A 57,671-nucleotide genomic window follows, 5' to 3' on the forward strand; every position below is an offset into this window, starting at 1 on the left:
CTGGACGACCTGGTCGGCTTCTTCGTCAACACGCTGGTACTGCGCACCGACACCTCGGGCGACCCGGCCTTCTCGGAGCTGCTCCACCGGGTCCGGGAGACCCAACTCGACGCCCACGCCCACCAGGACGTGCCGTTCGAGCGGCTGGTCGAGGAGCTCAACCCGGCCCGCTCACTGGCCCGCCACCCGCTCTTCCAGGTGATGCTGCTGCTCCAGGGCGGGGGCGGGACCGGCGCGCCGGGCCACGGCGAGACGCCGCTCGACCTGGCCGGCCTGGCGGCCACCGTCGAACCGGTCGGCGGGTGCGTCGCCAAGTTCGACCTCTCCATCGCCATGGGCGAATCCTTCGACACCGACGGCGCACCCGCCGGACTGGAGTGCGCGATCGACTTCGCCACCGATCTGTTCGACCGGGAGACCGTCGAGTCCATCGCGGCCCGGTGGGGCCGCCTGCTGACGGCGGTGGCCGCCCGCCCCGATCGGCCGATCGGCCGGGTCGACCTGCTCTCCGCCGCCGAACACGCGGAACCCCTCGCCCGTGGCGAAGACTTGCCGGTGGACGTTCCGCTGCTGCCCGCAGCCTTCGAGGCCCAGGCGGCCCGCACCCCGGACGCGACCGCCCTGGTCGCCGGGGACATCCGGCTCAGCTGGGCCGAGCTGAACGCCCGCGCCAACCGCCTCGCCCACCGCCTGACAGCCGCGGGTGCCGGCCCGGACTCGGTGGTCGCCCTGGCCCTGCCGCGCTCCGCGGAGACCGTGATCGCCCTGCTCGCCGTCCTCAAGGCCGGCGCCGCCTCGCTCCCGCTGGACGCCGAGTATCCGGCCGACCGGACCGCCGCCATGCTGGCCGACGCCGCTCCGGCGCTGGCCGTGACCGGCGACGGCTGGCCACGACCCGAACTGCTCGCCGGCCTGCCCCTCCTGTCGGTGACGGCGCCGGTGACGGCGACGGCGACGGCGACGGCGGACGAGACGTACCGCCCCGAAGAGGGGGAACGCGCCGTAACGTCGGCCCCCCGTCCCGCCGCCGACAACCCACCGCCCCGCGCCTCCGCCTCCGACGCCGCCTACGTGATCTACACCTCCGGCTCCACCGGCCGCCCCAAGGGTGTGGTGGTGAGCCACGGTTCGATCGCGGCACTGCTCGCCTCACACCGCTCCGCGACCGGGCCGATCGGCGCGACCGAGCGCCTGTACGGCCGCCGGCGCGTCGCGCTGACCGCCTCGCTCTGCTTCGACGCCTCCTGGGACGGCCTGCTCTGGCTGATCGCCGGCCACGAACTGCACCTGATCGGCGACGAGGTCCGCCGTGACGCCGCCGCGCTCGTCCGGCACATCCGGACGCAGTCCATCGACGTCCTGGAGGTCACCCCCTCCTACGGGGAACAGCTCATCGAAGAAGGCCTGTTGGACGGCCCCGCGTCGCCGGGTACTGCGCGTGTGGTGCTCCTCGGCGGCGAGGCGGTCGGACAGGCGCTGTGGAACCGGCTGCGCGAGGCACCCGCGATCACCGCACACAACCTCTACGGCCCCACCGAGTCCACCGTCGACGCACTCACCCAGCCGTTCGCCGCCACCGAGCGCACCGCCCTCGGCCGCACCGTCCTCGGCAGCCGGGCCTATGTGCTCGACGAGTACCTGAACCCCGTGCCGCCCGGCGTGCCCGGCGAGCTGTATCTGGCCGGCGCCGGCCTGGCCCGCGGCTACCTGGGCCGCCCGGCGCTGACCGCCGAGCGTTTCGTGGCCGACCCGTTCGCGCCGGGGGAGCGGATGTACCGTACCGGCGACCTGGTCCGCCGCACCCGGGACGGCGGCCTCGACTGCCTGGGCCGCACCGACCACCAGGTCAAGATCCGCGGCTTCCGGATCGAACCCGGCGAGATCGAGCACGTGCTGACGCGCCACCCGCGGGTCCGCGCCGCCACCGTGACGGTCCACGAGGACGGCACCGCCGGTCCCCGGCTGGTCGCCCACGTCGTGGTGGACGGTCCGCTCGACCAAGCGGAACTACGCGCCTTCGCCGCCGAATCGCTGCCCGGCTACATGGTCCCGTCGGCGATCGTCCCGCTCGACGCGCTGCCCCTGACCGCCAGCGGGAAGGTCGACCGGCGCGCTCTCCCCGCCCCCGGCTTCCTCTCCTCGCCCACCGGCCGTGCGCCCCGGACGCCGCACGAGGAGCTGCTCTGCGGCCTCTTCGCCGAGATCCTCGGCGTCCCGGGCCCCGTCTCCATCGACGACGGCTTCTTCGACCTCGGCGGCCATTCCCTCCTCGCGATGAGGCTGCTCGGCCGAATCCGTACCGCGGTCGGCGCCGACCTCGGCATGCGGGCGCTCTTCGAAGCCCCCACGGTGGCCGCCCTGGCCCGTCGCCTCACCAGGGACGTCGACCAGGACGGGGACCGGGACCGGGACCGGGACCGGGACCTGGACCGGGACGCGGGCGGCGCGTCGGCCGCCGACGCGCTGGACGTCCTCCTTCCGCTGCGCCCCGGCGGTACCGGCGCCCCGCTGTTCTGCGTCCACCCCGCCGCGGGCATCAGCTGGGTCTACTCCGGGCTGCTGCGCCACCTCCACCCGGAGCGTCCGGTCCACGGCCTCCAGGCGCGCGGTCTGCGCGGGGGCTCCCCGTCCTCCGTCACCGAGATGGCCGAGGACTACGTACAGCAGATCCGCGCGGTGCAGCCGCAGGGGCCGTACCACCTGCTCGGCTGGTCCTTCGGCGGGGTGGTCGCCCAGGCGATGGCCGTCACCCTCCAGGCGGCGGGCCAGGAGGTCGCCCTGCTCGCCCTCCTCGACGGCCTGCCCGCCGACCCCGCCCGCTACGCGGCCGGCGACGCCTCCTCCCCCGACGAACCGGTCGACACCCTTGCCGAGCTGCTCGCCTCGCTCGGCTACGACCCGGCCGACGGACGCGGCCAGGCCGATCTCACCGCACTCCTCGGAGAAGCCGCCGGCGTCCTGCCCGACGTCTTCGAGCAGCACCGCAAGCTGATGGCCGAACACGTACCGGACCTCTACCGGGGCGACGCCGTCTTCTTCGGCGCCACGCTCGGCAAGCCCGCCGACTGGCCCTACGGGGCGGCCTGGCTCCCGTACGTCGACGGCCGCGTCGAGGAGCACCACATCACCTGCACGCACGGCGCCATGACGCAGCCGGAGCCCCTCGCACGGATCGCCGCCGTGCTCGCCGAGAAGCTTGGAGCGTGACCCGCAAATGACCACAGCCTCCGTGAAGCCGCCGTTCCCGCCGTCGCCCCCGACGCAGGACGCGCCGCGCAAGAGCCGCTGGGGCCTTTGGGCGCAGGGCGATTTCCGCAAGCTCTGGATCGGTGAGACCACCAGCGGTCTCGGCACCGCCGTCGGCAACGTCGCCCTCGCCCTGGTGGCCGTCGTCACCCTGGAGGCTTCGCCGTTCATGGTCGGCCTGCTGACCGCGTCCGCCTGGGTGCCGTGGCTCTTCCTCGGCCTGCTGGCCGGCGCCTGGGTGGACCGCTGGCCGCGGCTGAAGGTGATGCTGGTCTGCGACCTCCTCCTGCTGTTGCTGTTCGGCAGTGTGCCGGTGGCCGGCTGGCTGGGACTGCTGACCATGGCCCAGCTGGTGGTGGTGGCGCTGCTGGCCGGCGCGGTCAAGGTGTTCCTGTCCACCGCGTTCAGCGCCGTGCTGCCCGCGCTGGTCGCCAAGCCGGACCTGCTGGAGGCCAACGTCAAACTGCGCTCCGGGGACGCGGCGGCGGAGATCGCCGGCCCCGGTCTGGCCGGCCTGCTCTCCCAGGCGTTCGGCGCGGTCAGCGGCCTGCTCGCCGACGCGGTCACCTACCTGGTGGCGGCGGTCTGCGTGGGCACCATCCGGGCCGAGGAGAAGCCGCCGTCGGTCGCCGAACGGCGCGGGATCCTGCGCGAGATAGGCGAAGGCGTCCGTTTCCTGGTGCACGACCCGTACCTGCGCACGCTGGCGAGCTTCGCGGCCGTCGGCAACCTCGGGCTCAACGGCATCCAGGCGGTGCAGACCGTCTTCCTGATCCGCAGCGTGGGGGTGACGCCCGGTGGCGTCGGGGCGGTGTTCGCGGTGGTGTCGATCGGCGGCCTGGCCGGGGCGGCGCTCGCCGGACGGATCGCCCGCCGGTTCGGCACGGCGCGCGGACTGCTGCTCTGTGAGCTGGTGGGGGCGCCGTTCATCCTCCTGCTGCCGATGGCCGGGGAACAACTGCCGCTGGCGGTGAGCGCGGTGGCCTGGTCGGTCGCGGTGTGCGGCGTGGTCGCCGGGAACGTCATCGCCGGCAGTTTCTACCAGGCGTACTGCCCGCCCGCGATGATCGGCCGGATCCGGGCCAGCGCCTCGACCGTCAACTTCAGCGCCATTCCGGTGGGCGCCCTGCTCGGCGGCTGGCTGGGCGAGGTGCTCGGCGCCCGCACCACGCTCTGGATCATGGCGAGCGTGCTGCTCTCGGCCGGTGTGGTGCTGCTGGCCGGTCCGCTGCGCGGCCTGCGGAGCTTCCCCGAGCGCCCCGCGACGTCCTGATCACCCCTCCCGGCCGTCCGATTCGCCTTGCCCCCACCCCGCCCTCGCCCTCTCGCCGCCCCCACCCGGCCTCACCCTCCCCTCGCCCTCACTTTCCGGAGCCTCCCATGACCCGTACCGCCCGTCGGCGCCGCTTCCTGATGTGCCGGCCGACCCACTTCGAGGTCAGCTACGCGATCAACCCCTGGATGGACCCGGCCAAGCCGGTCGACACCGCCCTCGCCGTCGCCCAGTGGGAGCGGCTGTACGAGCTGTACGTCGCGCTCGGCCACCGCGTCGACCTGATCGACCCGCTGCCGGGCCTGCCCGACATGGTCTACGCGGCGAACGGGGCCACCGTCGTCGACGGCAAGGTGCTCGGCGCCCGGTTCCGCAACGCCGAACGCGCCGCAGAGGGGCCCGCCTACCTGGAGTGGTTTCGGGCGGCCGGCTTCACCACCCACGAACCGGTCCACGTCAACGAGGGCGAGGGCGACCTGCTGCTGACGGGCGGCTACCTGCTCGCCGGGCGCGGCTTCCGCAGCGTTTCCGCCGGTCACGAGGAGGCGCAGGAGTTCCTCGGCCGTCCGGTGATCGGCCTGGACCTCGTCGACCCGCGCTTCTACCACCTCGACACCGCGCTCAGCGTGCTCGACGTCGACCAGATCATGTACTACCCCGGCGCGTTCTCGGCGGGCAGCAGGGCGGTGCTGCGGCGGCTGTTCCCGGACGCGGTGTTGGCGGAGGAGGCGGACGCGGAGGTGTTCGGGCTCAACCTGATGAGCGACGGCCTGAACGTGGTGCTGCCGGAGGCGGCGACCGGGGCGGCGGCCAGGTTGCGCGAACGCGGCTTCCGGCCGATCGGGATGGACCTCTCCGAGCTGTTCAAGGGCGGCGGCAGCGTGAAGTGCTGCACCTTGGAGATCCGCGAGGCGGCTTGAGCCGCACCGGACGAACACCCCGCGGGGCGCCGGTCGACGCCCGCTCGCTGCCGCTCAACGGCCCGATCAACGAAGCCGGTCGACGCACGGTGCTCGTGCGTTGATCGGCGGTTGAACGCGCCTTGCCATGCTCGTCCCATCAGCCCGGAGCACTCCGGGAGGTCCCGGAAAACCCCTTCCCACCAGGGAAGACGTCCTAGGGAGCAGTCATGGCGAAGCACTCGAACACCCTTGGTGCCGCTCGGATCCGCCTGGCCGTCGCGGGCCTCGGTCTCGGCGCAGTGATCGCCCTCGGCGCGGCCGGCGCGGCGCTGGCCGACGACACCGGCGGCGCCGGACACGGCGGGGGCGTCAGCACCTCCCAGACCACCACCGTGCCGGCCCCGACCCCCACCCCGACCGACGACAAGGACTGGAACAGCACCGGCTCCTGAGCCGCACCGATGGGCGGCAGGACGAGCAGAACCGTTTCTCCAAGGCCGCCGCACCCGCCTCCACCTCTCAGGGGTCGATCAGCGCCAACGCCGGCTCCTTCAGCAGCCCGGCCACCTCGGCCGCCTCCGGAAGCCCCAGACGGCAGAAGATCTCGTACGCCTGCCGCAAACGCGCCCCCGCCTCGCCCCCGCGGCCGAGGTCCGCCAGCGCGCGGCCCAGCACCAGCAGCGCCTGCGCCTGGTCCCGTTCGGCCCCCAGCTCCTCGCAGAGCACCAGTGCCTGCCCGGCGTGGTCGAGCGCCTCGTCGGCCCGGCCGAGCGAGCGCAGACTGTCCGCCAGCCGGTAGCGCGCGTGCGCGGCCCGGTCCCGCAGACCGGCCCCCGTGGCCACCGCCAGACACTCCCGGAACCAGGTCACCGCCTCCTCGTGCCGCCCGAGCCCGTGCAGCGCCTGGCCCAGTACGTACAGGGTGTAAGCCCGCCCGGGGTCGTCCTGCCGGGTCCGCAGTTCGGCGAGCACCTCGTGACAGATCTCCACCGCCTCCTCCGCCCGCCCGCTGCGCACCCGTGCCAGCGCGGCGTTCACGGTCGTCACCAGTGCGCCGGATCGGTGTCCCAGCGCGTTGGCCAGCAGCAGTGCCTGGTCGTAGTGGTCCACCGCCTCGTCGAAGCGGCTGAGGAACTGGCAGATCAGGCCGAGGTCGTTGAGTGCCTGGCGGAGGATCACCGTGTCGCCGGCGGACCGCGCCGCGTCCACCGCCTGGCGTGCCGCCGCCTCGGCCGCGTCGAGCCGGGTCGCCGCCAGGGCGACGTTCCCGCGCAGGAAGTGCGCGCGTCCGGCGGCCCGGACGTCGCCGTGCCGCACCGCCGCCTCGGCCAGCGCGTCGGCGGTGGTGGCGAGCTGTCGGCTCGGCGGGGTGAGCACGAACGGGGTGAGCGCGATCAGCAGATCGATCGCGGCCCGCAGCGCGGTCCCCTGCACGCGGTCCGGCGGCAGCGCGTCGCCCGCCGTGCCGTCCGCCGTGCCGCCCGCAGTTCCGTCCGCCGTGGCCGCTCCCGCGTCCGCGGCGACCTGGGCCGCCAGCGCCACCGCGCCCGCACGCTCCGCCGCCGTCCACTCCCGGGCGGCGTCCCATCCCGACAGCGCCACACCGGGGGAGCGGGCCGGCCCCAGGGCACCGGCCGCCGGATCACCCGGCACGGCGTGCTGGAAGGCGGCGCAGGCCGTGGCCAGCAGGTGATCCAGCAGGCGGTCGCGAGCCGCCACCGCCTCCCCGTTCTCCGCCATGCTGCCGACCGCCGCAAGGGAGCCGGCCCCGCCTCCCCCCTCCACCGGACGCCGCCGGGCGAAGGCCCGCAGCAGGTCGTGGTACCGGTAGCGCCCCGGAAACGGCGACTCCACCATCGCCACGTCCACCAGCGCCTCCAGCAGGTCCTCGGCGTCGTAGTCGTCGAGGTCGAGCAGGGCCGCGGCGGCCGGCAGCCCGATGTCCGGCCCGTCCACCGAGGCGACCAGCCGGAACGCCCGCGCCTGGTCGGCGGTCAGCTGGCGGTAGCTCAGTTCGAAGGCCGCCGCCACGGCGAGGTCGCCGATCCGCAGCTCGTCGATCCTCCGCCGCTCCACCTGGAGCCGGCGGCTGAGGGTCTCCACCGTCCATCCCGGCCGGGCCGCGAGCCGGGCGGCCACGATCCGGACGGCCAGCGGCAGGTACCCGCAGGCCACCACCAGCTCCAGCGCCGCCTCCCGTTCGGCGGTCAGCCGCTCCGCGCCGATGGTGCGGCCGAGCAGGTCCAGCGCCTCGGACGGCAGGAACACGTCCAGGTCGACCTGGACGGTGGCCGGCAGCCCGGCCGGCCGGGTGCGTCCGGTGGTGAGGACCGCGCACCCGACCGCCCCCGGGAGCAGCGGCCGGATCTGCGCCGCGTCCTTGGCGTTGTCGAGCACCAGCAGCAGCCGCCGCCCGTCCACCACGGACCGGAACAGTGCCGAGCGCGCGTCCAGTCCGTCCGGCACCGCGTCGCCGGGCACCCCGAGGGCCACCAGGAAGCCGCTGAGCACCGCCTCCGGATCGGCCGGCACCGGGTCGGAGCCGCGCAGGTCCACGTACAGCTGGCCGTCCGGGTAGGTTTCCCGGACGCGGTGTGCCACGTGCAGCGCCAGCGCCGTCTTGCCGACCCCGCCCATACCGACCACCGTGGCGATCACCAGCGCCTGCGCCGACGGCGTGCCGAGTACCTCGTCCAGCACCCGGACCGGAGCCGTTCGCCCGGTGAAGTCGGCGGCGTCCGGCGGCAGCTGGGCCGGCCGCGGCGGTGTGGCGGCCGGCCGGACGGCGGCCTCCCGCTGGTCCCTCTGCTCGCGCCGGCCCGGTTCGGCCGCCCGGGAACCGGCAGCGTCCTCGGAGTGGTCGACGCCGGCGGCGTTCCGGGCCGCCTCCGTCTCCCTCCCGGGCTCCGCCGAAAGCCCCGTCCCCGGCCCCGTCCGTGCCCCTGCCCCGGCTCCTGCACTCTGTCCCGAGTCCGTGGCCGGAGCGGCCAGAGCCGGATCGACTTCCAGGATCCTCCGGTGCAGCTGCTCCAGCTCCGCCCCGGGGGCGACGCCCAACTCCGCGAGGAACAACTGTCGCACCCCGCGGTACACCGCCAGGGCGTCCGCCTGCCGCCCGGCCTGGTACAGCGCCCGCATCAGCAGCCCGTACGCCCGCTCGTGCAGCGGGTGCTCGGTGGTGAGCGCGGTCAGCTCGGGTATGCAGCGTGAGTGGCGGCCGAGCGTCAGATCCAGCCCGATCCGCTCCTCCAGGAGGGTCAGCCGCAGTTCGTCCAGCCGTTGCCGGTGCCGTTCCGCGAACGGTCCGGGGATGCCGGCCAGCGGCTCTCCCTCCCACAGCTCCAACGCCTGGTTGAGCAGGTCGCGGGCGCGCAGCGGATCGGTTCGCGCGGTGCGCTCCGCCTCGGCGGCCAGAGCCTCCGCCTCCGCCGCGTCCACGGCGAGCTTCGGCAGGACCAGCCGGTAGCCGTCCCCCATCGACACCAGCACACTCGAGGCGGGCCGTTCGGCCCCCGCCCCCGGACCCGCCCCGGCCTCTTCTTCGCTCTTTCCGGCCGCGTCCAACACCTTGCGCCATCGCCACGCATAGGTACGCACCGTGGTCATCGCCGCGGTCGGCGGCTCTTCACCCCACAGCGCGGCGATGAGATCGGTGGCGCTCGCCGAGTGCCCCGGCCGGAGCAGGAGGACGGCCAGCATCGCCTGCTGCTGCGGGCTGCCCATCTTGAGCGCGGTGGCGCCCCGGTGAGCCCGCATCAGACCGAGTAAGGAGAAACGGAGATTGCCCAAGTTCTGCCCCCAGCCCCCAGAACACAGTGCCCGCCCCCGCTCGGCGCCCATGTCTCAATTTGTGTCACCTTTTAACCACAGCGTCGCACCCGGTGTCGAGAGCCTGTTGAGCCTGTGGTGATCAGGTGTTGAACCCTGCCGTACAGAATCGCCGTGCCGCGGGCACGCCGGAGAAGGTCCGGCACCGCCCGCCCGCCCCCTCGGCCGCCGGTGGCGCCGGGCCTGACCATACATTCGGAGGCGGACGTCCGTGAACACCTCACTGCTGTACCGGCTGCTCGACGCGGACCCGGCCGCCGGGCCGGCCGAACTGCTCCACCGTGCCCGGGCCCGCCGCCACCTGCCCCACCTGGTGCTCTCCGCCCTGGTCCGGGACGGCGTCCGGATGGGCGAGCCGGCCCGTGCCGAACTCCGCCGCGCCCGCGACCGCGTCGCCCACTACGCCCGCCTGGCCTCCGACCTCGCCTGTTCCACCGGTGTCCGCGCCATCCGCGGCCTCCCGCTCGCCGGCTACTACCCGGACGGCCTGCTCCGGCCGCTGGACACCCTCGACCTCGTCGCCCCCGACGAGGCGGCCCTGTGGCAGGCCGTCGTCCGTCTGGTCACCGACCACCCGGTCGAGCACATCGACGTCTCACTGCTCGGCGACCACCCCCACCACACCGCCGTCACGATCCGGTGGCCGGCCGAGGACCCGCTGGTCGACCCCTGGTACCGCGTCCATCTCACCACCGCCGCCCTGCCCGGCGACGGCTCGGCGGTCCCCGTCCGGCCGTACCTGGTCGCCGACGGGCACGTCGAGTGCCTCATCGCCCTGGCCGAGTCCCGCCTCCACCGGCCCGCCCTGCCCCCGGGCCCCGTCACCCTCCTCGACGTCGCCTGCCTCACCCACCAGCCCTTCGAGCCCGCCGAGACCGCCGCCGTCCTCGCCGCCTACCGCCTGGCACCCGAGGCCGCGACCCTCCTCGACCACGCCGCCGACCTGCTCCCGCTCGGCCCCCTCGCCGCCGTTCGCGCCGAACTCGCCCCCGAGCTCGCCCCCGAACACCGTCGCCGCACCGAGGCCACCACCCGACGGCTCCCCACCCGCCACGGCACCCTCCTGCGCCGCACCGTCATCCGCCACACCTGGGACGAGGCCCGACTCCTCACCCCCGCCCCCGACACCCGCCTCCTCCTCACCCCCGTCGCCGACTACCTCCTCACCCCGGCCCGCGCGACCCCCACCACCCGCACCGCCGCCCTCCAGGCCCTCCACCACTGGGACACCCTTCGCTGACGCGGAGGAACTCCGTGTGCGAGGACGGTCCCGGTCGGGGTTCTGTGAGGCGCGGTTCGTCCGGTCAGGGCCAGGCTCCCGCGAAGTCGATCCGCTCGACCCACTCCGGGTGGTCTATCAGGGGGTTGCGATTGCCCTGCACCTTGGCAATCGCCGCGTTGCGGTGCAGTTCGTACTCGCCCACCGGATGGTCCCGGTCCCAGTGCAGCAGCAGGTCAAGACGGTCCCGCTGGAGCTCGCGCGCCTCGTCGCCGATGACTCCGGGGTAGCGGAGCAGGAAGTAGAGCGTTGCCCTGGCGACCGGTCCCTTGCCCGCCGACGGCTCGAACCTCGAAGGTTCCCGGCGCCCGCAGGAGGGCCGGATGACCTCGTCGAAGTCCGCGAAGTCGAAGTAGGGGATGTTTCCGCGGAAGCTGTTGCACGCCGACTCGCAGGCGAAGAGATGATGCAGGTCCCCGCGCATCGGCTCCTTCTCGGCGAACCAGGACTGGGGCACGACGTGTTCGCAGTTGAAGGGCAGCGAGGCCTCCAGGAGTTCGAGTTCGGCGACGAGCGCCTCCGGACCGGGCGCGCTTTCGCGGGACATGAACTCCTGCCAGCGTTCGGTTCGGGCGGCCTCCACCGCCGCGTCGGCCTCCATGAGCTCCTGCGGGGTGAAACCCGCGCCCGAGTAGATGCCGCGGAGCTTCTCGTCGGGGTGCAGGTCCACCCAGGGATAGAGCAGCCGCATCGGCTTGTAGGACGGCCGGCGCGCGTGCGTGGACTCGAGGTGCCGGGTGAGCGCGTTGCGCAGGGCTGTGGGGTTGTCGGTGGGAATGCCCGCGTAGTAAGCGTCGCGCGCGATCCGGTCCGCGGCCTCGTCGTAGTAGGGGCGCCCCCTGAAGGCGGCGAGGCTGACCAGGGCGGCCGCGAGGTCCCTCTCCGCGGACGGCCGGCCGTCGAGACGTCCGATCCCGGCCGGCGACGGGCCGTAGGAGACCGTGGCCGGGCGGGGCGCCGAGGGTCCCGCCGACGGGGTCTCGGCCGGGGGCTGAGGGGCGCCGGTGTCGAGGCTGACGCTGATGTGCAGCGGGACGGTCCAGTGCATGGCCCCCGTCGGGCCGGGTTGCCCGGTCGTCCGGTTCATCGTGGAGCTCTGAGAGCCGGCGCCATTCGTCCTGCCCGCCAGGTCCGTCGGCGAGACCTCCACGGGGTGGAGGGATGAGCCGGCCTCGAACAGCTCCGCGCGGAGTGCTGCGGCGGCGCCGGACAGCGGGAACTGCCGGATCACTCCGAGGATGCGGCTGACCCGCGCGCCCTCGTTGGCCTTCCAGTCGATCCGGTGCTCACCCATGCCCGGATCCCACAGGGACCCGTCGACGGTGAGGATGCGGCCGTCACGGTCCTTGCGGGGAGCACCCGCGTGGTGCAGGGCCACGACCTCCCACTGGTCGTTGAACACCGGAGCTCCTGAGGAGCCGCGTGCCGTGTCGGCCGCGTAGTGCACGAAGTCGTCCAACACGTCCACGATCTTGTTCTCGCGGAGGGCAAGCTGCTTGGGCTCGCCGTTGGGGTGCTGGATGATGTTGACGAGCTCCCCGATGACCGCCTTGCCCTGGGCGTCCTTGAGCGGAAGCCTTCCGAAGGCTGTCAGCGGCTGACCGTCCCGGGAGCGCTCGCGGACCGCGACCACGGTGAAATCGAGTGCGCGATGGGTGAGGAAGAACGTCTGCGGATCGAGCTGGAACACGACCGGTACGAGCGGCTGCCCGCCCGCGCCCGACTGGAAGTTGAACTCGACGACCCCGGCCGCCGCCTCTTCGGCGGACTCCAGCACATGGTTGTTCGTCACCAGCAGCGAGCGGGACACCAGGAATCCGGTTCCGTGGTGGGATGACCGTGCGCTGCGAACGGTCACCCGGCCGACCGAGCGAGCGGCGAGGCAACCGGCTTCGAGGAAGTCGACTCCGATGAGGTCGTTGCGGCCCATGAGCCGCTCGAGCCCGAGCAGATCCGTGCTGACCAGCTCGCCGTCCAGGTCCAGGCTGGTTCCGACGGTGGCTGTAGCCGGTGTCTGCTCCATCGCCGCGGCCATGGCCCAGTCGGCACCCATGCGCTCCAGCCTGCTGGCGACCCGTTCCCGGGTGTCGGCGTACAGGACGCCGTGCTGCTGGAGAGCCTCCTGGTGGCCGCCGCGCTCCGCTGTCCGGGCCGCGTAACGCCGGCTTGCGGCATCCACTTGTTCGAGGAATTCTGTGCTGACCTGTGACGATTGCTCCACGGTCATCTCGGCTCGCCTCCTCGGCGGCACGATTCACTGCCAGGTGTCCGTTTTCTCCCCCTTTCAGTATGGGCGCAGGTTCTGGGCGCCGCTCAGCTGAACAGAAGGGCGGACCGGAGTCGTTGTCGGGTCAATCTTTGAACGGTTTCCTACTTGCCCTGCAGGGCGGCGGCCCCTCGCACCGGGCCACGTGATCTCGGCGACCATTCCGGGCCGGAGGCGGTACGCGCGCCCCGGTCCGCCGGGGCGCGCGTGAAGCGGTCAGACGATGCCTTCTGCGATCTCGGCCTGTTCGCGGGCGTTGCCGTACGCCGACGGGGTTCCGTACGAGCGCCGGGCGGCGTACCACCAGGCGCTGGCCAGGGCCAGCACCACCACCAGGGCGATCACCGCGTAGTTCATCGAGTCGATGGTGACCGGCGACTTCTGCGGCAGGCAGAACAGGACCGTGACGACGGCCACCCAGACGACGGCGATCCATCCGATCGGCTTGCTCCAGCGGCCCAGGCTCCACGGGCCGGGCTGGAACCGGTTGCCCGCGCGCAGGCGCAGGTAGATCGGGATGGCGTAGGCCGGCGTGATGCCGATGACGTTGATGGCGGTCACGGCCCCGTAGGCGGTGGCGGAGTAGAGCGACGGCAGTGCCAGCACGGCGGCGACGGCGACGGCGAGCCAGACGGCCGGTACCGGCGTCTGCGTACGGCTGCTGACCTTGCGCCACAGGGCGGAACCGGGGAGCGCGTTGTCGCGGCTGAAGGCGAAAACCATCCGGCTCGCGGCGGCGACCTCGGCGTTGCCGCAGAACAGCTGCGCGACGATCACGACGAGGAGCAGGGCGGTGGCGCCTCCGGAGCCCAGGGCGTCGAGGAAGATCTGGGCCGGCGGGACACCGGTGGCGCTGCCCTGGACGGCCGCGTAGTCCTGGATGGCGAAGGTGAGGCCCGCGAGCAGCGCGAAGCCGGCGATCCAGGACACCCAGATGGCCCGGACGATGCCCTTGGCGGCGGAGACCGAGGCGTTGGAGGTCTCCTCCGAGAGGTGCGCGGAGGCGTCGTACCCGGAGAAGGTGTACTGGGCGAGCAGCAGGCCGACCGCCGCCACGTAGAACGGGTTGGCCCAGCCGGTGTCGTTGACGAACTCGGTGAAGACGAACGAGGGCGACTGGTGGTGGTCGGGGACGATGGCCAGGGCGCCGACGATCAGGGCGACGCCGGCCAGGTGCCACCAGACGCTGATGGAGTTGAGCACGCTGACGAGGCGGACGCCGAAGAGGTTGAGCACGGCGTGCAGCAGCAGGATGCACAGGAAGATCAGGAAGGTCGAGCCGGGGGTCGGCACGAAGCCGAACTGGAGGTTGAGGAAAGCGCCGGTGAACAGGGCGGCGCCGTAGTCGATCCCGGCGATGGCACCGAGCAGGCCGAGCAGGTTGAGCCAGCCCGTGTACCAGCCCCAGCGGCGTCCCCCGAGCCGGTCGGCCATGTAGTAGAGCGCCCCCGAGGTGGGATAGGCGCTGGTCACCTCGGCCAGGGCGAGACCCACGCACAGGACGAAGAGGCCGACGCCGACCCAGCCCCACAGCATCACGGCCGGACCGCCGGTGCCCAGGCCGAAGCCGTACAGGGTCATGCAGCCGGACAGGACGGATATGACCGAGAAGCTGATGGCGAAGTTGCCGAAGCCGCCCATCCGGCGGGCGAGGACCGGCTGGTAGCCGAGCTCCCTGAGTCGTTCCTCCTCGTCCTGCCGGGGTGGGGCCTTGCTGTCCTGGCGGACGGTCGGCGCGATGCGGGACATGGCGAGTTACCTCCGGGGGTTCGTGAAGCACGGGGACGGGGAGCGGGGTGGGCGCGGGAGTGGAGTGCGGGGGCGTACGGGCTTCGGCGCACCGGGCACGGGCGGCATCGGGACGTCGGGGCTCCGGCGCGGGGACCGCCGGAGAGCGGAGCTCAGTCCCGGCCGGCCAGGCTGCGGGATCTGGCCCGCAGGAAGACCTCCGCGGCCAGTTCCTGGTCGGCGGGGTCGCGGGTGCGGTAGGCCCACGGCAGGGGGGTCCAGTACCGGTCGATCGTGTCGAAGACCTGGGCCGCCTCGCCGAACCGGTTGGCTCCCCAGAGGGCGTGGGCGAGATGGTTGAGATCGAGCGGGGAGGCGCGGCGCAGGTCGGCGTACCGGAACCAGGTGTCCAGGGCGTGGCCGGCGTCACGGACGGCGTCCTCGGCGACCCAGTGGAGGTCGAGCGCCTTCTCCTGGCCGCGCTCGCGGCGGTAGCGTTCTATGCTCAGGTAGAGCGGCAGGACGTGGACGGCGGATCCGGCCGGAGCGGAACCGGCGGCCCAGTACACGAAGTTGGCGGCTTCGGTCAGTGGTCCCGGCGTACCTGCGCACACGAACTGGAGCATCCGGTGGTACGCCTCGCGGTTGTGCGGGTCGCGCTTGTCGGCCTGAGCGAGCATGCCCCAGGGGCCGGGGGGCAGCATCACGCCCGGCGGCGGGAGCCGGTGCTCGTCCATCGAACGGTGTTCGTCGAGGAGGGCGAGGGCGAGCAGGCAGACCCAGGGCACGGGGTCGGCCGGGCTGAGCTCGGCGGCGTCCCGGCAGGCGGCCCACGCCTCCTGCCACAGCTCGCGCGTGCGGGGGTGCCGTGCACGGTGGGCTCGGACGGCCCGTTCGACGACGACACGGGTGTGCATGACGGATGCGGCGACGCTATGGGGTTCCTCGGCCCGCCACGCCTGGACCACGTCCGATCCGGCGGCGACCGCGGCGAGCACCTGGGTGCGCTGGGTCCACAGCCCCCAGCCGTCCGTCCGGTCCAGCAAGTGCGCCATCGACAGCCAGCGGCCGGTGCGCAGGTCCTGCACGGCGACGCGTAAGTCGTTGTCGTGGCCGGCGGGGTGGTAGACGGGCCGGAGGTCGCCGCCCGCCATCACCTCGCCCCGGTCGGCGGATGGTCGGGACGGGCGCGTCTTGCGGTGGTCGTGGTCATCGGTCCTCGCATCGCATGGCCTTCGCCCTGGTGATCGGCGATCACTATAGAGCGAGTGTGAGCGTTCACGGCAGGAATCTTTTGCATCGCAACGATCAGGCCACGCACAGGATGTGAATTCACGTCAGGGGCATCGGACGGACGTCCGTCGCCTGTACGGGCGGATCTTGACGGGTGAAGTCCGCTGGTGAAGGCTTCCGAGTGACGATCACGCATGCCGACAGGCTGGGGGCGGGAGCCCCGGGGACGGAGGGGTGATGACGGGCCCGGTGCTCGCTGTGGACCAGGGCACGTCGGGAACCAAGGCCCTCGTCATCTGTCCCGTACGCGGGGTCATCGGCTCCGCCTCCGCCCCCGTGCGGCCCCGGTACCTGCCGGGCGGCCGCGTGGAGGTCGACCCCCGCGAGCTGCTGGGCTCGGTCGTCGACGCGGGGCGCGCCGCCCTGGCGGCGGCCGGCGAGCCGGTGGCGGCGGTGGGCCTGGCCAACCAGGGCGAGACCGTACTGGCCTGGGACCCGGCGAGCGGTGACCCGCTGACCGACGCGATCGTCTGGCAGGACCGCCGCGCCGAGCAGCTGTGCACGGAACTGGCCCCGCGGGCCGCGTCGTTACGGGAACGGACGGGACTGCCGCTCGACCCGTACTTCGCCGCGCCGAAGATGGCCTGGATACGCCGCAACCTGACCCGGCGGGGAGTCGTGACGACCAGTGACGTGTGGCTGGTGCACCGGCTCACCGGCGCCTTCGTCACCGATGCGGCCACCGCGGGCCGCACCCAGCTGCTCGACCTCGACACCGTCGACTGGTCGCCCGAGGCACTCGACGCCTTCGGCCTCACCGGCGAGCGGCTGCCGGACGTCGTCGACGCGGACACCCACGTCGGCACCACGACCGCCTTCGGGCCCCCGCTGCCGCTGACCGGGCTGCTCGTCGACCAGCAGGCCGCGCTGCTCGCCCAGCGCGTCACCGAGCCCGGGACCGCCAAGTGCACCTACGGCACGGGGGCGTTCCTCCTCGCCCAGACCGGCCCGTTCCCCCGCCGCAGCACCTCCGGACTGGTCGGCTGCGTCGCCTGGCGGCTCGGCGGGGAGACCAGCTACTGCCTGGACGGGCAGGTCTACACGGCAGCCTCCGCCGTGCGGTGGCTCACCGACCTCGGCGTGATCTCCGGCGCCGAGGACATCGACGCCGTGGGAGGGACCGCCCCGGACGCCGGCGGCGTCACCTTCGTCCCCGCGCTCGCCGGGCTCGCCGCCCCGTGGTGGCGGGGCGACCTGCGGGGTTCGGTCACCGGCCTCGGCCTCGACACGACCGCCGGGCACCTCGTGCACGCGCTGTGCGACGGCATAGCCGCCCAGGTGGCCGAGCTCGCGGACGCGGTCGCCGCCGATCTGGGCGCACCGCTGGCCACCCTGCGCGTCGACGGCGGACTGACCCGGTCCGCGCTGCTCATGCAGGCACAGGCCGACCTGCTGCAGATCCCCGTCGAGGTGTCGGCGCTGCCCGACGTCACCGCGCTCGGCGTCGGGGCGGTCGCCCGGCTCGGGCTCGATCCCTCGCTCACCGTCCACGAGGCCGTCCCGGAGTGGAAGCCGTCCGCCGTCTACGAGCCGAGAGCCGGTTCCGGGCAGGCGGCGGAGCGCCGCGCACGGTTCCGGACGGCGGTGTCGGCCCTGCTCGACGGCCCGGTATGACGGTCACCACCAGCGGCCCGCTGCCCGGCGGGGACGTGTACGACGTGACGGTCGTCGGCGCCGGCGTCGTGGGCTCGGCCATCGCCCGCGAACTGGCCCGGTTCCCCCTGCGGATCGCCCTGGTCGACGCGTCCGACGACGTCGGCGACGGCACCTCGAAGGCCAACACCGCCATCCTGCACACCGGTTTCGACGCGGTACCCGGATCCCTGGAGTCCCGGCTCGTCCGGGAGGGGCAGCGGCTGCTCGCCTCGTACGCCGCCGCAGCCGGCATCCCCGTGGAACCGCTCGGGGCGCTGCTCGTCGCCTGGAACGAGGAGCAGCTCGCGGCGCTGCCGGGCCTCGCCGACAAAGCCGTACGCAACGGCTACCGCTGCGCCCGGCTCCTCCCGGCCGAGGAGGTGCGGGCCCGCGAGCCGGAACTCGGGCCCGGCGTGCTGGGGGCGCTCCACATACCGGACGAGTCCGTCATCTGCCCCTGGACGACCACCCTCGCGTATGCGACGCAGGCCGTGCGCGCAGGCGTCGACCTGCACCTCAACTGCCCGGTGCGGTCGGTCGCTCCGGGCGAACCGCACACGGTGGCCACCGGCCGTGGCCCGCTGCGCACCCGGCACCTGGTCAACGCGGCGGGTCTGTACGCCGACGAGATCGACCGGATGCTCGGGCACACGGACTTCACCGTGACGCCCCGGCGAGGCCAGCTGATCGTCTTCGACGAACTCGCCCGCGGCCTCGTACGCCACATCCTGCTCCCGGTGCCGGACGCGCGCGGCAAGGGAGTGCTGGTGGCGCCGACCGTCTACGGGAACGTGATGCTGGGGCCCACCGCCGAGGACCTGGACGACAAGGCGGCCACCGGATCGACCGCCGAAGGGCTCGCGCTGCTGCGCGACAAGGGCCGTCGGATCCTGCCGGCGCTCCTGGAGGAGGAGGTCACCGCCGTGTACGCCGGGCTGCGGGCGGCCACCGGGCAGGAGGACTACGCGATCCGGGCGCATCCCGCGCAGCGGTACGTGACAGTGGGCGGGATCCGCTCCACGGGTCTGACCGCCTCGATGGCGATCGCCGCCCATGTCGTGGAACTGCTCGCCGACGGCGGTCTGCCGGTGGCCGGCGCCCGCGAGCCGGCGCCGGTACGGATGCCGAATCTGGGTGAGGCGTTCCCCCGGCCGTACCGCGACGCCGCGATGATCGCGGCGGACCCGGAGTACGGCCGGATCGTCTGCCACTGCGAGCGCGTGACCCGCGGCGAGATACGCGACGCGCTCGCCTCGGACGTCCCGCCCGGTTCACCGGACGGCCTGCGGCGGCGCACGCGCGCCCGGGGCGGCCGCTGCCAGGGCTTCCACTGCGGGGCCGCCGTCCGCGCACTGTTCGAGGAGGCCCGCCGGTGAACCGTACGGTCGACGTCCTGATCGTCGGCGCCGGCCCCGCCGGACTGGCCCTCGCGGCCCGGCTGGCGGCGGCGGGCGCCGGGAGGGTCGAGGTCCTGGAACGCGAACCGGAGGCGGGCGGAATGCCCCGCCACCTCCACCACGGCGGCTTCGGCAGGCCGCCGCGTCCCTGGTTCCGCGGTCCCGAGTACGCACGGCGGTCGGCGCAGGCGGCGGTCGCCGCCGGGGCCGCAGTCCGCACCGGCGTCACCGCCACCGGCTGGGCCGGCCCGCTGGCCCTGGAGACCACGAGCCCGGCGGGCCTGGAGCGGATCACGGCCCGAGCCGTGGTCCTCGCCACGGGCGCCCGGGAGCGCCCCCGCAGCGCCCGGCTGGTTCCGGGTTCCCGCCCGCAGGGTGTGCTGACGACCGGGGAGCTGCTGCAGTCGGTCCACCTGTACGGCCTGCCCGTCGGCCGGCGCGCCGTGGTGGTGGGCGCCGAGCCGGTGGCCCGGCACGCGGTGGGCACGCTGCGGCGGGCGGGTACGGACGTGGTCGCGATGGTGACGGAGCGCCCGCGCGCCGCCGCCGTGCCGGGGGTCCCGCTCCTCACGGCGACGACGGTGGGCGAACTGCGCGGCCGGGGCCGGCTGACCGGCGTCGCCGTCCGCCATCGGAACGGCCGTTCCGGGGTCCTGGCCTGCGACACGTTGGTCTTCACCGGCGGCTGGATCCCCGATCACGAGCTGGCCCGCCGCGGCGGCGTCCCCCTGGACCCCGGCACCCGGGGCCCCGGCGTGGACGCGTCCTTCCGTACGTCGGCGCCCGGCGTCTTCGCGGTCGGCAACGCCCTGCACGGAATCGAACGCGCGGCCACCGCGGCGGGAGAGGGCGCCGCCGCGGTGGCCCCGGTGCTGGCCCACCTCGCGGGCGCCCGCTGGCCGGAGCCCGGCCCGACGCTGGAGGTCAGGGCCCCGCTCCTGTGGGTGACGCCGAACCGGGTCACGGGCATCGCCGGGCGGCCGCTGCTGCTGCGGTCAGGGGAGCCGCTGACCGTCCCGGTGGTGACGGTGGGCCAGGGCGGCCGCCTGTTGTGGCGACGGCGGGTCGGAGGCCCGGTGTCCCCGTCCCGGTCACTGCGGCTGTCACCCGGGTGGACCGCCCGGGTCGACCGGTCCGGCGGTCCGGTCGTGGTGGCCATCGGCTGACGGGAGCCCGGTCGAGGCGCGGGGAGCACCGTTCAAGGAGATCCACACAGCAGGCGTGGCCACATGATGAAACCCGATCTCCGTTTGCGGCGGTCATCGAGCCACGCCAACACTGGTTGCGCTGTGTCAACTGTCACGCAACGAGTAGACGATGGGAGTAGGCATGTCCGAGCCTACGGACGGATTCGCCTGTGCAGCCGGCGACCAAGACTTCACGGCCACGGCATACCGGGACGGCAAGGGTGCGCGCCGCGTCACGGTGAGGGGCACGTGTGCGTGTCAAACCCCGGGCTTCAAACTCACGTTGGAACCGGTGTCCCCACCCATCGACTCCACTCCTGAAGAACTGCACGTGGACCTGGTGGAAGTGAAGCCCACGGGGACCGTCGCGCAGGTCATCACACCCACGGATGTGGAAGGCACGTTCGAGATCCTCGATGAGGTCGAGCGAGTTCTGATCCGCAACCGGAACATCACCGTGCTGATCAAGGAGGGGTGAAAGCCCCGGCTGGGTGGAGGGGCCGTTGCGGAAGGATCCGTACGGCCCCTCTCCCGCTTTCCGTGCCGAGCCCACGGTGGGGGCGCGCCGGCCTCAGGCTGTCGAGCCGGAGTCCGCTTCCCGGTGCATACCCGTGCACAGCGCCCAGACGACGAACAGGTTGACGACGACCAGGATCAGCGCCCACAAGGGGTAGAACGGGAGCCACAGGAAGTTGGCGATCGCGCCCAGGCCGGCGATGAACACGCCGAGATAGCGCGCCCACAGGGCTCCGCTCATCACCGCGCAGCCGCCGACGACGAGGAGGACGCCCACGATGAGGTGGATCCAGCCCCAGGCCGTCAGGTTGAACTCGAACAGGTAGTGGCGCGTCACGACGAGCAGGTTGTCCTTGGCGAGGGCCGAGATCCCTTCGAAGATCGCCATCACCCCGCCGAAGATCATCAGGGCGGCCGCCGCGATGGTCGTACCGGATGTGGGCGCATGCCAGGGGCTCGGCTGTGGGCGGCTGGCTTGGGGTCTGGTGGCGTCACTGGCCATCTCGATCTCCTTGCTGGCAGAGCCGGCCTGGCGCGCCAGGCCGGCGGTCCCCCGGTTTCAGCGTGTCACGGCGGCCTGCCGTCGGCATTCCGGCCTCCTTGGCCGACTCTGCGCCGCCGTGCCAATGGGCCGTATGTGCGCAGGTGGAGGGCTCCGTGGATATGGGAGGGGTCCGGGTCGTGTACGCCGGTGTGCGCCTTGTGGGACGGAGTCACTCCGCTCATAATTCATACGAGCGTTCGCGCCCTGATAGTTCCCTTGTGGTGCGGGTGGCGAGGCGGGCGGAGTTCAAGGAGACGGCATGATCACCATCGTGCGCTGGCCGGACCACCCGGCGGCCGAGCGGGGCCTGCCGGACCTGCTGGCCGCCTACCACCTGCGGACGGAGGCCGAGAAGGGTTCGCCGCTCGCCGACGCCGACGCCCTGCCGGCCCGGTACCGCGCCGAGGTGGCGGACCCACGTGCCGCCTTCGCGGACGCCGCCGTGTTCGTGGCGCTCCTCGGGCGGCGGGCCGTGGGCTGTGTGGCGGTCGGCGCCCCCGTCCAAGGGCGGTGTGAACTCAAACGGCTCTGGACCGACCCCGAATGCCGTGGCCGGGGGATCGCCTCGGCTCTGCTGGCCGCCGCACTCGCCCACGGCGAGGAGCAGGGGGCCGGAACGGTACGCCTGACGGTGTGGAGCTGGCGGACCGACGCCATCGCGCTGTACGAGAAGCTCGGGTTCCGTGTCACCGCGTCCTGGGAGGCGCGCGAGGACCTGGTGTGCATGGAGTACCAGGCAGCCGAAGTCGCCTCAAGCCTGCGCGGGGCGGGCGACGCGCCATAGGGCCCGAGGCGGGCGCGGCCGGCCGCGGCGGCCGGCCGTGGCGGGCGGACTTTGCCCAAGACTTCGCCAAAGCCGGGACAAGCCCCAAGCGGCGAGCACGCCACGGGACCGAAGGTGCATAGCTTGTCCTGATATGACGGTGAATGCAGAAGGGCGCGAGGCCCCCGGTCGGCGCAGGGTGCTCCGGGCGGCGCTGACGGGCGCGGCGGCTGTGGGCGCCGGGCTCGTGGCCGGTTCCCCCGGGACCCCGGCCGCGTCCCGCGCCGCGGGACCGAGCGGTTCGCGGCCCGCCACCCCGGAGTCCGCCCTGAGGACACTGGCCGCGGGGAACGCGCGCTGGCGGACCCTTCACGAAACGCATCCCGACGAGACGCGGACCGTGCGGCGGACGCTGGTCCGCGGCCAGCATCCGTTCGCCGTCGTCCTCGGCTGCGTCGATTCCCGCGTTCCGCCGGAACTCGTGTTCGACCAGGGCCTCGGTGACCTCCTCACCGTGCGGTCGGCGGGCGAGGTCCTGGACGAGGCGGTGCTCGGGAGCATCGCGTACGGGGTCCTCGAACTGGGCATCCCGCTGGTCGTCATCCTGGGGCACCAGTCCTGCGGGGCCGTCGCCGCGGCCGTCAACGCCGCCGAGGGCGGGGCGCCGCTGCCCGGGCACATGCAGTACCTGATCGATCAGATCCGGCCCGCGATCGACCGGACGCTCCAGGGAGCCGCGCGGATCGACGCGGCGATCACCGCGAACGTGCGGCTGGTCCGGTCGCGGCTCTCTGCGGAACCCGAGCTGGCGGCCAAGGTCGCGGCCGGGAGGCTGGCGATCGTCGGAGCCCGGTACGAACTCACCAGCCAGCGTGTGCGCCGGATCCACTGACGGGCCGTCTCCGGGCCACCACTGGTCTTCCGACCCCGAGCCGTCCACTGACCATGGCCGTCCCCGCCGTCCGTTGACCATGGCCGTGGCCGGCCGTCCACCGGCCCTCCGCCCCCGCCGTCCGCGTTCACGCCCCGTCTCCCGCCACCGGCCGTGAACGCCTTGGTTCGAAGCCCAGTTCGTCAGCGGCGAGCGGCCCTCACCGCACATCCGGGTGATTGTTTCCCGCCCGGGCCCCTTTGAGCGTTCAAGGCATCCGCGGGGCGCAAGAGTTGAGTAATGATCATCGACTCTTCCCCCGTGCCGGACTCCCCGGACGAGTCCGCCCGGACGCCCGGCCGCCGCCCCTCCCGCCGTACCGTCATCGCCGGCGCCGCCGCCGTCGCGGGTGCCGGTGCGCTCACGGCCGCCGCGGCGTCCGCCGAGACCGCGCAGACGCCGTCCGGCTCCGCACGTCCCGACTGGGAGACGTGCCTCACCATCGCCCGGGCGATCCTCGTACGGGACGATGACGACGAGCCCCTGGTGCCCCGTTACGCGGACATCCTCCTGAAGCACGGTCTGCCCCGGTCCCGCACCCGCAGGAAGGTACTGATCGTGGGCGCGGGGCCCGCCGGGCTCACCGCCGCCCACCTGTTGCGCGACGCCGGGCACGAGGTCACCGTCATCGAGGCCAACGGCAACCGTGTGGGCGGCCGGATCAAGACCTTCCGTACCGGCGGCCACGAGAAGTCCCCCGCGGCCTTCGCCGACCCCAAGCAGTACGCCGAGGCCGGCGCCATGCGGATCCCCGACAGCCACCCGCTGGTCACCGGCCTGATCGACAGCCTCGGCCTGGAGCGCAGGCGCTTCCACCTGGTCGACGTCGACGGGTCCGGACGCCCCGCCTACCGTTCGTGGATCTTCATCAACGGCATCCGCGTCCGCCGCGCCGACTACGCCCGCAGCCCGCAGGCACTCAACCGCTCCTTCGGGGTTCCGGCGGCCTACGAGCTGATTCCCGCGGCGCAGATCGTGCGCACCGCCTTCGCCCCCGTGCGCAAGGAGATCGAGGGCAAGAAGGACAAGGCGCTCGTCGAGGGCTGGGCGCGCGTCATCCAGCGCTACGGCCACATGTCGATGTATCGCTATCTCACCGAGGAGGCGAAGCTCGACGAGCGGACGATCGACCTGATCGGAACCGTCGAGAACCTCACCTCCCGGCTGCACCTCGCCTTCGTGCACAGTTTCATCGGGGCATCACTGATCAGCCCGGACACGGCCTTCTTCGAACTGCCCGGCGGCACCGCCACCTTGGCCGACGCGCTCTACGAGCGGGTCAAGGACGTCGTACGGCTCGACCGCCGCGCCACCCGTATCACGCACGGGGAGGGTAAGGTCACCGTCGACACCGTCTCCGAGGGCCGCGGCGGCGGCGCCGTGCAGCGCGAGACGTTCACCGGCGACACTGCGATCATCACCGTCCCCTTCTCCGGGCTGCGCCACATCCCGGTCGCGCCCGCGCTCTCGTACGGCAAGCGGCGGGCGATCACCGAGCTGCACTACGACGCGGCCACCAAGGTGCTGTTGGAATTCAGCCGTCGCTGGTGGGAGTTCGACGAGGCCGACTGGAAGCGCGAACTGGAGGGCGTGCAGCCCGGCCTGTACCGCAAGTACCAGCTCGGGCAGACCGCGCAGGACGGTTCGCTGCTGGGCGCCCACTCGTCCGTCACCAGGAGCCACATCTCCGGCGCCCAGCGGGCCCACTACGCGGCCTGCCGCCCCGTCACCCGCGATCAGCCCGAGGCCGCCGGTGTCATCGGCGGCGGCTCGGCCACGGACAACCCCAACCGCTTCATGTTCCAGCCCTCCTACCCCGTCGAGGGCAGCCCGGGCGGAGTCGTGCTCGCCTCCTACAGCTGGTCGGACGACGCCCTGAAGTGGGACTCCCTGGACGACGCGGAGCGTTACCCGCGTGCGCTCGCCGGGCTCCAGGAGGTCTTCGGACAGCGGATCGAGGTGTTCTACACCGGTGTCGGGCGCACCCAGTCCTGGATGCGCGACCCGTACGCCTACGGCGAGGCCTCCGTACTGCTGCCCGGCCAGCACACCGAGCTCTTCCCGCACGTCCGCAAGGCCGAGGGCAACCTGCACTTCGCCGGGTGCCACACCTCCATCAAGCCGGCGTGGATCGAGGGAGCCCTGGAATCCGCGGTACGGACCGCCCTGGAGGTCCACTCGACGCTCTGAGCGGTGCCGAGGGTGGCGCTCCCGGCGGCGTTCCCGGCCGTCGGGAGCGCCTTAGCCGTCGGGAGCGCCCTTCAGCCTCCGGGAGTCCCCTTCCGCCGTCGGGAGTGCCTTCAGCCTTCGGCGAGCACGATCAGCCAGTCGTGCGCGCCGAAGCGGACCCGCTCCCGCTTGTCCGGATTGAGCCGTACGCCGTAGGCGGGACCCGTGGCGGCCTGCGAGCGCAGCCGGTAGCCCACCGCGCATTCGCCTCGGCGGCGCGCCGACTCGACGAGGGTGGCGAAGGCCACCTCTCGGTCGGTCCGTACATAGTCCGAGACCGGTTTGAGGTAGAGCTCGTTCCCGTGGGCGCCGAACAGCTCCTCGAAGACGTCGGCGAGGTAGCTGCTTTCGGAGATCTGGGTCATCAGGAGGCTGATCAGCCGACCGCTGACGATGAAGTCGGCGCCCTCCCGAGCGGGGGCGAGCAGCCGGTTGCCGTCGTCGGACATCTCGGTGGTGAGCGAGAGCTCCCGCTGGACGGCGTCCCCGATCGCCCGCAGATGCAGCAGCGTGACCAGCGTACGGTCATCCGTCCCGGCTCCGGTCTCACCCTCGCTCTCGCCCGCCGCCCACGTGGCCGCCCACGTCGCCTCCCCCGCCCTGGCCGCCGGACCGAGAACGGGTGGGGCGGTGGGCCGCAGGCCCGTCTCGCCGATGACGATCACACTGTCGTACGAGGGCACGTCCAGCTTGGCCAGGACGCCGGGATCGGTGATGTCCCCGCCGTGGAAGGCCACTTCGAGGCGGCTCCGCGCCCCCGCGATGCCGGAGGCGGCGCGCATCGTCGCGTCGTCGCCGAGAGCCACGACGTCCAGGGTGCTCCCGGGGCTCACGAACTGGTCGAGCTGTTCCACGATGAGCGGAGCTCGGCGGTTCCAGCCGAGGAGGAGCAGGCGTTCGGTGAGGGGGGTCCGGGGGCTGGCCGTGACGATCGCGTCCTCGTCGACGCAGGAGGAGGCGTCCGCCGGTACGGCGGTGTCGTCGTCCTCGGAGACGAGGAGGATCCGGTCGCTCGCGCCGATCGTCGTGCCGGGTTCGGGGTTGAGCGCGACACGGCCATCGGCGTGCAGCAGCCCGACGACCGAGGACGTGGTGAACGCCAACAAGGCCTCGCCGAAGGTGCGTCCGGCCAGAGCCCGGGCGTCGGCGGTGTAGAACTCGTCTCCCTCGAAGCCCAGTAACTCCTGGTAGACGAGCGAGAGACCGGGCTGGCGGGCCGTCTGGACGAGGAGCCGGGCGATGATGTCGTCGACGCACAGGACGTGTCCGCCGGGCCCGGCCGCCAGCTGGGCGGTGGTGTGGTTGCGGGTGTCACGGACGGCGGCGACCACCACCGCTTCGCCGGGTTCGGGGCCCACTGCGTTGAGGGCGAGCAGGGTCTTCACCACGTGGGCGTCGCCGGCCTCCCCGTCGGGCGGCAGCACGAGCACGGCCTTCGCGGTCCGCGGACTCACCCGGGCCAGCACCGTGGGATCGGTGGTGCGGCCGCTGCGGCAGATGATCCTCGTCGTGCCGGTGTCGGCGACGCCGGCCGAGATCTCGTCGTCCATCTCCACCTTGTCCTTCGGCGCGAGGACGGCGATGGCCGAGCGCCGCTGGTTGGCGTTGGCGGCCACCAGTTCCCCGACCACCGGGAGGATCTGGTCGGACCAGCCCAGTACGACCGTGTGGCCGGTCTCCAGCACGGTGGAGTGCCCGCGGCGCAGGGACATGATGCGCCGGTTGATGCCGGTGGTGATCAGACTGACCAGGGTCGACACGAAGAGCAGCGCGACCAGGGCGAGCGTCACGGAGGCCAGTACATAGGGGGGAGGGCCGACCGCACCCCCGATCTTGAGGGTCTGCCCGACACTGACCCACACGGCGGTGAGCCGGCCGGAGAGGGTCGTCGGGGCGGCCCGGTCGGCCCAGACGAGCACCGTGCTCGCCGGGATCACCACGGCGAGGCAGCCGAGGGACAGCCAGCCGATGAGCGGGGTGGTCCCCCCTGCCACCAGATGGTCGAAACGGTACCGAAGGCGCAGCCGCAGGGACGTCTTGTGCTGCTGCGCCATACGAACTCCCTCGTCTTCCGTGCTGCTAACCCATCGGCGTCCTCTCGGTTACGGGTGAACCGTCTCCGGCGTGATGCCGGCAGCGGAGAGAAAGGTGCTCGCCGCGGCCGTGCGGGCGTGCAGGCGTGCGGCCGGGCGGCTCCACACGTGGGGACGGGTTCAGGGCTCGGCGGGGTCTTCGAGGAGGTGGAGCAGGGTGTGGCGCAGGAGGGCGTCGGTCGGGGGCGTGGGGCGGCCCGTGATGCCGGAGCGGAACAGGGCCGATCCCTCCATGAGCATGACGAACAGCTCGGCTCGGGCTGCCGCGGCGGCGGGGGTGAGGGAGGGGGAGCGCCCGCGGATGAACTCGGCCACGTGCCCGGCGTACGCGGCGTAGAAGGCGCGGACGGCCTTGGCGGCCTCCTCGTCGTGCGCGGCCATGGACCAGACCTCGGTGAACAGCCGTACCAGGGGCAGGTCGTCGTGGTCGCCGAGGACGGTGTCCAGGACGGCCACCGCACCGGCATCGGTCCCGCCCGCCTCGGTGAGGGCGGCGACGCGCGCCAGTGAAGCGGAGAGGATCCGGTCCAGCAGGGCCGCCAGGAGGTCGGAGCGGGCCGGGAAGTAGTACTGGAGGTGGCCGAGCCGGACTCCCGCCGCGTCGGCGACCGCGCGCATGGTGAGCTCGGCGCCGCCGGAGGAGCTCAAAATCCCTTCCGCGGCGTCCAGCAGCGCCGTCCGCCGCTGGTGGCCTTTCGGCGTCGGCCCGCCGGGGTTGGCTGCGGCGGCTCTGGCGGCGCCGCGGCCGGTGGCGCCGGTCATGCGGCGGCCTCGCTCCGGGCCGATTCGAGATCGACCCGGATGCCGTACGCGGCCAGTTCGCCCATGGCCCGGACCGGATCCGGATGCTGTTCCGGGAAGACCACGCCCGCCGGCGACGGGGCCCCGTCGGTGCCCAGCACCCGGTGCAGTCCCAGCAGTGCCCCGACCGCGGTCAGATGGCTCTGCCCGCGCGGATCGGTGACGGTCGCGGTGCGGCTGCGCCCGCGGTGGGAGACGTCGATGCGGAGCTGGGCCGTACCGCCGTCCCCGGGGGAGTGGAGCAGGGCGCGGCGTGCCGGAGCCCAGCGCTCGCCCCCCGCCCAGCGGAAGAACCCCGCACCCCGCAGGGCGAGGAGCGCGCGGGTGGCGGCCGGGGAGCTGAAGCCGATGCGGGTGACCGCGGTGGTGGTGGCGAGGGTCAGCGGAAGCGTGTACTGCTCGGGGGTGTCGATGCGCGCGACCCGCACGGGACCATCCCCGATGAGCACGGTACGGGCGTCCGTGAGCGGAGAGGCGTACCGGCGGCGGCCGTCGTCGACCACCTCGAACTCCACGCCGAGCCGGTCCATGAACTCCACGGAGTCCGCACCGGACCGGTCGGCCATGTCCCACCGCACGGCGATCTCGACCCGCTCGGCGCCGCCCAGTTCGGCGGCGAGCGACGCGGCGACGAGGCTGCTCACCCCGCCCATCCAGGCCGACGACAGCAGCACGGGGGCGGTGGGGCGCAGCAGCGCGGCCACGGTGACGGCTCGCTGGAGCCGGGCCGTCCACCGGGTGATGTCGACATAGGGGACGCCGGCCGCCACGGCGGCGCGCAGCACCCGGTCGTCGGGGTCGTTGACCGAGTTGATCACGGCCCGCACATCGGCTCGGAAGGGTGCGGGACCGGTGAGGTCCCAGGCGCGCACCTCGGATCCGAGTTCGGCCGCGAGGGCTCGGCCGCGTTCGGGCGAACGGCCGGTGAGCAGGGTCGGGGCGTCGGGGGCGACCATACGGGCGATCTCGGCGCCGACGGTTCCGTATCCGCCGGTGATAAGTACGGGGGCGGACGGGTCGTGCCGCAGGGCATCTGTCATGATGCAGATTCTAGGTCAGGTGACCTAGAAATGGAATCGGTGGTCCCACCGCCTGGCGGCAAGTGCGGCGTCAGGCGGTCAGGGATGCGATGACCTCCTCGGTGGTGCTCACCCTGCCGATGCGCGGGAAGATCTTGCCGAAGGTGTGGGCGTGGGACTCGGGATCGGTGTCGGCGGTGGCGTCCTCCGCGAAGACCAGGTCGTAGCCGAGCTCCCACGCCGTACGGGCGGTGGACTCGACGCCGACGCTGGTGGAGATGCCGGCCAGCACGATGCGGTGGATGCCCCGGCGGCGCAGCTGGAGGTCGAGCTCGGTCCCGGTGAAGGCGCCCCAGTGGCGCTTGGTGACGACCACGTCCCCGAGGGCGGCGAGTTCGACGGGGATCTCGGAGAACGCGGCGGGCGGGGCGGCGGCCGGACCCGGACGGTCCACGTCGGCGTTGGGCAGGTCGCCGCCGTCCGGGGACCAGGCCACCTTGACCAGCACCACGGGCAGCCGGTGGGCGCGGAAGGCCTCGGCGAGCGCGATGCCCCTCTTGAGGATCTCGGGGGCGGGCTTGGTGGTGGGCAGGCCCAGGATGCCCGTCTGGAGGTCGATGAGGACGAGGGCGGTGTCGTTGCCCAAGGTCAGGCGGGTCGGGTCGGCGGTCATGCAGGTTTCCTCCAGAGGTGGCGGTGCGGGAGGTGGGGGCCTGGGGCGGTCGTCATTCCTCGGCGGAGCGTCCCGGGAGGGGAGCGGGCCCCGGCGAGCAGGCGCTTTTCGGCTGCTCGAGCCGCTCGGGTCGCTCGGGCCGCTCGAGCGCGGACATCCGGGCCGTACTCACGCCGCTCCAGGGCGCCCGCGTGCATCTGACGGACCCGCATGCCGAACCGGCCGGTGATCCTCGGTGAGGCCGGGAGGCCGGGAGGCCGGGAGGCCGGGAGGCCGGGAGGCCGGGAGACCGGGAGTCCGGCGGGGCTGATGCTGTGGCATATACGGACAATAGGGGGCGTAGGGAAACGCGCAAGGTTGCCTTGTGGGTTGGGTCTACCGTGTCCGGGTCTCACCTAGGATGGGAACGTGAGTACGAATCTGGGGGAGTCCCGGCCCGCCCTGACACGGGCGTTGACCGGGACGGAGCTGCTGCGCTGGTACTGGACGCTGGCCGAACTGAGCACACTGGCACGGGAGATGGGCCTGTCGGCGGGGGGTGGCAAGGCCGCCGTCACCGCCCGCCTCGCCGCCGCACTCGACGGTCTTGCCGCACCTCCCGGCGCGGCGTCGCCCGCGCCCCGCCGCGCGGGACGTGGGCTCGCCGCCCCCGTCGACGGCACGACCGTGATCCCGCAGGGGCAGCGGTGCAGCCAGGTGCTGCGGGAGTACTTCGTACGGGAGATCGGCCCCCGGTTCCACTTCGACGCCTTCATGCGGGAGTACATCGCCCAGCGCGCGGGGCACACCCTCGCCGAGGGCGTCGCCCACTGGTACGCCACCCGCGCGCAGGCGGCCGAACCCCAGGAGGTGGGAGCCCAGTTCGAGTTCAACCGATTCCTGCGCGCCTGGCACGCCCGCCACCCCGACGGTGCCCGCTCGCAGGCCCTGGCCGCCTGGCAGGCCCACCGGGCCCGCCCCCGCGACTGACGCGATCAGTCGGCCGGGTCCGACGCCGGACCGGTCTGCGGTCCGGTCAGCTCCGCGCTCCGCGGCTCGGCCCGAGGCTCGGCCTCCGTCACCGGTTCCGACAGCCGCCGCGTCAGCGCCCACGCCGGTACGGGCAGGGCCGCCAGTGGCAGCAGCGCGGCGCGCAGCGAGGCGGCGTCCGCGGCCGCGCCGATGAGCGGGCTCGTGAGGCCGCCGATCCCGACGGTCAGGGCCGAGGGCCACCCCGCTCGCCGTTCCCAGGCGGGTCGCGAGGTGGTCCTGGTTCAGGGTGATCAGAGGCGAGAAGGGCCGTCCCGCCCGCAGGAGTGCGGACCAGCCGGGCGGCCGCCGGGTGGCAGGCGGCGACGCCCAAGGCCCTCGGCGGCGGACGCTCGGAGCTTACGGGCGGCCGTAGCTCAGGCGCACGACGCCGTTGCCGAAGCTGCGGGTGCCCTCCAGGCGTAGCGGCACGATGCCGCTGTCGATGGGCGGGAAGAGCGGTTTGCCGCGCCCGATCCGTACCGGGTGCACGTAGATCCGGTACGCGTCCACCAGGTCGTGGCGCAGGAAGGAGGCGGCGAGGTCCGCCCCGCTCAGCACCAGGTCGCCGCCGGGGGCCGCCTTCAGCGCGGCGACCTCGTCCGGTACGACGTCCCGCACGATGGTGGTGTTCCAGTCGGCCTGTTGCAGGGTGCGCGAGTAGACGTACTTCCGCATGTTCCGCCAGATGCCGGCGAACTCCGCCATGGGACCGGCGTTCGCCGGGTCGGCGTCGGCGGTCGGCCAGAAGTCGGCCATCAGCTGGTGCGTGACGCGGCCGCTCAGGAAACCGCCCATCGTACGGAGCTCGTCGTTGAAGTGCTGGTGCAGTTCGTCGTCGACGACGTGCCAGCCGATATCGCGTTCGGGGCCCTCGATGTATCCGTCAAGGGACACCCCCGTCATGAGGATGATCTTCCGCATACCGGCCCACCCTACGCCGCGGACATACTGATCGGCGTGAAGACCGAAGACGACACCGCCGACAACGCCGCCGACACCGCGGGTCCCACCGCCGACGACACCGTCCTGTTCCACGTCGAGGGCCGGACCGCGGTGGTGACCCTCAACCGGCCCAGGGCCCTCAACTCCCTGACGCACCCCATGGTCCTGCGCATCGACGAGGCCCTCGGCGCCTGGGCGCAGGACCCCTCCGTCCAGCAGGTCCTGATCCGCGGCGCCGGGGAGCGCGGCCTGTGCGCGGGCGGCGACATCCGCGCCATCCACGACGACGCCAAGGCCGGGAACACCGCCTCCGCCGGCTTCTGGCGTGACGAGTACCGGCTCAACGCCCGCATCGCCCGCTACCCCAAGCCGTACGTGGCCCTCATGGACGGCATCGTCATGGGCGGCGGCGTCGGTGTCTCGGCCCACGGCGGCGTCCGGATCGTCACCGAGCGCTCCCGCGTCGCCATGCCCGAGACCGGCATCGGCTTCGTCCCCGACGTCGGCGGGACCTGGCTGCTCGGGCGCGCTCCGGGCCGGCTCGGGACCCATCTCGCCCTCACCGGCGCCGCCGTGGGCGCCGCCGACGCGCTGCTCTGCGGGCTCGCCGACCATTTCGTACCCGCCGCCCGGCTCCCGGAGCTGACGGCCGCACTCGCCGCGGCCCCCGCCGACGAGGTGCTGTCGCGGTACGCCGCCACGCCGGAGCCCGGTGTACTCGCGGACCGACGGCCCTGGATCGACCACTGCTACGCGGCGGACACGGTCGAGGAGATCGTCGAGCGGCTGCTCGGCCAGGGGGAGCCGGCGGCCAAGGAGGCCGCCGAGACGATCCTGGCCAAGTCCCCGACCGCGCTCAAGGTGACCCTCGCCGCCGTGCGCCGGTCCGCGGCCCTCGGGACCCTCGAGCGGGTGCTGGCCCAGGAGTTCCGGGTCTCCTGCAACGCGCTGGCGTCGCCCGACCTCGTGGAGGGCATCCGGGCCCAGGTCGTCGACAAGGACCGCGCGCCGCGCTGGTCCCCGCCGACCCTGGCCGGGGTCACCGACGCGGACGTGGAGCGGTTCTTCGCCCCGCTCGGGGAGGGCCGCGAACTGCGGCTTCCGTAGGCGTGCCTCAGCCGCGACCGGGCCCGGCGGCAGGGCTCAGCCGACGCCGGGCGGAGCCTGCAGGCTTGGCCGTGACTGAGCCGGGCGGTGGGGCTCAGTCACGGCCGAGCCGGGCCTGCAGGCCGTCCAGGACCCGCTGGAGTCCGTAGTCGAAGGTCTCCTCGCGCACCTTCTGCGGGTCCCGGCCCTCCTGCGCCGAGTGCTCCCCGGCCAGCAGCGGATGCGTGGCCAGGGCCCGTTCGGAGGCCGGACGCAGGCTCTCCAGCCACTCCTGCTCGCTGCGCCCGCTGCGGGCGAGCAGCGAGAGGTACGCGGCCTCGCCGGTCGTGGCGCCGACGACGTAGGAGGTGACCGCCTTCATCGCGAGGTCCGCCTCGCCCGGAGGGAAGCCGGCCGCCTGGAAGAGCGCCAGCATCCGCTCCGACATGCGCATCAGGTTCGGGCCGAGGTACGCCAGCCCCACCTGGCCGAGCACCGACGCCACCCAGGGGTGGCGTAGGGCCATCGCGCGCAGGCTGTGGCCGCTGCGGGAGACGGCCTCGCGCCACTCGGTCGGCGTATCGGCGCGGGGCACCTCCAGCTCGCCGTAGACCTCGTCGACGACCAGCTCGATCAGCTCGTCCTTGTTGGCCACGTGCCGGTACAGGGAGGTGGCGGCCGTGCCCATCCCGGTGCCGAGCCTGCGCATGCTCAGCGCCTCGATGCCCTCCGCGTCGAGCAGCCGCACGGCCGCCGCGACGATCTGGGCCCGGCTGAGCGCGGGCTGCTGTTCCCTGCGGCGCGGGCGCGTCCAGACGGAGGCGACGGCGGATGTGGCGGGACCCTGCTGCTGCTCCTCTGCTGACATGGCGCCAGACTAGCGCACGCTGCGAACGCCGTACGCATGTTGCGTACGCATGAGTTGCATGCGTACGGCGTCCCTCACGTCCCGGAGCATCAGACCCCGACCCGGCCCGACCCCGACCCGGCCCGGCCCCGGCCCGACCCGCCTAAGCCTCGACCCGGGCGCCGACCCCGGGGCCTACGAGCCGACGTACGCGCGCAGATGGCGGGCGGTCAGCGTGTCCGCCTCGGCCACCAGACCGGCCGGGGTGCCCTCGAAGACGACCTCCCCGCCGGCGTGTCCACCGCCCGGACCGATGTCGATCAGCCAGTCGGCGTGCGCCATCACCGCCTGGTGGTGCTCGATGACGATCACCGAGTTCCCGTCGTCGACGAGCCGGTCCAGCAGGGCCAGCAGCTTGTCGACGTCGGCCATGTGCAGCCCGGTCGTCGGCTCGTCCAGGATGTACGTCGAGGACTTCTCGGCCATGTTGATGGCGAGCTTGAGCCGCTGCCGCTCCCCGCCGGACAGGGTGTTGAGCGGCTGGCCGAGCCGCAGGTACGACAGGCCGACGTCGACCAGGCGTCCGAGGACGGCCCGCGCCTGGCCGCTGGGGAAGAACGCGTGCGCCTCCGCGACCGGCATGCCCAGCACCTCGCTGATGTTCTTGCCGCGGAGCCGGTACGTCAGCACCTCCGGCGTGAACCGCTTGCCCTCGCACTCCTCGCAGACCGAGGCGACCCCGGCCATCATCGCCAGGTCCGTGTACACCAGCCCGAGGCCGTTGCACTTGGGGCAGGCGCCTTCCGAATTCGCGCTGAACAATGCCGCCTTGACCCCGTTGGCCTTGGCGAAGGCGGTCCGGATCGGGCCCAGGAGTCCGGTGTACGTGGCCGGGTTGGAACGGCGTGAGCCGCGGATCGGAGACTGGTCGGCCACCACGACCCCGTCCCGCCCGGCCAGGTAGCCGTGGATGAGCGAGCTCTTGCCGGAGCCCGCGACCCCGGTCACCACCGCCAGCACCCCGAGCGGGACGTCCACGCTGACGTCCTTCAGGTTGTGCAGATCGGCGCCCTTGATCGACAGGTGTCCGCGCGGGGTGCGCAGCGACTCCCGCGGCCGCGCCCGGTGTTCGAGGTGGCGGCCGGTGAGGGTGTCGGAGGCGCGCAGCCCGGCCACGTCCCCGCTGTAGCAGAGCCGCCCGCCGGCCGTGCCCGCGCCCGGGCCGAGGTCGACGACGTGGTCCGCGATCGCGATGACCTCGGGCTTGTGCTCCACGACGAGCACGGTGTTGCCCTTGTCGCGCAGCCGCAGCAGGAGGTCGTTCATGCGCTGGATGTCGTGGGGGTGCAGCCCCGTGGTGGGCTCGTCGAAGACGTACGTGACGTCCGTGAGCGAGGACCCCAGGTGCCGCACCATCTTGACGCGCTGGGCCTCGCCGCCGGAGAGGGTGCCGGAGGGGCGGTCGAGGCTGAGGTAGCCCAGGCCGATCTCGACGAGGGAGTCGAGCAGGTCCCGCAGGCTCGCGAGCAGCGGGGCCACGCCCGGGTCGTCGATCCGCCGGATAAAGTCGGCGAGTTCGCTGATCTGCATCGACGCGCACTCGGCGATGTTCACCCCGTCGATGCGCGAGGAGAGCGCGGCCGCGCAGAGGCGGGTGCCACCGCAGTCCGGGCAGTCGGCGAAGACCACGGCGCGGTCCACGAACGCCCGGATGTGGGACTGCATGGCCTCGCGGTCCTTGGCGAGGTAGGTCCGCTGGATCTTGGTGATCAGGCCTTCGTAGGTGAAGTTGCCGGAGCCCGACTTCACCTTCACCGACGTCTTGTGCAGGAGGTCGGCCCACTCCTGCTCGGTGAAGTCCTTGAGCTTGGTATCGGGTGAGTAGAAGCCGGAGTTCGCCATGATCTGCCAGTACCAGGAATCCACGGCGAAGCCCGGGACGGTGATCGCGCCCTCGTTGAGCGAGCGTTCGCGGTCGACGAGCTGGTCCACGTCGATGTCGGAGACCTGGCCGACGCCCTCGCAGCGCGGGCACATGCCCTCGGGGGCGTTGAAGCTGAAGGCGCTGGACGTGCCGACGTGGGGGGTGCCGAGGCGGGAGAAGATGATCCGCAGCATGGTGTAGGCATCGGTCGCGGTGCCCACGGTGGAGCGGGAGTTGGCGCCCATCCGCTCCTGGTCGACCACGATGGCGGCGCTCAGGTTGTGCAGCCCGTCCACGTCCGGGCGGCCGAGGCTCGGCATGAAGGACTGGATGAAGGCGGTGTACGTCTCGTTGATCATCCGCTGCGACTCGGCGGCGATGGTGCCGAAGACGAGGGAGGACTTCCCGGAGCCGGAGACGCCCGTGAAGACGGTGAGGCGGCGCTTGGGTATGTCGAGGGAGATGTCGGTGAGGTTGTTCTCCCGAGCTCCGCGGACCTGGATGACCTGGTGGTTGTCGGCGGCGATCTGCACGGAACTCCTCGCGGTGGGGTGTCTCGAGCTTACTTTGTACAGTGTACTCTATACGCTGTAGTGAATTATTGGCCGAGTGTGCGGAGGACCGGACATGACGAAGGACCGGAGCGGCGCGGGCGATCCCGTCCGCACGCTGGAGCTGCTGTGGCGCGAGCACGGCCGGCCGGCGCAGCCCGGGCGGCGCGGCCCCCGCCAGGGCCTCAGCGTGGACGCCGTGGTCCGGGCCGCGACCGTCCTCGCCGACGAGGAGGGGCTGGCCGCACTGACCATGCGGGCCCTGGCCCGGCGTCTGGGCGTGACGCCGATGACCCTGTACACGTACGTCCCCGGCAAGGCCGAACTGCTCGACCTCATGCTCGACGAGGCGTACGCGGGCATGGAACGCCGGACGGTCGGCGCGCAGGACCCGTGGCAGATCAAGGTCGCCCGCGTCGCCGACGACAACCGCGACCTGCTCACCCGGCACCCCTGGATCGCGGACCTGGCGGTCACCCGGCCGCCGCTGGGCCCCGGAGTGATCGGGAAGTACGAGTACGAGCTGGCGGCCTTCGAGGGCATCGGGCTGACCGACGTCGAGATGGACGCCGCCCTGACCCACGTCCTCGGCTTCGTCCACGCCAACGCACTGGCCGCCGCCGACGACGCCGACCACAACAGCCGCCAGAGCCAGGAGGACTGGTGGGCGGTCAGCGCCCCGCTGCTGGAACGGGCCCTCGACCCGGAGCGCTACCCCCTCGCGGGCCGCGTGGGCAGCACGGTGGGCGGCTACCACCCGCAGACGATCTGGGCCTTCGGTCTCCAGTGCATCCTCGACGGCCTGGCCCGCCTGATCGACTCCCGGCCGGCGCGGTAAACCGGTGTCGCGGACGTCTGCTTCTCCCGCCCGGCGGTCTACCGGTAGCCCGTGGCATCCGCCGGGCGGCCCGGGTCCTGGACCTCGACCATGTAGCGCCAGGCGTCCGGCCGGCTGCCGTCGAGGTCGGTGAAGCCGTAGACCCGGGCGAGCTGTCCGCTGGAGAGGGACCTGCCGTTCCAGCGCGCCACGTCCGGGTCCGCGGCGAGCGCCGCCACCGCCCGGCCCACGTACGACGGGGTCTCGGAGATGGCGAAGTGCGGGACCTCGGCCAACGCGTCCCGCCAGTTCGCCTCCGTCACCCCGAAGGTGTCGAGCATCATCTCCGAGCGCAGCCAGCCCGGGGTCAGCGCGAGCGCCGTGGCCCCCCGCGGCCCCAGCTCGTGCCCGAGCGCGAACGCCATGCGCAAAACCGAGGACTTGGCGATGTCGTAGAAGAAGGAGACCCGGTAGCGGCTCGCGTTGTACTCGGCGGTTCCGTCCGTCATCTCCACCACCAGCCCGCCCGGCTCGCGCAGCAGCAACGGCACCGCGAAATGACTGGTGATGGCATGGGTCTCCACAGCCAGCCGCATCAGCCGCAGCCCCTTGTCGAGGTCGTGCTCCCAGACCGTGCTGTCCCACTCGAAGAGCAGCTCCCCGCCCCAGATGTCGTTGACCAGGACGTCGAGGCGTCCCTCCTCGGTGTCGATCCGCCGGACCAGCGCCTCGACCTCGCCCGGCACCAGGTGGTCGGCGACCACCGCGATCCCGTGACCGCCCGCCGCGGTGACCAGCTCGGCGGTCTCCTCGATCGTCTCGGGCCGGTCGTACTCCGAGCGCCTGCCCGTGGTACTGCGCCCCGACACGTACACGGTCGCGCCCTGCGCGCCCAGCTGGACCGCGATGCCCCGGCCCGCGCCGCGCGTCGCCCCGGCCACGAGGGCCACCCTGCCTTCAAGAGTTCGCTGCGTTTCCGGCATGGGCCGACCCTACGACGGCTCGCCCGCCCGCGGCCCGCCGAACACGGCGACCAGCGCCAGCGACAGCAGCAGCCCGCCCGCCGCCAGGCACAGCGCCGGGCCCGGCCCCCAGAGGGTCCAGGCCGCCCCGAAGAGCAGCGAACCCGCGAACCGGGCCAGCGCCTGCGCGGTCTGCACCGCCGCGAGCCCGGTGGTGCGCAACTCGGCCGGGAGCAGCGGCCCGGCGGCCGCCATCAGCACCCCGTCGGTGGCCGCGTAGAACAGGCCGAGCGACGCGAGCACGCCGACGACCAGGAGCGCACCGGCCGGTGCCGGGGCCAGGAGCAGCAGGCAGGCGCCGAGCAGCAGCACGTGCCCGCCGAGGAAGACCCGGCGACGGCCGAGCCGGTCGGCGAGCCGCCCCGCGGGCAGCGCGGCCAGCAGGAACACGCCCGCCGTGCCGACGGGCAGCAACGGGAAGTACGCGAACGACAGGTCCAGCCGGCGCTGGAGCAGCAGATAGAGGAAGCCGTCACCGACGGTGAACAGGCCGAGCACGGCGGCCGTCAGGCAGAGCCGCCGCAGGCCGGGGAGCCGGAGCAGGGTGCGTACCGGCGGCAGCGGAGCCCGGACGGCGACGGCCGCGGGGGCGGGAGCCTCCCGCACGAAGAGTGCGAGCATCACCACTCCCAGGACGGCGATGCAGCAGCTCACGGTGAACACGGCCTCGTAACCGTCCACCGCCACCCACAGCACGCCGAACGCGGCCAGCGGCCCCAGCAGGGCGCCCGCCGTGTCCAGCGCGCGGTGCACCCCGAAGGCGCGGCCCTGCTGCTCGGGCGGGACTGACAGGGAGATCAGCGCATCGCGCGGGGCGGTGCGCAGCCCTTTGCCGGTCCGGTCCGCGGCGAGCACCGCCGCCACCGACCAGGGGGTGGTGACGATGAGCAGGGCCGCCTTGCAGACGGCAGAGAGCGCGTAGCCGGTGCCCGCGACGAGCTTGCGGCGGCGGGTGCGGTCCGCGATCCGGCCTCCCGCGAGGCGCAGCAGCGCGGTGGCGCCCTGGTGAAGACCGTCCAGGGCGCCGAAGGCGAGCGGGGACATGCCGAGTCCGGCCATCAGGTACAGCGGCAGGACGGCGGTGACCATCTCCGCGGAGACGTCCGTGACCAGGCTGACCAGTCCGAGCGCGAACACCGTGCCGGGGACGGCCCTCAGGGGGCCCTTGGGGACCGGGATGCGGGTGTCCCCGGCGATGTCCGAGGCCCGGCTGGTCGACAGGTACACGGATGGCTCCCGGGAGGTGTCTAGAACCAGTTGACGGTGAGCGGGAACGCGGCGGTGACGGTGGCGCCCCTGGAGTCGGTGGCGGTCGCGGTGATCTGGAGGGTGCCGCCGGCCCACGGTTTGCCGCTGATGCGGCCGGTGACGGCGTCGACGGTCAGGCCCCAGGGCAGGCCGGTGGCCGCGTACCGGACCGGGGGAGTGCCGCCGGTGGCGCTGAGCTGGATGGTGCAGGACTGGTTGAACTTGCAGGTCCTCGGGCCGGGGTCGGCCAGCTTCAGTTCACCCGTGGTCGGCGTCGGCGTCGGCGTCGGAGTGGGGGTGGGGGTGGGGGTGGGCGTGGACGTGGGGGTGGGTGTGGGCGTGGGGTCCGTGGAGCTCTGGAATACCTCGCTGATCGGCTGGACGTTGGCCGCGTTGCCCGCGTGCGTCATACCGAACAGGTCCTCGAAGGTCCGCAGCAGATGGTGGTGGTTGAAGGGCGTGGCGTACTTGCCCGTCTTGACGTGCGCCCCGTAGAAGACGGTGGCGATCTGGTTGGAGCCGAGGAAGTTGTCCTCGTCCCAGGTCAGTACCAGCAGGCTGTTGTTGGCCTTCGCCCACTGCGCGTAGGCGTCGATGTTGTTCTTCGTCCAGGTGTCACCGGTGCCGACGGAGCACGAGTGCATGTCGTTGCACTGGTTCGGGACGATGAAGGACAGGTGGGGCAGGGCGGTGAAGTTGTTCTGCGGGAACTGCGTCCACGTCTTCCCGGTGTTCAGCGGAACGTTCTTGAAGGCGAACCACGGGTTGTGCTTCTGCGCGTACTGGCCGTTCGTGCAGGCGGTGGACCCCTCGCTCGGAAGGTCCTCGTTGTACGTCGCGAACGTCTTGCCGGCCGCGATCAGCTCCTGGCCGAGATTGGGGGCCGTCATCGACTGCGGGACGTAGCAGCCGTCCCCCGTGATGCCCTGCGTGGCCCCCGAGAAGAGGTTGAAGTAGTTCGGCTGGCTGGGGTGGGTCAGTGCCTTCATGGCGGTCAGGCTCGCGCCGCCGTTCGCGAGCTGGTTGATGTACGGGGCGTTGGCGCTGCCGATGATCTCGCCGTACTGCTTGTTCTCGTACACGACGACCACCACGTGGTCGTACGAGGGCAGGGCGGCGGCAGCGGCAGGGGCGCCCGTCCGCCTGGAACTGCTTTCCGCAGCCTGTGAGTTGGCCACGGTGAAGGCGCCCAGCAGGCCGAGCGTGCCGATCCCGGCGACGAGCGCGGACCAGCGGACCCTGCGTCTCGCGCGCGCCGTCGGTGAGGGAAGGGGCGTGGGCATGGGTGGTCCTCCTGGTGGTCGGTGTGCTCCGGTGGGGTGGGTGTTCCGGGTGGGCTCGAGGGCCCGGGCGTGGTCATTCCTCGCGCCGGGCCGCCCCGGCCACGGCGATGTTCAGGAACCGCGGTACGGGCCGGCCGCGGTCGCGGAAGTCCTCCGTGACCGCGGCCCGCACCGCCGCCATGCGCGCCTCGGGCAGCAGCACCAGCACGCTCCGCCCCGGCCGCCGCCCGGGCGGCCAGGCGCTCAGCGCACCGGCCCGGCGGGCGCAGGCCACGGCCCGCGCCAGCTCCCCGGGCCGGTCCGCCGCCTCGCCGCGGACGGCGAGCAGTACCAGCCGTGTCCCCGAGGCGGCCGGGTCGAAGGCGACGTACCGCTGTCGCCGCCGGGGCTCCGGGCTCAGCAGCAGGGCCCGGCCCGGCCGGGCGAAGAACACCGCCCGGCGCAGGCCCTGGTCCCCGTCCGGCAGGGCTTCGGCCAGCAGCCGGGCCACGTGCTCGCGGTCGGGCTGCTCACCAGCGGGCGTGTGTACGTCGGCCACCGCCAGAGCGACCGCGCAGTCGGCGGACTCCGCCGTGGCCAGCCCGGCCGCCCCTGTGAGCGAGCCCTGCACATGCAGATCGGTCCCGCCGCGGCCGTATCCGGCCCGGGCCAGCGCCCGCAGCACGGCGTACGGCCGGGTGGCCCAGTCGGGGGCGGCGGGCGGCGGCCCTGACAGGGTCAGCGGCAGATCGCAGCTGTCCGCGGGATGGCCGAGGGAGCTGAGCCGCACCAGACCGTCGGTGCGCGGGGCCGCGGCGGCGGCCGTGGGCCAGCCGGCCGCCGCGACCAGCCCGGGGGAGCCCAGGTGGAAGACGTACGGGGCGCTCCACACGGCGGCCGGGGGCCGGCCGTGCGCGGCCTCCAGGGCGTAGGCGACGAGGCGGAACAGCGGATCGGCGGTGGCCCGCCGAGCCAGGTCGCCTCCGGCGGGGTCGGCAGATCCCTCTCCTGCGGGAGCGCCGGACTCAGACCGGCCCGGGCGGGAGGCGACTGTGGCGTTGACCCTGCGGAGGGCGTCGGCCGGACCTGCCTGGGTGGTGCCCGCGAGGCCGACCGATCCGTCTCCGGCGAGGCCGACCGATCCGTCTCCGGCGGGGCCGGCCGGGTCGCCTGCGGCGGGGGCGCGGGCCGTCTTGGCCGGGCCGGCGGTGATTTCGGCGTTGCCCCTGGGAGTGGGGTCGGCAGCGCCCGTCCGGGCCGTGGTCGGGGGGTCGGTGGTTCCCGCGGTGCGCAGCCCCGACCGGGGCTGCCCGGGGGCCGTGGCCGGTGTGGCTTCCCGGCGGCCGGGGGGCTTCGCGGCCGTCACAGGGCGTCCTTGCGGGCCAGCATCCGGTAGGCGTTTCCGCCGTCCGTGCGCCGGGCCGCCGCCGTACGCAGGGCGTCGAGCACGGCCGCGCCGGCGAAGCACGGCAGTGCGGCCACCCGTACGGCCGCTGCGAGGGCCCGGGTGCGGGGCGTGGCCGGGGGACCCCACGGCCGGTCCGGATCCGGGGCCAGCCGCGTCGCCGTGAGGGCCACCGCGCCGAAGAAGTCGTTGCCCTGATGGGCCGGGCCGTGCTCCTCGGCGAGGACGGTGAACCCCCGGTCGGCCAGCGCCTCGCGCAGATTCGCCGCGGGGAGGAGGTGCTGGTGCTGCGGCTGGAACCAGGGCAGCCACGCCGGACCGAGGAGCCGGGCCATCCGGGACTCAGGGTCGGGCAGCTCGATGGTCAGGAACCCGCCGGGGGCGAGGACGGTGGCCGCCGCGTCCAGTTCGGCGAGCGGATCCCGGGTGTGCTCCAGGTAGTGGTACATGCTGACCACCTCGTACTGGCCCGCCAGCTTCGACGCGAACTCCGGGAACTGGCCCTGGAACCCGCTCTCCACCCAGCCGCGCCGCTCGGCCTCGCGGACCCCCTCGCCCATGTCGAGACCGTCGAACCGGGTCCGCGGCCAGACGGCCCGGGCCGCATTGCAGAAGTGGCCGTGCCCGGTGCCCACATCGAGCCAGGACAGCGGGTCGGCGTGGGGGAGGAGCATCTCGGCGCGCCCCCGGTAGGCGGCTCCCAGCCTTCCGAAGACCGTGCCCGCGCCCTCGCCGCCGCGCCCGTCGTAGAAGTCGCGGTAGTAGAACTCCAGTCCCTCCGGGGTGAGCCGGGGGTTCTGGAAGACGTGCCCGCAGTCCGCGCACTGCTCCAGGGTGAAGCGGCCCGGCTTGCCCTGCAGCAGGTCCGGCACCCGGACCCGCACGGTGAGCCGGCCGGAGCCGCACCACGGGCAGTCCGTGCGGCGCGGTTCGAGGAAGTGCCCGGTTCCTGCCGCCAGTTCGTGCCGGTAGGCGGCCGCCCGGGCCGCGGTGTCCGGTGCGGTGTCACCGCCGGCCGGGGACCGGCCGGCCGCCGCGGCCGTACGCAGGGCGGCGCCGAGGGAGCGTACCGGCCGGGCCGCGGTGGCCCGGACCAGATCCGCGGGCCGCAGCGGGGAGCCGGGCCCGCCGAGCGCGAGGTACGGCTGGAGCCAGTACAGCCCCGCCGCGGCGGCGCCCCACCGGCCCTGGCGGGCGGCGGCGACCGCCAGCAGCGCCAGCCCGACGAGCTGCGCTGCGGCCAGCGCCCCCGGCGGGAGCCCCTGGGCCCGCAGCTCGGCGGCCCGCGCCGGACCCGTGGTCTCCCCGGTCCCTGAGCAGCTCAGGCCGGGGGCGACGGCCAGCCCCGTGGCGTCGGCGGCGTACTCCTTCAACCGGCGGGTCAGGGCGAGGAGTCCGGCCGGATCCCGGCGGGGCCCGGCCGGATCCACACCGGCCCGCGCCAGCACCTCCTCGGTGACGAGCACGGCGAACCCGGCCCCGCGCCCCTCGCCCAGCCGGTCGTGCCGGTGGCGGACGGGGTCGACCAGACGCAGCAGCCCCAGCGCCCGCTCGGCGGGCAGGTCCGCGGGCAGCAGGTCCAGTACCCGCAGACCCTCCCCCTCGGCGTACGCGCAGGCGGCGAGGAAGGTAGCCGCATCGGGTTCGACCCCCCGGGCGGTGAGCAGCCGCCACCCGGCGGCACGCGGCACCCCTGCCGCCGCGGACGAGGTCACCGGCAGCACCGGGATCGCCCGCAGCCGGCGCCCGGCGCGTACGGTGCCCGCGCCGAGCGCGGCCAGGAGCACCACGGAGGTCCACGGGACCCGGGAGAGCGGGGGTGGCGTCATATCAGCTTCTCCAACCGGTCGGCCGCGGCGGCAGCCCCGCCCGCCGCGGCGAATGAGGCCTGGATCCGCCGGGCGGCCCGGCGGGGGCCGGGCTCGTCCAGCACGGCCGTGAGCGCGTCGCGCAGTTCCTCGGCCCGGGTCCTGCCGAACCGCACCCGGACACCGGCTCCGGCCTCCACCACCTGTTGGGCCACGATCGGCTGGTCGTCCCGGATCGGGGCGACGACGAGCGGCAGCCCGTGCGCGAGGGCCTCGCAGACGGTGTTGTGGCCGGCGTGGCAGACCACCGCGTCCAGGTGCGGCAGCAGGTCCAGTTGCGGGACGCTCTCCTGGAGCAGTACGTGGTCCGGAGCCGCCCCGACCAGTGCGCAGGGCGCCGCCAGTACGAACTGGACCTCATCGGCCAGCCGTTCGGCCGCCCCGAGCACCGCGCCGTAGAACCGGGCGCCCGCCTCCTGGTTGAGGGTCCCCAGGGACACCAGAACCCGTCGCCGTGCCGGGTCCAGCCGCTGCCAGGGGAAGCCGGGCGAGGCCGGTCGGGCCCCGAAGGCCGGCCCGACGAAGGCGTGATGCGGCGGGAAGTCACCGGCGGGCCCCACGAGTTCGGGTGTGGAGAAGACCAGCACCAGCCGCTCGGAGAACCGCGGGTCCCAGCCTCCCGGATCCCGCGCCGCGCCGTACTCCGCCACCAGGCCGGAGATCTGCCCGGCCACCCACTCGCCGACCTTCGGGAAGTCCGCGAAGGGCCGGGTCAGTTCGGCCGACGTACTGGCGGACGTCGCCCACGGAACGCCGAGCCGCCGGGCCACCAGCGGTCCGGCCAGTGCCTGCTGGTCGGCGACCAGCACGTCCGGCGCGAAGGCCCGGACGGCCCGCGTCACCCCGGGGACCATCGCCCGGGCCAGCGGCACCAGGGCCTCCTCCCAGAGGAACCGCAGCGCCCCGACCCCGCGCAGATCGCGCCAGCGCTCGTGCAGCGCCGAGTAGCCCCCGCCCACGTCCTCGCCGGCCGGCAGGATCCGGGCCTGGGCGGGCAGCAGCCGGGCCAGCGCGGTGGCCGGACCCGTCCAGGCGATCTCGTGCCCGCGGGCGGCCAGTTCGGCCCCGACGGCCACGGTCGGATTGACGTGCCCCGCCAGCGGCGGCACCGTGAACAGCACCTTCATGGCACCAGCACCCCCGCCCGCGGCCGGGCCGCCACCACGGCCGCCGTGCCGAGATGGGCGAGCACGGATTCCCGTAGGACCCCGGTGCTCTCCTTCAGGACGTCGTGGCCCAGCCCCGGCAGGATCCGCAGGGCGCCGTACGGGGCGTGGCGGACCAGCTCCCCGGCTCCCGGGACCAGTTCGGAGTGCTCGCCGCAGACGACCAGCACCGGGCAGTGCAGCCGGGCGTAGTCGGCCGGGCAGAAGGTCCGGCTCGCGGCGATGTCGTCGATGAGCGTGGTCCGGTTGAGGAGGGCGTCGGCGATGGCCGTGAGGTTGGCGGCCTTGCGCAGGCGCAGGGTGAGCAGCTCGGCGGGCACCGGGCTGTCCTCCAGGCTGAGCGCGGCGGCGGACAGGGTGTCGACCATGTTCTCCACCCAGGCGCCGCCGAGCGGGGGTTCGAGGAGGGTGAGCCCCGTGACGAGGTCGGGCCGGGCCAGGGCGGCGTGCAGGGCGAGGGTCCCGCCGTAGCTGTTGCCGACCAGGTGGACCGAGCGCTGCCCGAGGTCCAGCGCACGCAGCAGGGCGAAGAGGTCCCGTACGGCGGTGCGGCTGTCGTAGCCCGCGGCGGGGCGTTCGGTGCGGCCGTGGCCGCGCAGGTCGTAGAGGACGACCTCGTGCCCGGACCGGGCCACCGGCACGGCCAGGGGGCAGTAGAAGGAGGAGAGGTTGTCGACGACCAGGCCGTGCAGGAACACCACGACGGGCCGGTCGGCGGCTCCGGCGTGGGGGTCCGAGCCGACGGGGGCGGGGGCGCCGGACGGGAGACGCTGGACGTGGACGCGCAGCGAGCCCGCGAGGACGAAGGCCATGGCGGGCTCAGCCGGCCGAGGCGGGCGAGGTCCCCGCCGAGGCCCGGGCCAGGGAGGTGTGCGTGATCCGGCCGATGTGGGTGACGAGTTCGCCGACGGACATGGCCAGGATGGCGTCCATGTCCTTCTCGGCCAGGAAGCCCATCAGGTCCACCTCGGCGCCGTAGCGGTGGTGGAGCAGCTCGGCGAGGGCGACGAACTCGATGCTCTCCAGGGCGAGGTCCTCGTTGAACGTGGTCTTCATCGTGACCTCCTCCGCGAGGAGGTACTCGTCGCCGACGATCTCCACGAGCATGTCCGTGATCTCGGCGAGGATGTCAGGTGCCATGACGGGTCTCCGTGAGGTGGAAGGGGACGGGGGAGGGAGTCGCGGGGTGGGCGGTCCAGGCGACGACGTGGTCGAGCGGTGCGCCGGCGGGTGGGGTGCCGGTACGCGGGGTGGAGGCCGGCGTGCCGAGCGGTGTGACGGCGAGCGGTGCGAGGGCGAGCGGTGCGAGGGTGAGCGCGGTGGTGCGGATCGGGTACGGGCGTCCGTCCGGGGACGTCACCGACAGGAATCCGGTATCCGGGTCCTCGGCCACCCGCCAGTCCCGCGGCCGGCCGCCCAGCCCGCCGCCGTCCGCCTTGGCCGCGGCCTCCTTGGCGCACCACAGTGCGGTGAGCGCGGCCGGCAGGACGGTGCCGTCGCGGGCGGCCAGCCGTTCGCCGAGGCGCAGTTCGTCCGGCCCGAGGGCGATCCGGATCAGCGCGTCCGGGTCGGTGGTCACCGGCTCCACGTCGATGCCGACCGGCAGGGCCGGGTGCGCGAGGGCGACCGCGATCCGGTCCTTGTGGGCGATCGACAGCCGGAAGCCGCGGGTCAGGGGGCCCTCGGCCAGCGGCCGGCCGGCCGGGTCGTTGCCGACCGGCACCTCCACCGGGAAGACCGGCCCGGCCCCGCCGTCCCACAGCAGGCCGCGCAGCGCGTCCTTGGCGGCGATCCGGCCGAGCAGCCAGGGCGCCCGGGCCCGCGGCGACAGCCGCTCGTAGGCCGCGCGCTCGGCGACACCGAGGTAGCGGCGCATCACCAGCTCCTGGGAGGCGGGATCGGTCCAGCGGCGCCGGGCCAGGCACCAGCCCTCGGGCCGGGGTTCACCGATGCCGCAGACCTCCGGGGTGAACTTCATCGGCCAGACCCGCTCGTCGGCGCCGAACCGGCGGTACGTCCACCCCTCGATCCGGGCGAACACCTCACCCGTGGCCCGGCGCAGTTCGAGGTCACCGCGCACGGTGACGTCGTGCACCTCGCGGATCCGGGCCGTGGCGGCGACCAGCTCGTGGGGGGTGGGCGGGGGCCCGTAGAACCGGATGTGGTCCACGGTGGCCGGGAACACCAGCCGGTCCACCGGGAGCCGCAGCTGCATCCAGTGCCCGAAGAGCTGCCCTGCGGCGTCGAGCAGGGCGCCCGGGTCGGGCAGGGCCCGCAGGACCCCGTGGATGCCGTCCGAGCCGACGGTCCGCACCTCGTGGACGCCGGCGAAACGCGGGCCGTGGAACATCCACCGGTCCCGGTAGAGGGCGGCGGCGCTGACCGGCGCGGGGCCGGCGTCGCGCAGGGGCGTGTCGTCGGGCGCGGGCGGCTCCCCGTACCGCTCGCCGAGGAGCACGACCACCGAGGCGTACGCGCCGAGGCCGACCCGCATCCGGCCGGGCCCGTCCCCGCGGACGGAGACCTCGACGTCGACGGCCGGCTCGACGGCGAGCCACCGCAGGGCCCGTACGTCTTCGTAGCCGAGGACGGCGAGGCCGGGCGGGGCGTACCGCCGTGCGGCGTCGGCGGCCAGCTCCAGCATGGTGGTCATGGGCACGACGGGGAACCGGTCGGAGTCCTCCGGCCAGCCGTCCGGCTGAAGGTACACGCAGTGGTCGCGTACGGAGGGCTGCGTGGCGAGGGAGAGGTGGAGGGTGTGCTTTCCGGGGGTCCTTCCCGCACCGTGGACACCCTGGGCCGGGGCCGCTGCCGGGGCCGCTTCCAGGACCTCTGCGGGGCGCTCCGGTGGTCCGGCGGCCGACCAGGCCTCGGTGACGGCCCGCGCGGCCGACCCGGTCTCGGCCAGCACCGCGTCCAGAGCGGTCAGCAGCACCGGCCGGTCCGCTCCCGCTCCCGCCACCGGAGCCGGAGCAGGGGGAGCGCCTGTCGGCCGGGCCCGGTCCACTGCAGGTCCCCCGAGGAGGCCGGCCAGGGAAGCCCGGGCCGTCTCTCCGAGGCGGACCAGCGGAGACCCGAGGTCCAGCGGCACACTGCGCCCGGGCCCACCGGCCGAGTCCCGGACACCGGCGCGCCCGCCGTCCGCGCGCCCGCTGTCCGCGCGCTCGCCGATCGTCCCGCGCGAGCCCGTCGCCCCCGGCGCCACAGGTCCGACAGCCCCTGGTGCGGCCGTCGTTTCGGCCAGGGGCTTCCAGTGCGGGGCGTGTCCCTCGGCCCAGAGTGCGGCGCATGCGCGGCGGAGGGCCGCCAGGCCGTCCAGGCGGGGCGAGGAGACGGCCACCGAGAGGTGGGGGCGGTCGCGCAGGGTGTCCTCGACGAAGCCCGGCAGGCTGCCCGGGCCCAGGGTGACGAAGCTGCGCACGCCCTCCTCCTCGTACAGTCGCAGCGTCAGCTCGCGGAAGCGGACCGGCTCCAGGAGGTGGCGGACCACCAGGTCCCGTACGTCCTGCGGGGCGGACGGGAACGGCGCGCACGTGGTGGCCGACCACACCGGAAGGGAGCCGGCCCGCAACGGCAGCCGGTCGAAGGCGGCACGGACCTGGCCGAGGTACGGCTCCCACATCGGGGTGTGGAAGCCCGAACGGAACGGCAGTTCCCGGCCCAGCACCCCGTCGCCGCGCAACCGCGCGACCACGGTCTCCACGTCCTGCGGCTCACCGCACACGACGGACTGGTGCGTACAGTTGTCGTGGCTGACCACCACCCGGTCCAGACCGTGGAGCGCCGCCTCCGCGCGCTGCGCACCGCAGCCCAACGCCGCGTACACGAGGTCCGGGACCCTCAGGTCGCCCGGCCGCAGCGAGTCCAGAAAGGTGTCGGCCGCCTCCTGCGGGTACATCCCCGCTGCCACCATCGCCGCCCATTCGCCCAGGCTGTGGCCCGCCAGTACATCCGCCTCGACGCCGAGCAAGGGCAGTACCCGGGCGAAGAAGCGGCCCGTCGCGAGCGCGTCCAGAGCCCGTTCCACGAGCGACGCGCCCCGCGTGAGCCGGGGCGCCGGCAGCGCGAGCCGCTCCGCCACGTCGTCCACCACCGGCGCGAACTCCGGCTCCAGGCCCGGGAACAGGAACGCCACCCGGCCGCCCAGCGGGTCCGGTGTGAACCACACGTCCCCGCGCCCCCGCCACGGCCGCCCGCGTGCCACCGCCTTGGCGGCCAGCGCGAGCCGCTGCGGCGTCGGCCCGACCACCGCGACCCGGCAGGGCCCGTCGCCGCCCGACACCGGCGAGGCGGACGCCAGCCGGGCCGACAGCTCCGCCGTCGTGTCCGCACCGATCAGGAGTACGCCGCCTCGCGCGGCCGGCCCCACCGGTGCGGCCGGGGCCCCCAGCGGCACTGGGGCCCCCAGCGGCAGGAACCGCCTCACCGGAAGCGGTGGGCGCAGTGCCGACGGAGCCTCCTCCAGCACCACGTGCGCGTTGATCCCGCCGAAGCCGAACGCGTTGACCCCGGCCCGGCGCGGCGCAGGCCCGCGCTCCCACGGCTCGGCCGCCGTGACCGGCCGCATCCGGGTCCGGGCCAGGTCCGCGTGCGGTTCCTCCAGGTGCAGCGTCGGCGGCAGCACCCCCTCGTGCACCGCGAGCGCCGCCTTGATCAGCCCGGCCATGCCCGAGGCCTGCATGGTGTGCCCGAGCATCGACTTCACCGAACCGAAGCCGATCGGCGGCCCTCCCGGCCCTCCCGGCCCGCCGGGGCCGAACACCTGTGCGAGCGTGTCCAGTTCGGCGGTGTCCCCCACCGGCGTGCCCGTACCGTGCGCCTCCAGGAGCCCCAGCGCGCCCGGCGCCCGCGGGTCCAGGCCCGCCTCCTGCCAGGCCCGCTCCAGGGCCCGCACCTGGCCCGCGACGAGCGGGCTCATCAGGCTCGCCGCCCGGCCGTCCCCCGCCACGCCCGTCCCGCGGATGACGGCGTAGACGCGGTCGCCGTCGCGCTCCGCGTCCGCCAGCCGTTTCAGCAGTACCACCCCGGTGCCCTCGGACAGCAGGGTCCCGTCCGCCCTGCGGTCGAACGGCCGGATCCGCTCGCTCGGGCTGAGCGCCCGCAGCTGCGTGAACACGCTCCACAGCGTCGCGATGTGGCAGTGGTGCACCGCCCCCGCGACCACCGCGTCGCACCGCCCGGCGGTCAGCAGCCCCACCGCCTGGTCGACCGCCAGCAGGGAGGAGGCGCAGGCCGCGTCGAGCGTGTAGGCGGGGCCGCGGAAGTCCAGCCGGTTCGCGGTCCGGGCCGCGGTGAAGCTCGGCACCAGCCCGATCGACGCGTCCGGCCGCTCCGGCCCCAGCGCGTCCTGGAACGCCGACCGCACCGCCGCGATCCGCCGCTCGCCCAGCTCCGGCGCCAGCTCCCGCAGGGTCTGCGCCAACTGGTGTGCCGTGCGCACCCGTTGATCGAGACGGGCCGTGGCCACACCCATGAACCCGCCGCGCCCCAGCACGACCCCGATCCGGGAGCGGTCGGCCGGCAGCCGTGCCTCGCCGCCCGCGTCGGCGATCGCCTCGGCCGTCGCGTGCAGGGCCAGCATCTGATCCGGCTCGGCCCCCTCCACGGCGGCCGGCATGATCCCGAACCGGGTCGGGTCGAAGGTGGCGAGACCGTCGACGAAGCCGCCCCGACGGCAGTAGAACCGGTCGCCGGCCGCGGGTCCGTCGGCGCCCTCCGGGTCGTAGTACACCTCGGGATCCCAGCGCCCCGGCGGGACCTCGCCGATGGAGTCCGTACCGGCCAGCAGATTGCGCCGGTACGCCGCCAGGTCGGCGGCCCCCGGGAACACCGCGCCCATTCCGACGATCGCGGCATCGGTCGGGAGGGGCCCGTGCTGCCGCCACTGCTCACTCATCGCCCCGGCCCTCCTCCGCGGAGGCCATCAGGACCACTTGTACGTCGGTCCCGTACGCCAGTTCGGCGAGGAACGCGGCGGTACCCGCGTCCGGCGCGATGAGCGGGATGCCGCGCCGGGCGTACGCACGCTCCAGCTCGGGGGTGACCATCCCGCCCGCCTCGGCCGCCCAGGGGCCCCAGTCGACGGACAGCACCCGGCCCGGGAAGGACTCCGCCCAGGTGTGCGCGAGGCGGTCGAGGGCATCGTTGGCCGCGGCGTAGTCGCTCTGCCCGCGGTTGCCGTAGACGCCGGCGACGCTGCCGAAGAGCGCCAGGAAGCGGGGCGCGGGCCATGCGCCGTGCTCGGCTGCCGCGGCGGCCAGGTGGCGGGCGCCGGCCACTTTCGTGGTGAACACCTCGGTGAAGTCCGCCGGTTGCTTGTCGCGCAGCAGCCCGTCGCGCAGGACCCCGGCCCCGTGCACGATGCCGTCCAGCCGGCCGTGGCGGTCCCGTACGCCGGCCACGACGGCCCGCACGGCCCGCTCGTCGGTGACGTCCGCGCAGTGGTAGCGGACGGAGGCCGCGGCGGTGGCGAGGGCGGCCAGCGTGGCCCGTACCTCGCGCTCGGCGAGGATCCGCGAGGCAGCCGCCTCGATCTCCACGGGCGTACGGAGCCCCGAGGCGATCAGGGCGGCGCGCAGCGCGACCCGGTCCTGCGCCTGCCCGAAGGCGTCGGGCTCAGCGGCCGGTTCAGGGGTGCGCCCGACCAGTTCGACGTGGCATCCGGTGGCGCGGGCCAGTGCGAGCGCGGTGCGGGCGGTGATCCCGCGGGCCCCGCCCGTGAGCAGGACCACCGAGCCGGGCTCCAGGACCGGCGGCCCGCCGGAGGTGAGCAGGGGGGCGGGCACCGGGAGGCGGGTCACGCGCGTTCCCTCGGCCGTGTACCCGACGGAGGCTGCGCCGTCGGCCGCGTCGCTGCACAGCTCGGCGAGGAGCTGTGCGGCGATCTGCTCCGGATCCTCCTTGGGGTGGACGTCCACGGCACGGACGAGGGTGCCGGGGAATTCGAGTGCCGCACTGCGGGCGAAGCCGTGCAGGCCCGCGCCGCCGGGGGAGCCGGGAGCGCCCACGAGCAGCAGCCGGCGGACCCCCCCGGCCAGGGCCAGCCGCAGGCCCGGGAACGCCTCGGGCAACACGGGCTCGGCCCCCGCCCGCAGGGCGGACAGATCGACGATCCCGTCGAGCCCGGCCCGGAGCCCGGTGTTGGTTCCGTTCCCACTTCCGGTCCCGGCCCCGGTCGCGGCCTCGGACCCTGGTTCCGCTTCAGGCAGGATCGTCGCCTCGGCGCCCCGCACGTCCAGGGCGGTGACGAGGGCGAGGGCGATGCCCTGGCCGTCCTCGACCACCCCGATCCGCAGGCCGCGCAGGGAATCCGGGTCGCCGCCGGCCGCCGGGGCGAGGACCGTGTCCACCCGTAGCCGGGCGACCGGTTCCGCGGCGGGCTGCGCGGTCGCCGCCGGCCCGGATTCCGGCGCCGGTGCGCCGGTGTGGGCGGTGACCCAGTCCACGATCCGGCGCAGGGTCTTGATCCGGGAGAGCTCCTCGACCGCGGCCTCGGCGGAGCCGCCCGCGTCCTGGGGGAGGCCGATCCGGTCGGCCAGGGCGCCGATGATCTCCACGCGCTTGATGGAGTCGATGGAGAGGTCCGCCTCCAGGTCGAGTCCGGGGTCGAGCATGTCCAAGGGGTATCCGGTCCGTGTGTGGACGATCTCCAGGACCACCTCCATCACCTCGTCCGCGGAGCGGGCTCCGCCACGGTGCGGGGTGAGCGCCTGGCCGCCAGGGCCCGCCACTTCGGCGAGGGGGGCGGAGCTGCCGGATGTCCCGGCTGCGGGCCAGGGGGCCGGCGCTGCGCCCTGCGGCTCGCCCGGGACGGCGGCCGTGCCGCCCGCTTCGGCTGCGGGCCACGGTCCGGCCCAGGGGCCGGCGGGGACGGGGGTCCCGGCCGTGGGCCGGGGATCGGGCACGGCGCCCGGCCCAACCGGGCGTCCCGCGGCCTGCCCGGCCGCCTCGGCCACGGGCCGCCCGAGGTGATCCGGCCCGGTGGTGGGGATCCCCGCGCCCGAGGGCGCCGCCACACCCAAGTAGCCCAACAGGACGTCCCGTTGCGCCTCGACCAGCTGGCGGGTGCCCCGGAGGTACTCCAATATCGCCTCGTCGCGCCGATCGGCACCGGGTGCCGCGCCCGCGCCGGCGCGTGCCGCCCATGCAGGCCCCCCACCGGCACCCGCGCCCGCACCGTCGACGGTGGCCGACCCCCCACCGGCAGCCGCACCGGTAGCCTCGCCCGCACCGGCAGTTGTTCCCGCGCCCGCGCCCACGCCCGCGCCCACACCGGCACCCGCTCCCGCACCCAGGGCCCAACCCGGGCCCGCAGCGCCGCCCGTGGCGCGACCCGACCCCCCACCCGCACCGGCGCCCGCGGCCCCATGGGCCCCGGCGGCCGTGACCGCACCCCCACCCGCAACCGTCGCAGACACCCGGCGGGCCGGGCGCAGACCGCCCGCCACCGGTGTGCCGTCCGCGGTGCGGACCAGGTGGCCGTCCACCAGCCAGCCCGGCCGGCGCGGGGCCCGGTCCGGCAGGCGCGAGGTCCTGCCGCGGAACAGCGCCTCCGGCGCCACCGGCACGCCCGCCGCCGCAAGTTCCGCCAGCGCCGTGACCAGCCGGACCAGCCCGTGCTCGCCCGGAACGTCCAGCGGGACCACCGTGTGCGGGCGGTCGCCCAGGATCCGGCCGACCAGGCCGGACAGGACCCGGCCGGGCCCCGCCTCGACGAACGTCCGGACACCGGCCGCGTACATGGCCTCCACCTGCTCCACGAACCGGACCGGCTGCGCGACCTGCCCGGCCAGAAGGCTTCGTACGCCCTCGGCCGACGCCGGATACGGGCCGGCGGTCGTGTTCGACCAGACGGGGATGCCCGGCGCGGTCACCGCGGTCCCCGCCAGCTCCTCGGCGAGCGCCGTCGCCGCACCCGCCACCACCTCGCTGTGGAACGCGCACGCCACCGGGATCGGCTCCGCGGACAGCCCGGCCTCCCGCAGCGCGGCCACCGCCGCGGCCACGGCCGCCGTCGGGCCCGAGATCACACACTGCCGGGGCGCGTTGTGGTTCGCCACCACGCACCCGGCGCGGGCCGCGACCTCCCGCACCTCCTCCGGCGCCGCCGACACCGCCGCCATCGACCCGGGATCCGCGCCGGCGGCGGCCACGATCGCCTGGGCCCGGCGCCCGCTCAGCCGCAACAGGCTCTCCGTGTCGTACGCACCCGCCGCCCACAGCGCGCTGAGCTCCCCGTACGAGTGCCCGGCCACACAGTCCGGCCGTACGCCGAGCTCGCCGAGCAGCTGGTGCGCCGCTGCTCCCGCCAGACCGAGGGCCGGCTGGGCCACCCGGGTGTCGGTGACCGCGGCCCGCTGCGCCGCCCGCCCCTCGGCGGTGAAAGCCGCCGGCGGGAACATCGCCGACACCACTGTCCCCGGAGCCGCGTCCAGGAGCCCGCGCAGGGCGGGGAACGCCATGAACAGATCACCGAGCATGCCCGGCCGCTGGCTGCCCTGCCCGGGGAACAGGAAGGCGGTCGCCCCCGGCTCCGCCGACTCCCCCCGTACGTGGACCCCGGTGCCCGGCGCGAAGGCCCGGGCACCTTCCAGCCGGGCCCTCAGCTCGTCCGTATCGGCGGCCACGACCGCCACCTGGACCGGGCCGCAGTCCCCGGCCGCCTCGGCCGCGAGGTCCCGCAGGGCCCAGGGGCGCCCGGCCGCGTCGTTCTCCTCCAGCCGGGCCGCGAGCCGCGCCATCGCCCGGCCCGCCGCCCGCCGGTCGCTGCCGCGGAAGCAGAACAGCTCGGCCGGCCACTCCTCCAGGCCGTGCCGGGGCTCCTCGGCGCCCGCGTAACCGGCCACCACGGCGTGGTAGTTGGTCCCACCGAAGCCGAAGGCGCTCACCCCCGCGATCCGCCGTTCCGGGGGCACCGCCCAGGGCCGGGCCTCGGCGTCGAAGGAGAAGGGGCTGGTCTCCGCCCGCCAGGCCGGGTTCGGCGTGTCGATGTGCAGGGTCGGCGGCCGCACGCCCGTGTGGACCGCGCGGGCCGCCTTGATCAGTCCGGCCAGCCCGGCCGCGCACTTGGTGTGCCCGAGCTGGGATTTCACCGAGCCCAGCGCGCACGATCCGGCAGCGGCCCCGGAGGCGGTGAACAGCGCGCTCAGCACCGCCAGTTCGGTGCTGTCGCCGACCACCGTGCCGGTGCCGTGCGCCTCGATCAGGCCCACCTCGCCCGGGGCGATGCCGGCCCGCTCGTAGGCCCGCTCCAGGGCCCGCCGCTGGCCTTCCGGCCGGGGTGCGGTCAGGCCGAGCGACCGGCCGTCGCTGGAGGCGCCGACCGCCTTGATCACGGCGTACACCCGGTCGCCGTCGCGCTCCGCGTCCGCGAGCCGCTTCAGGACGAGCGCGCCCACCCCCTCGCCCAGCGCGATCCCGTCGGCGGCCGCGTCGAAGGGACGGCAGCGACCGCCGGGCGACAGGGCGCGGACGGAGGCGAACATCAGATAGTCGTTGATGCCGTTGTGCACGTCGGCGCCCCCGCACAGCACCATGTCGCTGTCGTCGTCCCGCAGCTGACGGCAGGCGAGGTCCAGCGCGGCGAGGGACGAGGCGCAGGCGGCGTCGACCGTGCAGTTCGCTCCGCCCAGATCGAGGCGGTTGGCGACCCGGCCCGCGATGACGTTGGCGAGGATGCCGGGGAAGGAGTCCTCGGTGAGCCGGGGCAGCTGCTCGTCCAGCTCGGGTGGGAGTTCGCCCAGGTAGGCCGGGTGCAGGGCGCGCAGCCCGTACGCGCCGGCCAGTTCGGTACCGGCCTCCGCGCCGAAGACCACCGAGGTCCGGGAACGGTCGAAGGCGCGGTCCTTGCCGTAGCCCGCATCCGCGAGGGCCCGCGCCGAGATCTCCAGGGCCAGGAGCTGCACCGGCTCGATCCCGGTCAGGGAGGCGGGCGGGATGCCGTGTGCGAGGGCGTCGAAGGGCACCGGGCCCAGGAAGCCGCCCCAGCGTGAGGGGGTGCGCTCCCCGGCTCGGGCCGGGTCGGCGTCGTAGTAGAGCGCGGGGTCCCAGCGTTCGGCCGGCACCTCGGTCACGGCGTCCGTCCCGGCGAGGACCATGGACCAGTAGGCGGCGAGGTCCGGGGCGCCGGGGTAGGCGCAGGCCATGCCGACGATGGCGATGTCGAGCGGGTCGGCCGCCCTGGCCGCCGCCGGCGCGGCGAAGTCCCGGGCCCGGCGTTCCAGCAGCGCGGTGGCCCCGTCGGTGACCTGCGCGTGCAGCGCGGCGACCGTGGTGGTTGCCGTGCGCAGGGCGGCGACCTGTCCGAGCATGAACAGGCCGTCGGTTTGCTGCTGTTCCTCCGCGACGTGCTCCAGCCGGCCGCCGTCGGCGGCGCGCCGCAGGCCCTTGCTGGCGATCCGCAGCCGCCCGAGGTTCAGCCGCTCCAACTCCTCCCACATCTCGCGCGGCGGGACGCCGCTCTCGGCGAGCCGCCGCCGGGTCGCCTCGAAGGTCTCGGCGTACGGGGTGGCCGCGCACCGCGTGGCATGGCCGGGCGCGGTGCGCAGCAGGACGGTGTGCGCACACTCCACCGCCGCCCGCTGGAAGCCCGGCAGGACCGCGCCCGCCGCCACGGCCTCCTCGGTGAACAGGTAGGCGGTGCCCATCAGCACCCCGACCCGTGCGCCCCGCTCGGCCAGCGGGGCCGCGGCCGCCACCACCATCGCGGCGGACCGCTCGTCGTGGATCCCGCCCGCGAACAGCAGGTCCAGAGCCTCCGGTTCGGGGCAGGCGAGCAGCCGTTCGATCTGCTCCTCCCACAGCGGGAACGAGGCGCGCGGCCCGACGTGTCCGCCGCACTCCGCCCCCTCGAAGACGAACCGCCGCGCTCCCTCGGCGAGATACCGCTCCAGCAGGCCGGGCGAGGGCACGTGCAGATGCGTGCGGATGCCGGCCGCCTCCAGCGGGGCCGCCTGCGCCGGGGTGCCGCCGGCGATGATCGCGTACGGCGGGCGGGCTTCGGTCACCGCCGCCAGTTGCTCGCGCCGCAGCGCGGGCGGGGCGAAGCCGAGCAGCCCCACGCCCCAGGGCAGGTCCCCGAGCCGCTCGGCGGTCCCGGCCAGCAGCCGGCGTACGTCCGGGCCCTCCATCACCGCGAGCGCGAGGTACGGGACCCCGCCCGCGGCGGCCACGGCCTCGGCGAAGGCCGCCTGGTCGCTCACCCGGGTCATCGGCCCCTGCGCTACGGGGAGCGGCCGCCCGAGGGGACGGGCCCGCACGGCGGCCGCCAGATGTTCGGTGATGGCCGCCCGTACGGCCTGGAGCACGCCGCCGGTCGTCCGGTACCGCGCGGCCAGCCGGCCGGCCGAGGCCCCGTCCTGCCCGACGGGCAGCAGTTGCGTGCGCAGGTCCCGGGCGCCGAGCAGCGCGTGCACCGGCCCGTCGGGCGGTGTCAGGTCGGGCCGTGCGAACACCCGGTGCCCGTCGGCCAGCCGCGTCTCGGAGCCGTCCATCGCCCGGAGTGCAGCGGCCACTTCCTGCGGCAGCGACGCCTCGCCCTCGACGGTCAGGGCGAGTTGCACGTCGATCAGCACACCGGCGGCTCCGCCCGCGACGGCCGCGGCCGCCGTGTGCGGCCCGATCCCGCCCCAGGCCCGTACGGGTACGCGGATCTCCTCGTCCCCGAGCAGCTGCTGGAGCAGGACGAAGGTGGTGGCCTCGCCCACCCGGCCTCCGGCCTCGTGCCCCTTGGCGACGAGCGCGCCCGCCCCGGCCGTCACGGCGGCCGTGGCTTCCGCCAGGCTGGTGACCTCGGCCCACACCCGGGGCCGCCCGGGCGCCGCGGCCCAGGCGGCAACCTGCTCCTCGGTGTGCGAGGCGGGGTCGGCGAGCAGGATCGTGTCCACCGCGGCCGGCAGGTCGCCGGGCCCGAGCGGGCAGC

General features: G+C 74.1%; 37 protein-coding genes (1 of these 37 running past the window's edge). 15 read left to right on the plus strand and 22 right to left on the minus strand.

What is annotated here, in order from left to right:
- The 4 genes from ACWGIF_RS13300 to ACWGIF_RS13315 all read left to right on the plus strand — a co-directional run.
- Window positions 1-3,207: non-ribosomal peptide synthetase (locus tag ACWGIF_RS13300; RefSeq protein ID WP_453495564.1), on the plus strand; the 3,207-nt coding region annotated here is incomplete at its 5' end.
- Window positions 3,208-3,214: 7 nt separating this feature from the next.
- Window positions 3,215-4,519, plus strand: a complete 1,305-nt coding sequence (locus ACWGIF_RS13305; RefSeq protein WP_453495567.1) for an MFS transporter — start codon at window positions 3,215-3,217, stop codon at window positions 4,517-4,519.
- A 107-nt stretch (window positions 4,520-4,626) separates the two neighbouring features.
- Complete coding sequence (gene ddaH / locus ACWGIF_RS13310; RefSeq protein WP_453495570.1) at window positions 4,627-5,439, plus strand: dimethylargininase; 813 nt, start codon at window positions 4,627-4,629, stop codon at window positions 5,437-5,439.
- A gap of 209 nt (window positions 5,440-5,648) precedes the next feature.
- Window positions 5,649-5,873, plus strand: a complete 225-nt coding sequence (locus ACWGIF_RS13315; protein WP_453495573.1) for a hypothetical protein — start codon at window positions 5,649-5,651, stop codon at window positions 5,871-5,873.
- 67 nt (window positions 5,874-5,940) lie between these two features.
- Here the strand turns inward: ACWGIF_RS13315 and ACWGIF_RS13320 are convergent, their stop codons facing one another.
- Window positions 5,941-9,177 (minus strand): AfsR/SARP family transcriptional regulator, encoded by a 3,237-nt coding sequence (locus ACWGIF_RS13320; RefSeq protein WP_453495576.1) that lies wholly within the window; start codon window positions 9,175-9,177, stop codon window positions 5,941-5,943.
- Window positions 9,178-9,460: 283 nt separating this feature from the next.
- On the opposite strand from ACWGIF_RS13320, the gene ACWGIF_RS13325 reads away from it, so the two are divergent.
- A complete protein-coding gene (locus ACWGIF_RS13325) occupies window positions 9,461-10,489 on the plus strand; it encodes a hypothetical protein (RefSeq protein WP_453495579.1) in 1,029 nt (342 codons plus the stop codon).
- Between the two features lie 64 nt (window positions 10,490-10,553).
- Here the strand turns inward: ACWGIF_RS13325 and ACWGIF_RS13330 are convergent, their stop codons facing one another.
- From ACWGIF_RS13330 to ACWGIF_RS13340, 3 genes are all read right to left on the minus strand, one after another.
- Entirely contained in the window at window positions 10,554-12,755 is a 2,202-nt protein-coding gene (locus ACWGIF_RS13330) for an endonuclease (RefSeq protein WP_453495582.1), read from the minus strand.
- A 255-nt stretch (window positions 12,756-13,010) separates the two neighbouring features.
- On the minus strand, window positions 13,011-14,543 hold the full coding sequence (locus tag ACWGIF_RS13335) for an amino acid permease (protein WP_453495585.1): 1,533 nt from the start codon (window positions 14,541-14,543) through the stop codon (window positions 13,011-13,013).
- 152 nt (window positions 14,544-14,695) lie between these two features.
- Window positions 14,696-15,676 (minus strand): hypothetical protein, encoded by a 981-nt coding sequence (locus tag ACWGIF_RS13340; protein WP_453495587.1) that lies wholly within the window; start codon window positions 15,674-15,676, stop codon window positions 14,696-14,698.
- Window positions 15,677-15,992: 316 nt separating this feature from the next.
- Between ACWGIF_RS13340 and ACWGIF_RS13345 the strand changes: the two genes are divergently transcribed.
- The 4 genes from ACWGIF_RS13345 to ACWGIF_RS13360 all read left to right on the plus strand — a co-directional run bounded on the left by ACWGIF_RS13345 (window position 15,993) and on the right by ACWGIF_RS13360 (window position 20,512).
- A complete protein-coding gene (locus ACWGIF_RS13345) occupies window positions 15,993-17,429 on the plus strand; it encodes an FGGY family carbohydrate kinase (protein ID WP_453495590.1) in 1,437 nt (478 codons plus the stop codon).
- A complete protein-coding gene (locus ACWGIF_RS13350; RefSeq protein ID WP_453495593.1) occupies window positions 17,426-18,826 on the plus strand; it encodes an FAD-dependent oxidoreductase in 1,401 nt (466 codons plus the stop codon). Before ACWGIF_RS13345 ends, ACWGIF_RS13350 begins: the two co-directional genes overlap by 4 nt.
- Window positions 18,823-20,013, plus strand: coding sequence for an NAD(P)/FAD-dependent oxidoreductase (locus tag ACWGIF_RS13355; protein ID WP_453495595.1), 1,191 nt, complete (start codon window positions 18,823-18,825; stop codon window positions 20,011-20,013). The genes ACWGIF_RS13350 and ACWGIF_RS13355 overlap by 4 nt, the downstream gene beginning before the upstream one ends.
- A gap of 313 nt (window positions 20,014-20,326) precedes the next feature.
- Complete coding sequence (locus tag ACWGIF_RS13360; protein ID WP_453495597.1) at window positions 20,327-20,512, plus strand: hypothetical protein; 186 nt, start codon at window positions 20,327-20,329, stop codon at window positions 20,510-20,512.
- A gap of 93 nt (window positions 20,513-20,605) precedes the next feature.
- Here the strand turns inward: ACWGIF_RS13360 and ACWGIF_RS13365 are convergent, their stop codons facing one another.
- A complete protein-coding gene (locus tag ACWGIF_RS13365; RefSeq protein WP_453495600.1) occupies window positions 20,606-21,052 on the minus strand; it encodes a DUF7144 family membrane protein in 447 nt (148 codons plus the stop codon).
- A gap of 301 nt (window positions 21,053-21,353) precedes the next feature.
- Here ACWGIF_RS13365 and ACWGIF_RS13370 point away from each other — a divergent pair, with 301 nt between their 5' ends.
- From ACWGIF_RS13370 to ACWGIF_RS13380, 3 genes are all read left to right on the plus strand, one after another.
- Entirely contained in the window at window positions 21,354-21,878 is a 525-nt protein-coding gene (locus tag ACWGIF_RS13370; RefSeq protein WP_453495602.1) for a GNAT family N-acetyltransferase, read from the plus strand.
- A gap of 133 nt (window positions 21,879-22,011) precedes the next feature.
- Complete coding sequence (locus ACWGIF_RS13375) at window positions 22,012-22,749, plus strand: carbonic anhydrase (RefSeq protein ID WP_453495605.1); 738 nt, start codon at window positions 22,012-22,014, stop codon at window positions 22,747-22,749.
- 279 nt (window positions 22,750-23,028) lie between these two features.
- A complete protein-coding gene (locus tag ACWGIF_RS13380; protein WP_453495608.1) occupies window positions 23,029-24,978 on the plus strand; it encodes a flavin monoamine oxidase family protein in 1,950 nt (649 codons plus the stop codon).
- 110 nt (window positions 24,979-25,088) lie between these two features.
- Here ACWGIF_RS13380 and ACWGIF_RS13385 read toward each other — a convergent pair whose 3' ends face one another.
- The 4 genes from ACWGIF_RS13385 to ACWGIF_RS13400 all read right to left on the minus strand — a co-directional run bounded on the left by ACWGIF_RS13385 (window position 25,089) and on the right by ACWGIF_RS13400 (window position 29,603).
- The gene (locus ACWGIF_RS13385) at window positions 25,089-27,071 is read right to left on the minus strand and encodes a CASTOR/POLLUX-related putative ion channel (protein WP_453495611.1); all 1,983 of its coding nucleotides are present in this window, start codon (window positions 27,069-27,071) and stop codon (window positions 25,089-25,091) included.
- A gap of 159 nt (window positions 27,072-27,230) precedes the next feature.
- Complete coding sequence (locus tag ACWGIF_RS13390) at window positions 27,231-27,872, minus strand: TetR/AcrR family transcriptional regulator (RefSeq protein ID WP_453495614.1); 642 nt, start codon at window positions 27,870-27,872, stop codon at window positions 27,231-27,233.
- Window positions 27,869-28,951, minus strand: a complete 1,083-nt coding sequence (locus tag ACWGIF_RS13395; protein ID WP_453495617.1) for a saccharopine dehydrogenase — start codon at window positions 28,949-28,951, stop codon at window positions 27,869-27,871. The genes ACWGIF_RS13390 and ACWGIF_RS13395 overlap by 4 nt, the downstream gene beginning before the upstream one ends.
- A gap of 70 nt (window positions 28,952-29,021) precedes the next feature.
- Entirely contained in the window at window positions 29,022-29,603 is a 582-nt protein-coding gene (locus ACWGIF_RS13400) for a hydrolase (protein WP_453495619.1), read from the minus strand.
- 408 nt (window positions 29,604-30,011) lie between these two features.
- On the opposite strand from ACWGIF_RS13400, the gene ACWGIF_RS13405 reads away from it, so the two are divergent.
- Window positions 30,012-30,572 (plus strand): DUF6434 domain-containing protein, encoded by a 561-nt coding sequence (locus tag ACWGIF_RS13405; protein ID WP_453495622.1) that lies wholly within the window; start codon window positions 30,012-30,014, stop codon window positions 30,570-30,572.
- Between the two features lie 399 nt (window positions 30,573-30,971).
- Here ACWGIF_RS13405 and ACWGIF_RS13410 read toward each other — a convergent pair whose 3' ends face one another.
- Window positions 30,972-31,535: a dihydrofolate reductase family protein gene (locus ACWGIF_RS13410; protein WP_453495625.1), complete on the minus strand. Its 564-nt coding sequence runs from the start codon at window positions 31,533-31,535 to the stop codon at window positions 30,972-30,974.
- A gap of 105 nt (window positions 31,536-31,640) precedes the next feature.
- Between ACWGIF_RS13410 and ACWGIF_RS13415 the strand changes: the two genes are divergently transcribed.
- A complete protein-coding gene (locus tag ACWGIF_RS13415; protein WP_453495728.1) occupies window positions 31,641-32,663 on the plus strand; it encodes an enoyl-CoA hydratase/isomerase family protein in 1,023 nt (340 codons plus the stop codon).
- A 94-nt stretch (window positions 32,664-32,757) separates the two neighbouring features.
- Here ACWGIF_RS13415 and ACWGIF_RS13420 read toward each other — a convergent pair whose 3' ends face one another.
- Together ACWGIF_RS13420 and ACWGIF_RS13425 are read right to left on the minus strand one after the other, a co-directional pair.
- Window positions 32,758-33,510 (minus strand): TetR/AcrR family transcriptional regulator, encoded by a 753-nt coding sequence (locus ACWGIF_RS13420; RefSeq protein ID WP_453495628.1) that lies wholly within the window; start codon window positions 33,508-33,510, stop codon window positions 32,758-32,760.
- A gap of 174 nt (window positions 33,511-33,684) precedes the next feature.
- A complete protein-coding gene (locus ACWGIF_RS13425) occupies window positions 33,685-35,946 on the minus strand; it encodes an ATP-binding cassette domain-containing protein (RefSeq protein ID WP_453495631.1) in 2,262 nt (753 codons plus the stop codon).
- A gap of 94 nt (window positions 35,947-36,040) precedes the next feature.
- Here ACWGIF_RS13425 and ACWGIF_RS13430 point away from each other — a divergent pair, with 94 nt between their 5' ends.
- Window positions 36,041-36,802: a TetR/AcrR family transcriptional regulator gene (locus tag ACWGIF_RS13430; protein ID WP_453495634.1), complete on the plus strand. Its 762-nt coding sequence runs from the start codon at window positions 36,041-36,043 to the stop codon at window positions 36,800-36,802.
- Between the two features lie 38 nt (window positions 36,803-36,840).
- Here the strand turns inward: ACWGIF_RS13430 and ACWGIF_RS13435 are convergent, their stop codons facing one another.
- The 10 genes from ACWGIF_RS13435 to ACWGIF_RS13480 form a co-directional block, all read right to left on the minus strand.
- Entirely contained in the window at window positions 36,841-37,764 is a 924-nt protein-coding gene (locus ACWGIF_RS13435) for an SDR family oxidoreductase (RefSeq protein WP_453495637.1), read from the minus strand.
- A gap of 9 nt (window positions 37,765-37,773) precedes the next feature.
- Entirely contained in the window at window positions 37,774-39,030 is a 1,257-nt protein-coding gene (locus ACWGIF_RS13440) for an MFS transporter (RefSeq protein WP_453495639.1), read from the minus strand.
- A gap of 20 nt (window positions 39,031-39,050) precedes the next feature.
- A complete protein-coding gene (locus ACWGIF_RS13445) occupies window positions 39,051-40,334 on the minus strand; it encodes an alkaline phosphatase family protein (protein ID WP_453495642.1) in 1,284 nt (427 codons plus the stop codon).
- A gap of 73 nt (window positions 40,335-40,407) precedes the next feature.
- The gene (locus ACWGIF_RS13450) at window positions 40,408-41,679 is read right to left on the minus strand and encodes a hypothetical protein (RefSeq protein ID WP_453495644.1); all 1,272 of its coding nucleotides are present in this window, start codon (window positions 41,677-41,679) and stop codon (window positions 40,408-40,410) included.
- A complete protein-coding gene (locus tag ACWGIF_RS13455) occupies window positions 41,676-43,547 on the minus strand; it encodes a methyltransferase domain-containing protein (RefSeq protein ID WP_453495647.1) in 1,872 nt (623 codons plus the stop codon). The genes ACWGIF_RS13450 and ACWGIF_RS13455 overlap by 4 nt, the downstream gene beginning before the upstream one ends.
- A complete protein-coding gene (locus ACWGIF_RS13460; RefSeq protein ID WP_453495650.1) occupies window positions 43,544-44,713 on the minus strand; it encodes a glycosyltransferase in 1,170 nt (389 codons plus the stop codon). Before ACWGIF_RS13460 ends, ACWGIF_RS13455 begins: the two co-directional genes overlap by 4 nt.
- On the minus strand, window positions 44,710-45,564 hold the full coding sequence (locus ACWGIF_RS13465; RefSeq protein ID WP_453495653.1) for an alpha/beta fold hydrolase: 855 nt from the start codon (window positions 45,562-45,564) through the stop codon (window positions 44,710-44,712). The genes ACWGIF_RS13460 and ACWGIF_RS13465 overlap by 4 nt, the downstream gene beginning before the upstream one ends.
- 7 nt (window positions 45,565-45,571) lie before the next feature.
- Window positions 45,572-45,892, minus strand: coding sequence for an acyl carrier protein (locus tag ACWGIF_RS13470; protein WP_453495656.1), 321 nt, complete (start codon window positions 45,890-45,892; stop codon window positions 45,572-45,574).
- A complete protein-coding gene (locus ACWGIF_RS13475) occupies window positions 45,882-50,648 on the minus strand; it encodes a beta-ketoacyl synthase N-terminal-like domain-containing protein (protein ID WP_453495659.1) in 4,767 nt (1,588 codons plus the stop codon). The genes ACWGIF_RS13470 and ACWGIF_RS13475 overlap by 11 nt, the downstream gene beginning before the upstream one ends.
- On the minus strand, window positions 50,641-57,671 hold the 3' portion of the coding sequence (locus ACWGIF_RS13480) for an SDR family NAD(P)-dependent oxidoreductase (protein ID WP_453495662.1). The gene runs 286 nt beyond the window's last position; 7,031 of the gene's 7,317 nt are visible here — the last part of the coding sequence; its start codon lies beyond the right edge, outside the window; the stop codon is at window positions 50,641-50,643. Before ACWGIF_RS13480 ends, ACWGIF_RS13475 begins: the two co-directional genes overlap by 8 nt.

It is taken from the genome of Streptomyces sp. NPDC054849 (assembly GCF_053610945.1).

Coding starts and splice junctions, on each gene's coding strand:
- ACWGIF_RS13305 (WP_453495567.1), top strand. CDS start 3,215: ATGACCACAGCCTCCGTGAAGCCGCCGTTCCCGCCGTCGCCCCCGACG.
- ddaH (WP_453495570.1), top strand. CDS start 4,627: ATGACCCGTACCGCCCGTCGGCGCCGCTTCCTGATGTGCCGGCCGACC.
- ACWGIF_RS13315 (WP_453495573.1), top strand. CDS start 5,649: ATGGCGAAGCACTCGAACACCCTTGGTGCCGCTCGGATCCGCCTGGCC.
- ACWGIF_RS13320 (WP_453495576.1), bottom strand. CDS start 9,177: ATGCGGGCTCACCGGGGCGCCACCGCGCTCAAGATGGGCAGCCCGCAG.
- ACWGIF_RS13330 (WP_453495582.1), bottom strand. CDS start 12,755: ATGACCGTGGAGCAATCGTCACAGGTCAGCACAGAATTCCTCGAACAA.
- ACWGIF_RS13335 (WP_453495585.1), bottom strand. CDS start 14,543: ATGTCCCGCATCGCGCCGACCGTCCGCCAGGACAGCAAGGCCCCACCC.
- ACWGIF_RS13340 (WP_453495587.1), bottom strand. CDS start 15,676: ATGGCGGGCGGCGACCTCCGGCCCGTCTACCACCCCGCCGGCCACGAC.
- ACWGIF_RS13345 (WP_453495590.1), top strand. CDS start 15,993: ATGACGGGCCCGGTGCTCGCTGTGGACCAGGGCACGTCGGGAACCAAG.
- ACWGIF_RS13350 (WP_453495593.1), top strand. CDS start 17,426: ATGACGGTCACCACCAGCGGCCCGCTGCCCGGCGGGGACGTGTACGAC.
- ACWGIF_RS13365 (WP_453495600.1), bottom strand. CDS start 21,052: ATGGCCAGTGACGCCACCAGACCCCAAGCCAGCCGCCCACAGCCGAGC.
- ACWGIF_RS13370 (WP_453495602.1), top strand. CDS start 21,354: ATGATCACCATCGTGCGCTGGCCGGACCACCCGGCGGCCGAGCGGGGC.
- ACWGIF_RS13375 (WP_453495605.1), top strand. CDS start 22,012: ATGACGGTGAATGCAGAAGGGCGCGAGGCCCCCGGTCGGCGCAGGGTG.
- ACWGIF_RS13380 (WP_453495608.1), top strand. CDS start 23,029: ATGATCATCGACTCTTCCCCCGTGCCGGACTCCCCGGACGAGTCCGCC.
- ACWGIF_RS13385 (WP_453495611.1), bottom strand. CDS start 27,071: ATGGCGCAGCAGCACAAGACGTCCCTGCGGCTGCGCCTTCGGTACCGT.
- ACWGIF_RS13390 (WP_453495614.1), bottom strand. CDS start 27,872: ATGACCGGCGCCACCGGCCGCGGCGCCGCCAGAGCCGCCGCAGCCAAC.
- ACWGIF_RS13395 (WP_453495617.1), bottom strand. CDS start 28,951: ATGACAGATGCCCTGCGGCACGACCCGTCCGCCCCCGTACTTATCACC.
- ACWGIF_RS13400 (WP_453495619.1), bottom strand. CDS start 29,603: ATGACCGCCGACCCGACCCGCCTGACCTTGGGCAACGACACCGCCCTC.
- ACWGIF_RS13410 (WP_453495625.1), bottom strand. CDS start 31,535: ATGCGGAAGATCATCCTCATGACGGGGGTGTCCCTTGACGGATACATC.
- ACWGIF_RS13420 (WP_453495628.1), bottom strand. CDS start 33,510: ATGTCAGCAGAGGAGCAGCAGCAGGGTCCCGCCACATCCGCCGTCGCC.
- ACWGIF_RS13430 (WP_453495634.1), top strand. CDS start 36,041: ATGACGAAGGACCGGAGCGGCGCGGGCGATCCCGTCCGCACGCTGGAG.
- ACWGIF_RS13435 (WP_453495637.1), bottom strand. CDS start 37,764: ATGCCGGAAACGCAGCGAACTCTTGAAGGCAGGGTGGCCCTCGTGGCC.
- ACWGIF_RS13445 (WP_453495642.1), bottom strand. CDS start 40,334: ATGCCCACGCCCCTTCCCTCACCGACGGCGCGCGCGAGACGCAGGGTC.
- ACWGIF_RS13455 (WP_453495647.1), bottom strand. CDS start 43,547: ATGACGCCACCCCCGCTCTCCCGGGTCCCGTGGACCTCCGTGGTGCTC.
- ACWGIF_RS13460 (WP_453495650.1), bottom strand. CDS start 44,713: ATGAAGGTGCTGTTCACGGTGCCGCCGCTGGCGGGGCACGTCAATCCG.
- ACWGIF_RS13465 (WP_453495653.1), bottom strand. CDS start 45,564: ATGGCCTTCGTCCTCGCGGGCTCGCTGCGCGTCCACGTCCAGCGTCTC.
- ACWGIF_RS13470 (WP_453495656.1), bottom strand. CDS start 45,892: ATGGCACCTGACATCCTCGCCGAGATCACGGACATGCTCGTGGAGATC.
- ACWGIF_RS13475 (WP_453495659.1), bottom strand. CDS start 50,648: ATGAGTGAGCAGTGGCGGCAGCACGGGCCCCTCCCGACCGATGCCGCG.